The organism is Stenotrophomonas sp. GW821-FHT01H02A (assembly GCF_059422145.1).
The window spans coordinates 113627-170476 of the sequence record NZ_JBWKWI010000007.1; the positions used below are offsets into that span (position 1 = coordinate 113627).

52 protein-coding genes and 1 pseudogene (1 of these 53 running past the window's edge) are annotated in these 56850 nt (G+C 68.0%); 22 read left to right on the forward strand and 31 right to left on the reverse strand.

The features are described 5' to 3' along the window. The 5 genes from AC07WC_RS12265 to AC07WC_RS12285 all read right to left on the reverse strand — a co-directional run. A protein-coding gene (locus AC07WC_RS12265; RefSeq protein WP_495210244.1) for a SapC family protein crosses the window boundary here: on the reverse strand, positions 1-427 show its 5' portion. 341 nt of this gene lie to the left of the window's left edge; 427 of the gene's 768 nt are visible here — the first part of the coding sequence; its start codon is at positions 425-427; its stop codon lies off the left edge, out of view. Positions 428-551: 124 nt separating this feature from the next. Continuing rightward, a complete protein-coding gene (locus AC07WC_RS12270; RefSeq protein ID WP_495210245.1) occupies positions 552-1397 on the reverse strand; it encodes a hypothetical protein in 846 nt (281 codons plus the stop codon). Beyond that, entirely contained in the window at positions 1394-2179 is a 786-nt protein-coding gene (locus tag AC07WC_RS12275) for a CDP-diacylglycerol diphosphatase (protein ID WP_495210359.1), read from the reverse strand. The genes AC07WC_RS12270 and AC07WC_RS12275 overlap by 4 nt, the downstream gene beginning before the upstream one ends. 89 nt (positions 2180-2268) lie before the next feature. Then, positions 2269-2898 carry a decarboxylase gene (locus tag AC07WC_RS12280; RefSeq protein WP_088433356.1) on the reverse strand — a complete coding sequence of 210 codons (630 nt, stop codon included), beginning with the start codon at positions 2896-2898 and terminating at the stop codon, positions 2269-2271. A 100-nt stretch (positions 2899-2998) separates the two neighbouring features. Continuing rightward, complete coding sequence (locus AC07WC_RS12285; RefSeq protein ID WP_088433357.1) at positions 2999-3493, reverse strand: DUF1543 domain-containing protein; 495 nt, start codon at positions 3491-3493, stop codon at positions 2999-3001. A 138-nt stretch (positions 3494-3631) separates the two neighbouring features. Between AC07WC_RS12285 and AC07WC_RS12290 the strand changes: the two genes are divergently transcribed. Beyond that, a complete protein-coding gene (locus AC07WC_RS12290; protein ID WP_088433358.1) occupies positions 3632-3937 on the forward strand; it encodes a hypothetical protein in 306 nt (101 codons plus the stop codon). A gap of 33 nt (positions 3938-3970) precedes the next feature. Here AC07WC_RS12290 and dld read toward each other — a convergent pair whose 3' ends face one another. The 7 genes from dld to AC07WC_RS12325 all read right to left on the reverse strand — a co-directional run bounded on the left by dld (position 3971) and on the right by AC07WC_RS12325 (position 11276). Beyond that, entirely contained in the window at positions 3971-5692 is a 1722-nt protein-coding gene (gene dld, locus AC07WC_RS12295; protein ID WP_495210246.1) for a D-lactate dehydrogenase, read from the reverse strand. After that, on the reverse strand, positions 5689-6849 hold the full coding sequence (lldD, locus tag AC07WC_RS12300) for an FMN-dependent L-lactate dehydrogenase LldD (RefSeq protein ID WP_495210247.1): 1161 nt from the start codon (positions 6847-6849) through the stop codon (positions 5689-5691). The genes dld and lldD overlap by 4 nt, the downstream gene beginning before the upstream one ends. A 3-nt stretch (positions 6850-6852) precedes the next feature. Further along, a complete protein-coding gene (gene lldR, locus AC07WC_RS12305) occupies positions 6853-7617 on the reverse strand; it encodes a transcriptional regulator LldR (protein WP_495210360.1) in 765 nt (254 codons plus the stop codon). Between the two features lie 67 nt (positions 7618-7684). Next, on the reverse strand, positions 7685-9343 hold the full coding sequence (gene lldP / locus AC07WC_RS12310) for an L-lactate permease (protein WP_495210248.1): 1659 nt from the start codon (positions 9341-9343) through the stop codon (positions 7685-7687). Positions 9344-9528: 185 nt separating this feature from the next. Then, entirely contained in the window at positions 9529-9963 is a 435-nt protein-coding gene (locus AC07WC_RS12315) for a VOC family protein (RefSeq protein ID WP_088433362.1), read from the reverse strand. Beyond that, positions 9960-10418 carry an MgtC/SapB family protein gene (locus AC07WC_RS12320; RefSeq protein ID WP_495210249.1) on the reverse strand — a complete coding sequence of 153 codons (459 nt, stop codon included), beginning with the start codon at positions 10416-10418 and terminating at the stop codon, positions 9960-9962. The genes AC07WC_RS12315 and AC07WC_RS12320 overlap by 4 nt, the downstream gene beginning before the upstream one ends. Positions 10419-10517: 99 nt before the next feature. Continuing rightward, entirely contained in the window at positions 10518-11276 is a 759-nt protein-coding gene (locus tag AC07WC_RS12325) for an SDR family NAD(P)-dependent oxidoreductase (protein WP_495210250.1), read from the reverse strand. A 203-nt stretch (positions 11277-11479) separates the two neighbouring features. On the opposite strand from AC07WC_RS12325, the gene AC07WC_RS12330 reads away from it, so the two are divergent. Beyond that, positions 11480-12574 (forward strand): alkene reductase, encoded by a 1095-nt coding sequence (locus AC07WC_RS12330; protein ID WP_495210251.1) that lies wholly within the window; start codon positions 11480-11482, stop codon positions 12572-12574. Positions 12575-12675: 101 nt separating this feature from the next. Here the strand turns inward: AC07WC_RS12330 and AC07WC_RS12335 are convergent, their stop codons facing one another. The 3 genes from AC07WC_RS12335 to AC07WC_RS12345 all read right to left on the reverse strand — a co-directional run bounded on the left by AC07WC_RS12335 (position 12676) and on the right by AC07WC_RS12345 (position 16418). Further along, a complete protein-coding gene (locus AC07WC_RS12335; RefSeq protein ID WP_495210252.1) occupies positions 12676-14571 on the reverse strand; it encodes a CocE/NonD family hydrolase in 1896 nt (631 codons plus the stop codon). Between the two features lie 99 nt (positions 14572-14670). Then, positions 14671-15066: a hypothetical protein gene (locus AC07WC_RS12340; RefSeq protein WP_495210253.1), complete on the reverse strand. Its 396-nt coding sequence runs from the start codon at positions 15064-15066 to the stop codon at positions 14671-14673. Continuing rightward, entirely contained in the window at positions 15063-16418 is a 1356-nt protein-coding gene (locus AC07WC_RS12345; protein ID WP_495210254.1) for an MFS transporter, read from the reverse strand. Before AC07WC_RS12345 ends, AC07WC_RS12340 begins: the two co-directional genes overlap by 4 nt. Before the next feature lie 106 nt (positions 16419-16524). Here AC07WC_RS12345 and AC07WC_RS12350 point away from each other — a divergent pair, with 106 nt between their 5' ends. Next, on the forward strand, positions 16525-17421 hold the full coding sequence (locus tag AC07WC_RS12350) for a LysR family transcriptional regulator (protein ID WP_495210255.1): 897 nt from the start codon (positions 16525-16527) through the stop codon (positions 17419-17421). Positions 17422-17459: 38 nt separating this feature from the next. Here AC07WC_RS12350 and AC07WC_RS12355 read toward each other — a convergent pair whose 3' ends face one another. Continuing rightward, a complete protein-coding gene (locus AC07WC_RS12355; protein WP_495210256.1) occupies positions 17460-20279 on the reverse strand; it encodes a beta-glucosidase in 2820 nt (939 codons plus the stop codon). Positions 20280-20546: 267 nt separating this feature from the next. Then, complete coding sequence (locus AC07WC_RS12360; protein WP_495210257.1) at positions 20547-20990, reverse strand: winged helix-turn-helix transcriptional regulator; 444 nt, start codon at positions 20988-20990, stop codon at positions 20547-20549. A 75-nt stretch (positions 20991-21065) separates the two neighbouring features. Between AC07WC_RS12360 and AC07WC_RS12365 the strand changes: the two genes are divergently transcribed. The 6 genes from AC07WC_RS12365 to AC07WC_RS12390 all read left to right on the forward strand — a co-directional run bounded on the left by AC07WC_RS12365 (position 21066) and on the right by AC07WC_RS12390 (position 28751). Then, positions 21066-22307 carry an MFS transporter gene (locus AC07WC_RS12365; protein ID WP_495210258.1) on the forward strand — a complete coding sequence of 414 codons (1242 nt, stop codon included), beginning with the start codon at positions 21066-21068 and terminating at the stop codon, positions 22305-22307. 27 nt (positions 22308-22334) lie between these two features. Further along, complete coding sequence (locus AC07WC_RS12370) at positions 22335-22769, forward strand: VOC family protein (RefSeq protein ID WP_495210259.1); 435 nt, start codon at positions 22335-22337, stop codon at positions 22767-22769. A 224-nt stretch (positions 22770-22993) separates the two neighbouring features. Then, the gene (gene imuA, locus AC07WC_RS12375) at positions 22994-23611 is read left to right on the forward strand and encodes a translesion DNA synthesis-associated protein ImuA (RefSeq protein WP_495210260.1); all 618 of its coding nucleotides are present in this window, start codon (positions 22994-22996) and stop codon (positions 23609-23611) included. A 9-nt stretch (positions 23612-23620) separates the two neighbouring features. Next, the gene (locus AC07WC_RS12380) at positions 23621-25036 is read left to right on the forward strand and encodes a Y-family DNA polymerase (protein ID WP_495210261.1); all 1416 of its coding nucleotides are present in this window, start codon (positions 23621-23623) and stop codon (positions 25034-25036) included. Beyond that, positions 25033-28134, forward strand: a complete 3102-nt coding sequence (locus tag AC07WC_RS12385; RefSeq protein ID WP_495210262.1) for an error-prone DNA polymerase — start codon at positions 25033-25035, stop codon at positions 28132-28134. Before AC07WC_RS12380 ends, AC07WC_RS12385 begins: the two co-directional genes overlap by 4 nt. Positions 28135-28244: 110 nt before the next feature. Continuing rightward, positions 28245-28751 (forward strand): hypothetical protein, encoded by a 507-nt coding sequence (locus AC07WC_RS12390; RefSeq protein ID WP_495210263.1) that lies wholly within the window; start codon positions 28245-28247, stop codon positions 28749-28751. A 2-nt stretch (positions 28752-28753) separates the two neighbouring features. Here AC07WC_RS12390 and ptsJ read toward each other — a convergent pair whose 3' ends face one another. Continuing rightward, positions 28754-30046 carry a MocR-like B6 salvage transcription factor PtsJ gene (gene ptsJ, locus AC07WC_RS12395; protein ID WP_495210264.1) on the reverse strand — a complete coding sequence of 431 codons (1293 nt, stop codon included), beginning with the start codon at positions 30044-30046 and terminating at the stop codon, positions 28754-28756. A gap of 88 nt (positions 30047-30134) precedes the next feature. On the opposite strand from ptsJ, the gene AC07WC_RS12400 reads away from it, so the two are divergent. Next, positions 30135-30917: a YggS family pyridoxal phosphate-dependent enzyme gene (locus tag AC07WC_RS12400; RefSeq protein WP_495210265.1), complete on the forward strand. Its 783-nt coding sequence runs from the start codon at positions 30135-30137 to the stop codon at positions 30915-30917. A 13-nt stretch (positions 30918-30930) separates the two neighbouring features. After that, complete coding sequence (locus AC07WC_RS12405; RefSeq protein WP_495210266.1) at positions 30931-31167, forward strand: hypothetical protein; 237 nt, start codon at positions 30931-30933, stop codon at positions 31165-31167. A gap of 16 nt (positions 31168-31183) precedes the next feature. On the opposite strand, the pseudogene AC07WC_RS12410 reads toward AC07WC_RS12405, so the two are convergent. Continuing rightward, positions 31184-32095 (reverse strand): annotated as a pseudogene (locus tag AC07WC_RS12410) (LysR substrate-binding domain-containing protein). Positions 32096-32193: 98 nt separating this feature from the next. Between AC07WC_RS12410 and AC07WC_RS12415 the strand changes: the two are divergent. Together AC07WC_RS12415 and AC07WC_RS12420 are read left to right on the forward strand one after the other, a co-directional pair. Then, positions 32194-32403, forward strand: a complete 210-nt coding sequence (locus tag AC07WC_RS12415) for a hypothetical protein (protein ID WP_495210267.1) — start codon at positions 32194-32196, stop codon at positions 32401-32403. Positions 32404-32551: 148 nt separating this feature from the next. Next, complete coding sequence (locus AC07WC_RS12420; protein WP_495210268.1) at positions 32552-36469, forward strand: autotransporter domain-containing protein; 3918 nt, start codon at positions 32552-32554, stop codon at positions 36467-36469. A gap of 315 nt (positions 36470-36784) precedes the next feature. On the opposite strand, the gene AC07WC_RS12425 is transcribed toward AC07WC_RS12420, so the two are convergent. Beyond that, on the reverse strand, positions 36785-37687 hold the full coding sequence (locus AC07WC_RS12425; protein WP_495210269.1) for an AraC family transcriptional regulator: 903 nt from the start codon (positions 37685-37687) through the stop codon (positions 36785-36787). 159 nt (positions 37688-37846) lie between these two features. On the opposite strand from AC07WC_RS12425, the gene AC07WC_RS12430 reads away from it, so the two are divergent. Together AC07WC_RS12430 and AC07WC_RS12435 are read left to right on the forward strand one after the other, a co-directional pair. Continuing rightward, a complete protein-coding gene (locus tag AC07WC_RS12430; RefSeq protein WP_495210270.1) occupies positions 37847-38917 on the forward strand; it encodes an aldo/keto reductase in 1071 nt (356 codons plus the stop codon). 31 nt (positions 38918-38948) lie between these two features. Beyond that, the gene (locus AC07WC_RS12435; RefSeq protein ID WP_495210271.1) at positions 38949-39446 is read left to right on the forward strand and encodes a nuclear transport factor 2 family protein; all 498 of its coding nucleotides are present in this window, start codon (positions 38949-38951) and stop codon (positions 39444-39446) included. Positions 39447-39504: 58 nt separating this feature from the next. Here AC07WC_RS12435 and acuI read toward each other — a convergent pair whose 3' ends face one another. After that, positions 39505-40491 (reverse strand): acrylyl-CoA reductase (NADPH), encoded by a 987-nt coding sequence (gene acuI, locus AC07WC_RS12440; protein WP_495210272.1) that lies wholly within the window; start codon positions 40489-40491, stop codon positions 39505-39507. Positions 40492-40577: 86 nt separating this feature from the next. Further along, on the reverse strand, positions 40578-41294 hold the full coding sequence (locus tag AC07WC_RS12445; protein ID WP_495210273.1) for a TetR/AcrR family transcriptional regulator: 717 nt from the start codon (positions 41292-41294) through the stop codon (positions 40578-40580). A 55-nt stretch (positions 41295-41349) separates the two neighbouring features. Here AC07WC_RS12445 and AC07WC_RS12450 point away from each other — a divergent pair, with 55 nt between their 5' ends. Together AC07WC_RS12450 and AC07WC_RS12455 are read left to right on the forward strand one after the other, a co-directional pair. Then, positions 41350-43632, forward strand: coding sequence for a TonB-dependent receptor (locus AC07WC_RS12450; RefSeq protein ID WP_495210274.1), 2283 nt, complete (start codon positions 41350-41352; stop codon positions 43630-43632). A 17-nt stretch (positions 43633-43649) separates the two neighbouring features. Next, the gene (locus AC07WC_RS12455; protein WP_495210275.1) at positions 43650-44564 is read left to right on the forward strand and encodes a tyrosine-protein phosphatase; all 915 of its coding nucleotides are present in this window, start codon (positions 43650-43652) and stop codon (positions 44562-44564) included. 68 nt (positions 44565-44632) lie between these two features. Here the strand turns inward: AC07WC_RS12455 and AC07WC_RS12460 are convergent, their stop codons facing one another. Further along, positions 44633-45448 carry a S1 family peptidase gene (locus AC07WC_RS12460; RefSeq protein WP_495210276.1) on the reverse strand — a complete coding sequence of 272 codons (816 nt, stop codon included), beginning with the start codon at positions 45446-45448 and terminating at the stop codon, positions 44633-44635. Positions 45449-45519: 71 nt separating this feature from the next. Beyond that, positions 45520-46005: a MarR family winged helix-turn-helix transcriptional regulator gene (locus tag AC07WC_RS12465; RefSeq protein WP_495210277.1), complete on the reverse strand. Its 486-nt coding sequence runs from the start codon at positions 46003-46005 to the stop codon at positions 45520-45522. Positions 46006-46053: 48 nt separating this feature from the next. Between AC07WC_RS12465 and AC07WC_RS12470 the strand changes: the two genes are divergently transcribed. Next, positions 46054-47538 carry an FAD-dependent oxidoreductase gene (locus tag AC07WC_RS12470; protein WP_495210278.1) on the forward strand — a complete coding sequence of 495 codons (1485 nt, stop codon included), beginning with the start codon at positions 46054-46056 and terminating at the stop codon, positions 47536-47538. A 13-nt stretch (positions 47539-47551) separates the two neighbouring features. On the opposite strand, the gene AC07WC_RS12475 is transcribed toward AC07WC_RS12470, so the two are convergent. From AC07WC_RS12475 to AC07WC_RS12500, 6 genes are all read right to left on the reverse strand, one after another. Then, positions 47552-48205, reverse strand: a complete 654-nt coding sequence (locus AC07WC_RS12475) for a hypothetical protein (protein ID WP_495210279.1) — start codon at positions 48203-48205, stop codon at positions 47552-47554. Between the two features lie 182 nt (positions 48206-48387). After that, positions 48388-48657 carry a hypothetical protein gene (locus AC07WC_RS12480; RefSeq protein ID WP_495210280.1) on the reverse strand — a complete coding sequence of 90 codons (270 nt, stop codon included), beginning with the start codon at positions 48655-48657 and terminating at the stop codon, positions 48388-48390. Positions 48658-48925: 268 nt separating this feature from the next. Then, a complete protein-coding gene (locus AC07WC_RS12485) occupies positions 48926-50344 on the reverse strand; it encodes an efflux transporter outer membrane subunit (protein WP_495210281.1) in 1419 nt (472 codons plus the stop codon). Continuing rightward, positions 50341-51225, reverse strand: coding sequence for an HlyD family secretion protein (locus AC07WC_RS12490; RefSeq protein WP_495210282.1), 885 nt, complete (start codon positions 51223-51225; stop codon positions 50341-50343). Before AC07WC_RS12490 ends, AC07WC_RS12485 begins: the two co-directional genes overlap by 4 nt. A 1-nt stretch (position 51226) precedes the next feature. After that, positions 51227-51436, reverse strand: a complete 210-nt coding sequence (locus tag AC07WC_RS12495; RefSeq protein ID WP_495210283.1) for a DUF1656 domain-containing protein — start codon at positions 51434-51436, stop codon at positions 51227-51229. A 4-nt stretch (positions 51437-51440) separates the two neighbouring features. Beyond that, the gene (locus tag AC07WC_RS12500; protein ID WP_495210284.1) at positions 51441-53456 is read right to left on the reverse strand and encodes an FUSC family protein; all 2016 of its coding nucleotides are present in this window, start codon (positions 53454-53456) and stop codon (positions 51441-51443) included. A 77-nt stretch (positions 53457-53533) separates the two neighbouring features. Here AC07WC_RS12500 and AC07WC_RS12505 point away from each other — a divergent pair, with 77 nt between their 5' ends. Beyond that, the gene (locus AC07WC_RS12505) at positions 53534-54361 is read left to right on the forward strand and encodes an AraC family transcriptional regulator (RefSeq protein ID WP_495210361.1); all 828 of its coding nucleotides are present in this window, start codon (positions 53534-53536) and stop codon (positions 54359-54361) included. 29 nt (positions 54362-54390) lie between these two features. Here the strand turns inward: AC07WC_RS12505 and AC07WC_RS12510 are convergent, their stop codons facing one another. Next, positions 54391-54768 carry a glycine zipper 2TM domain-containing protein gene (locus AC07WC_RS12510; RefSeq protein WP_495210285.1) on the reverse strand — a complete coding sequence of 126 codons (378 nt, stop codon included), beginning with the start codon at positions 54766-54768 and terminating at the stop codon, positions 54391-54393. Positions 54769-54994: 226 nt separating this feature from the next. Between AC07WC_RS12510 and AC07WC_RS12515 the strand changes: the two genes are divergently transcribed. The 3 genes from AC07WC_RS12515 to AC07WC_RS12525 are packed head-to-tail and all read left to right on the forward strand — an operon-like array spanning position 54995 to position 56715. Beyond that, positions 54995-55372 carry an H-NS family nucleoid-associated regulatory protein gene (locus AC07WC_RS12515; RefSeq protein WP_046272557.1) on the forward strand — a complete coding sequence of 126 codons (378 nt, stop codon included), beginning with the start codon at positions 54995-54997 and terminating at the stop codon, positions 55370-55372. A gap of 10 nt (positions 55373-55382) precedes the next feature. Further along, positions 55383-55739, forward strand: coding sequence for a bleomycin resistance protein (locus AC07WC_RS12520; protein ID WP_088433407.1), 357 nt, complete (start codon positions 55383-55385; stop codon positions 55737-55739). Between the two features lie 46 nt (positions 55740-55785). Continuing rightward, the gene (locus AC07WC_RS12525) at positions 55786-56715 is read left to right on the forward strand and encodes a hypothetical protein (protein WP_495210286.1); all 930 of its coding nucleotides are present in this window, start codon (positions 55786-55788) and stop codon (positions 56713-56715) included. Positions 56716-56850: the final 135 nt, after the last annotated feature.

The following is a 56850-nucleotide window of genomic DNA, read 5'->3' on the forward strand; positions in this document are numbered from 1 at the left end:
GCGGCACGCCGTCCTCGCTCTGGCCCTGGTTGACCTGCCTGGCGGCCGAGTCCAGCGCGAGCACGTACTCGTCCTGCTCACCGGCCTGCATGAACACGAACGGGTAGCGGCGCACGTACGCCGGCACGTAGCTCTGTTCGTCCCACACCCCATCGGCAACGAACAGGTTGCGCTGGGCCAGGCCGACGGCGACCAGCGGCATCGCGTCCTGCCCGGTGAAAATGATCGGGTAGTGCTGGGCCAGCGAGCCGAACTCGCCGATCACGGCGGGGATCGCGTTGGTATCCGCAGCGAAATGCGCGGTGTCGGGCACCAGGCGCCAGGCGGCGTGCAGATCCGAGCGCAGCGGCACGGGCGCTTGGTAGAACAGCGGACCGGTGGCCTGGGACGGCGCAGCGGCGGGCGGAGTCGTGGTTTCAGCAGTCATGGATTAAGTCGGATACGACGCGCCAGTCATCCCGGGCGCGAAAGCGGGAACCGCATGGAACAGCCACTATAGCGTGTGACGTCCAGGGTGTTTGTTGCAATCGCCGGTTGGATTCCCGCGCCGATTACAGTTCGGTGAATTCGCTGCAGTCCGGCAATGGCTGATCGGCAAAGTAGGCGCCGTCCCGGAAGCGGTAGACACGCTGGTACGTGCAGGCCGGATCCGACACGGTGCGCAGGTCCGACTGTTTCACCCGGCCATGCGCGAGCGAGTCCTGGTTGCGCGAGGCAAACGATGGAAACCGGCTGGCATGGGTCTGGTAGCGCAGCACCGGCATGCCCTCGCCCATCGGATCCAGGGTGAGCGCTGCATCGAACCCGTAGTCGTCGTGGCAGGCCCCGGCACGCAGATCCATGTCGCGTTCGCTGAAGCAGGCGCGGATGCTGGCGTGCCCCTGCACCGGGAGCCGCAGCACCTCACCGGTACCGGCGCTGACGGCGTCCGCCCCCGGCATCACCCGCGCCACCACCCGCTCGGTCACGCTGGCGCCGCCACCGGAGTATGCCGTGCGGGCCTGGACATCCAGACCGATCAGCACGCCGCCCCCTGCGGCCGGCCCCAGTTCGATCAGGGCCGGCCAGGGCAGCAGGCCGCCATCGGCGTTGCCGATGTCCAGCACGAGCTGGTGGCGTGAGATGTCCCTGCCCGCGCTGCGCTCACGCAGGATCAGCACCGCCCGGTCCTCGTCGTCACCCGCCTGCGCACGCACGCACCAGTGCTGGTCCGCGCTGCAGTACCAGCGCGGGTCGAACGTCTGCTCACCGGCTGCCTCGCCGTCCCCTGCGGGCGCCGCGGAGAGGGCGATCAACCGATTGCCGGACACATCCTGCCAGCCTGCGCCCGGGTCATCCGCCGCCCAGCACAGCGCAGGCAGCGCGATCAGTACGGCCCAGCCGCGGGCACGCCTCACAGCACGCCGTCCAGCGGGCCGGCCGCACCGGTCAGCACGGCGCAGGCATGATCCTGCAGCTCCTCACCGCTGGCTTTGTTGCCCGCCGCCAGGTCCAAGCGGGTGGCCAGCAACACGAAACCGGGCGCGCCAGAGGGGTCTGTCTGCCCGGCCACCACCAGCGACCAGTTGCCGAGATCGGCCGGATCGGCCAGATGGGCGGCCAGCAGACGCACCGGGTTCGCGGTGAGCTCGGCACCCGGCAACTGGCGGGCGAGATAGGCATGCCCCCGCAGCGGCTCCGGCAGCGGCTGCCAGTTGGCACCGATGACCGGCTGCATCCGACGCAGCTGGGCCAGGACATCCGCGCGCAGGCAATCCACGTGGATGTGCAACTGGTGCTGGGAACGTCCATGCGGCGAGTTCAGTGCCAGACTGGCCACGTCGCGCGGCAGGGCACGGCCGAGCGCCTGCTCGGTGTGGCTGCGGGCAGCCCAGGCCGCGGCGAAGTAGTTCGGTGCACCGGCGCGCAGCAATGCGGGGCTTTCAATCCCCGAGACCCGGTCCAGCGGCAACACCAGGAACTGGTAGTGCCCGTACGAATCCTTGAGCAGGACATCGCGTCGCTGCGCCGCGGCGGATACCGCCAGGCAGCTGCCGCGGGGGGCGGCAGCGTCGGCGCAGTCGCGCTGGATGATGCCCCACAGGGCGTCTGGATTGGCAGGCGGTTTGGCCGGCGGCCGGGCCGGCGTGGCGCAGGCGGCCAACAGCAGCAGCGCACAGGACAGGGAGAATCGGGCGATCACGGACAGGCTCGGACAAGGATGCGGGCCCAGCAGGCACGGCCGGTGGGGGGGCGCGATTGTACCGTGCCGGTTCTGTCGCTTCCGTGTCAGTAGGTGCTGTAGGGCACCTCGACCACCACCGGCGCGGCCGGTGCCGGCGGCTGCAGGGTGTAACGGTCCAGTGCGCCGTTGTCATCGGCGAAACGCTGCGACTGCACCTGCAGACGGTAGGTCGTGGTGCCGTACTTGATGCTGCTGCCACCCGCATCCAGCGCTGCACCGGCCGGCAGCAGCAGGCCGCCGAGGTCGCTGTAGCCGCCCCCTTCCTGCGAGAAGACGTGGTCGACCAGGTCGCCCTCGCGCTTCATCGCAAACACGTGCGGGTCGCCGTGGCGGCGGTTGTAATCTTCGTTGCCGAGCAGATCGGCGATCCAGACCCCCGGCAGCCGGTAGCTGGTTTCCAGCGCGATCGCATCGAGGCGGTCACTGTCCACCACCAGGCAGCACACCGCCTGCTTGTTCTCGCGGTCCAGGATCGCGAAGCGCTCGCCCTTGGCCACCTCGCGCGGCAGGATCGCAAACGGCTGGTTCCTCAGGACCGGCTCGGCGCCACTGGCCGAATGCAGGTTGCGCCAGCCACCGAACACCGGCGCATCCGGCTCGGCCGCCGCCGCGTTGCCCGCCATCGTCATTCCCAGTGTCACGATCAATGCGGCCGTGATCTTCCTGCTGTGCATGCGTTACTTCCGTTGGTTGACCTGTCGCGGCGACAGCGCCGGACCTCACAAGACCGCGACACTATGCGCCAGGGGCAGGGCCGCGGGCAATCGGCGCCGCTCAGCCGATCACGATGTAGTCACTGACCAGGGTGATCCCGCGGTGCTCACCGCGCTCAAGCTGCACGTGGCGTCCACCGACCTGGTCGATGGCGATGCAGTCATCCACCTCCAGCAGGGCATCGGTATGCGGCTTGAACCAGCTGGCATCACGCAGGGCCTTGGCCTTGCGCTTGGCGGCGTCGGCATCGGTGGCGACCAGCAGTTGATAGTCATGCGCCTCGCCCAGCGCGCCGGCGGCATACCCGCCGAGATTGAGAAAATAGAGCCGCGGCGCCCCCTCTGCCGGGGCGACCTCGCCGAAGCGCACCTGGTACTCCTCCACCCCATCCACGGCGAGCCAGCCATCTACATGCAGCCCTTTACGCTCACCGAACCAGTCCTGGCGCAGCTGCGGGTAGGCCTCTTCGATGGCATCGACGTTGGCGAAGGCCACATCATGGACCTCGATCCGGGCGCGGGCATGGCGCCCGCCCAGCATGAACACGTGCAGCACCTGCGACTCCCGGCCTGGCCGATCTGAGAGTGCGTCAGTGTAGCGCTGGCACTGCGTCGAACGGTCGCGGCGTGCTCACTACGCGCCGATGCACACCGCGGTGGTATGGTCGGCGCCTGACCCCGCAGGAGCGACCCGATGGCATCCCTTTTCCGTTATTCCCTCGCCGCAATCACACTGGTCGGCACCCTCTCGCTGGCAGCCTGTGTCAGCACGCCGGGGCCGGAGATCAACGGGCCGGGCCTGTGCAAGGCCGACGCCCTGGGCTGGGCCATCGGCCAGCCGGCCGACGAAACCAACATGCGCAAGTTGCTGCTGCAGAGCGGCGCCGGCCTGATCAACCCGATCGGCCCGGCCACGATCACCACCCGGGACCTGCGCCAGGATCGCCTGCGCGTGTTCATCGACAAGGACAACGTGATCACCGCCGTTCGCTGCGAGTGATTCCCCGCCGGCACCGCCACCCATGCGGTGGGGCTACCCGGGGTGGGTGCAGTCGCAGCTGCCCCATCCGCGCGTCTTCGCGGTCTGGCCGATGCCCGGGTTGAACGTATTGCTGGGATCGAGCTGCTGGTAGAACGCCGCCAACGGCGGCTTGGCCGGGTACAGATGGCCCACGTTGTGCTCGGCCGGATACTCCGCACCGCGCGCGTCCAGCAACGCCCACATCGCGTGCTCGATGGCCAGCGGATCCTCGCCCTTGCGCACGATGTAGTCCTGATGGAACACGTGACACAGGAAGTGCCCGTAGTACAACTTTCCGGCCAAGCGTGCGTCGAGTTCCGCCGGCAGGTGTTCCACCCACGCGCGGTCATCGCGCCGTAGTGCCACGTCCAGGGCCACGATGTCCTCGACCTCGCGCCGGTGCACCTCGCGATACCGCACGGCCGCGCCCGCCACCGCAAAGCGATGCAGGAATGCCTTGCGTCCCTCCTCGGCCGTGCACTGGAAGAAGTCGCCCTCGCCGTCGGCGAAATGAGTGCGCAGGAAGGTCTCGGTTGCCGCGACATCCACCGCCGATACCTTGAGCAGCAGGTGGTGCTCGTAACGGTCACGGAACTGGCCCATGCGCGTCGGCAGGTGACCCGGCAGACAGCGCATCACTGCCTGGATCGCCCGGTCGGTGACACCGCGCAGGCCGAGGCTTTCGAACCAGCCATCGACGCGGCTCTTCAGCGCGAATGCCGCCGGCACCCGGGCCGTGCCGAAGCGGTCGATCAGCAGGAAAGTGTCCTTGCCGTAACGTTCGCCGATGTCATACGCCTCCCGGTGCAGGTACTCGCCGGAGATCGGCAGGCGCTCGAACGCGGTCAGCAGATGGCGGCGGATCGCGGTCAGATCCTCCATCGCGTTGCTGCCGATGTAGAACACCTCACCCGGCTCGCGCGCGAAGGTGTCCAGCCGCACCGCGAACACCGCGAGCTTGCCGGCCGAGCCGGAGGCTTCGTAGTGGCGCGAGGGATCGGCGTTGTAGCGGGCCGGGGTGTCCGCATCGACCTCGCGCACCTGCTCGGCATAGCGCGGATCGGAGCCGGCGCGGTTGTTGTCGTTGTCGACGTCGGTGAGCGCGTACTCACCCCGCTGCAGCCGCTCCAGGATCTGTTCGGGGGTGTCGCCCAGCGCGATGCCGAGATGATTGACCAGCTGCAGCTGCCCGTCGGCATCGACCTGGGCGAACAGCGCCATCTCGGTATAGGCCGGTCCGCGGCGGACCAGCGAGCCGCCGGAGTTGTTGCAGACGCCGCCCAGCACCGAGGCGCCGATGCACGACGAGCCGATCACCGAGTGCGGTTCGCGGTCCAGCGGGGCCAGCACCTTCTCCAGTCGATCCAGCGTGGCGCCCGGCAGGCAGACCACCTGGCGCCCCGCGTTGATCAGTTGCACGCCGGTCAGGCGCAGCGTGTTGAGGATCACCACCGGGCGGTCATAGTCGGCACCATCGGGCGTGGAGCCGCCGGTGAGGCCGGTGTTGGCGGCCTGCATGATCACGATGGCGTTGGCCGCCACGATGGCCTGCAGGGCGCGCCACTGTTCGAGCAGCGTGCCTGGGCGGACCACCGCCAGCACCGGCCCGTCGCCGAAGCGGTAGCCCTTGCGGAAGCGCCGGGTCGGTTTATCGCCGCACAGCACGTGCGCATCGCCGACGATCGCGCGCAGCTGCGTCAGCAGCGAAGCGCTGTTCGCACCCGCGCCGGTCACGGGGCGACCGCGAAGCGACGGGTGGCGTCCACCAGCGAATCGCGGCTGATGTCGGCGATGGTCTTCGCGCCGGTGAGCGTCATCGCCACGCGCATTTCCTTCGCCATCAGGTCCAGCAGATTGGCCACGCCGGCCTCGCCCTGCGCGGCGAGCGCATAGACGAAGGCGCGGCCGAGCAGCACGCTGTCCGCGCCAAGGGCGACCATGCGGACCACGTCCAGGCCGTTGCGGATGCCCGAGTCGGCCAGGATCTTCAGTTCACCCTTCACCGCATCGGCGATCGCCGGCAACGCCCGCGCGGTGGACAGCACGCCGTCCAGCTGCCGCCCGCCATGGTTGGAGACCACGATGCCGTCGGCCCCGAAGCGCACGGCGTCGCGCGCATCGTCCGGATCGAGGATGCCCTTGATCACCATCGGGCCGTCCCAGAACTCGCGGATCCACTCCAGGTCTTTCCAGGAAATGGACGGATCGAAGTTGTTGCCCAGCCAGCCGATATAGTCGGCCAGGCCGGTCGGACTGCCTCGGTAGGTGGAGATGTTGCCCAGATCGTGCGGCCGGCCGAACAGGCCCACGTCCCACGCCCAGCGTGGATGCGTCACCGCCTGCAGCATGCGCCGGGCCGGGGCGTTCGGGCCGCTCATGCCCGAGTGCGCATCGCGATAGCGCGCGCCCGGCGTGGGCATGTCCACGGTGAACACCAGGGTGGTCACGCCGGCCGCCTTGGCACGTTCCAGCGCATTGCGCATGAAACCGCGGTCCTTGAGCACATACAGCTGGAACCACATCGGCCGATCGATGGCCGGGGCCACCTCCTCGATCGGGCAGACCGACACGGTGGACAGCGTGAACGGAATGCCGCGACTGGCCGCCGCCCGTGCCGCCTGCACTTCACCGCGGCGCGCATACATGCCGGTCAGCCCGACCGGTGCCAGCGCCACCGGCATCGCCAGGCGCTCACCGAACAGCTCCGTTTCCAGGCTCAGATCGGACATGTTGCGCAGGATGCGCTGGCGCAGCGCGATCTCCGACAGGTCCGCGACGTTTCGCTTCAGGGTGTGCTCGGCATACGCGCCGCCATCGATGTAGTGGAACAGGAACGGCGGCAGGCGGCGTTGTGCCGCTGCGCGGTAATCGGTGGAGGCGGAAATGATCATGGGTCAACCGTGGGAAGAAGGAAGCCGCGACGCACGTGCGCGCCGGGCTTCGTTGTCGTCGAGCGTGCGCAGGGAGGTGTGCACGAATTCCAGGTGCGCGTGCGCGGCGGCACGCGCGCGTTCGGGGTCGCCGGAGAGCACGCCATCCATCATCTCGCGGTGCTGGACGGACAGCGGCTCGAAGGTGCGGGCGGAGGTATAGAGCTTTTCGCGGCTCTGCGAGATGTTGGTCTGCAGCAGCTCGAACAGGCCGCGCATGACCTGCAGCAGCACCAGGTTGTGCGAGGCCTCGGCGATGGCCAGGTGGAAGGCGGCATCGGCCTGCGCTTCGCCGGCCGGATCGTCCTTGCCATGCGCGGCCATCATGGTGTCGAAGGCCTGGCGGATCTTCGCGCGGTCTTCGTCGGTGGCGCGCAGCGCCGCATGCCAGGCGGTCGCCCCTTCCAGCGCGTGGCGGATCTCCAGCACGTCGAAGCGATACTCCGGGTCGCCCTGGAACAGCGGCAGGTACGGCATCAACGGCTCATCGATGGTCTGCCGGGCCCGGGCCGCCGGCCCGCTCACGTAGGTGCCGCCGCCGACGCGCGCGCTCAGCAGGCCCTGGCTGGCCAGCTGCGCGATCGCTTCGCGCAGCGCCGTGCGCGAGACCCCCAGCTGCACCGCCAGCGGTCGCTCGGCCGGCAGGCGGTCGCCCGGCTGCAGGCGCTGCTCACGGATCAGGCCACGCAACTGCGCGGCCACCTTGTCGGACAGGCGTTCGTTCTTCATGCCGCCATTGTCGCCCGCGTGGCGGGCGATGGGGTCGATGCCGGTGGCAGGACTGCCGCGCATGGGCTCAGGGAATCATCCAGGTCAGCCAGTAGGCCTGCACCGTGGTGATGATGCCGACCATCACGGTGAAGATCAGACTGTGCTTGACCGTGAAGCGGAACAGGTCCGATTCCTTGCCGGCCAGGCCGACCGCCGCGCAGGCGATGGCGATCGACTGCGGCGAGATCATCTTGCCGGTCACCCCGCCGGTGGTATTGGCCGCGACCAGCAGCACCTCGGACACGCCGATCTGCTGTGCCGTGGTCGCCTGCAGCGCCGAGAACAGCGCGTTGGACGAAGTGTCCGAACCGGTCAGGAACACGCCCAGCCAGCCCAGGAACGGCGAGAAGAAGGTGAAGGCCTTGCCGGTATGCGCCAGGGCCAGCGCCAGCGTGGCCGACAACCCCGAATAATTGGCGATGAAGGCAAACGCCAGCACCATGCCGATGGAGTAGATCGGCACTTTCAGCTCGTTGGCGGTTTCGCCGAAGGTGCGCAGCGCCGCGGCCGGGCGCATCTTCAGCAGCACGATCGCGATCACCGCGCCCAGCATGATCGCCGTGCCGGTGGCCGACACCGCATCGAACTTGTAGACCGCCTCGTACCCGGTCGGGACCGGCACGATCGGCGGCATCTTCTGCACCAGCTGATCCAGCGACGGCACCGGAATCTTCAGCACCCAATGCTCCAGCGCGCCGCCGGCGGCGAACAGCGCCTTGAACGGCGGGATGCTCCAGATCGTAACCATCGCGGTCAGGATCAGGAACGGCGACCACGCCTTGACGATCTGGCCGGTGGAATAGCGCGGGGCCTCCAGTGCCTGGGCGGCGGCTTCAGCGCTGGTCTCGGTATCGAAGCGGAAGATCCGCACCGGCTTCCACCTGCGCAGGAACAGGGTCAGGCACACCAGCGAGGCCAGCGAGGCGGTGATGTCCGGCAGCTCCGGGCCGATGAAGTTGGAGGTCAGGTACTGCGCGATCGCGAACGAACCGCCGGCCACCAGCACCGCCGGCCAGGTCTCCTTGACCCCGCGCCAGCCATCCATGATCGCCATGATCCAGAACAGCACGATGAGGGTCAGGAACGGCAGCTGGCGCCCGGCCATCTGCCCGATCTCAAACGCATCCAGCCCGGTCACCTGCCCGGCCACGATGATCGGAATGCCCATCGCGCCGAACGCCACCGGCGCGGTGTTGACGATCAGGCACAGGCCGGCCGCATACAGCGGCTTGAATCCCAGCCCGACCAGCAGCGCGGCGGTGATCGCCACCGGCGCGCCGAAGCCGGCCGCCCCTTCCAGGAACGCTCCGAACGCAAAGCCGACCATCAGCATTTGCAGACGCTGGTCTTCGGTGACCGACAGGATCGAGGCGCGGATGATGTCGAACTGCCCGGTCTTGACCGAGACCTTGTACAGGAACACCGCGCCCAGGATGATCCAGGCGATGGGCCACAAGCCGTAGACGAAGCCATAGCCGGCCGCGGCGAATGCCTGCGACAGCGGCATCCGGTAGAACAACAGGGCCACCGCCAACGCGATCGCCACGGTGATCGTGCCGGCCAGCCAGCCCTTCATGCGCAGTACGGCCAACGCGACGAAGAAGAAGGCGATCGGCAGCAGCGCGATCAGGCTGGACAGCCAGAGGTTGCCAGCGGGGTCATACAGTTGTTGCCAGGCCTGCATCGGCGGATCTCATCAAGACGGACAGGGGGCCGCGCGGACAGCACCGCGCGAGCCGAGAACGCTCAACCGGCATTATTGGTATTACCAATAATAGAAGGACCGGTTGAAACTGCCCGCATTGAAACGCCAAACGCAAGGCGAGCCTATTAGACCATAGGTCTAGGCTCGTTTATTGGTACTACCACTTAGCAACCGCAGTCACTGGAGCGGCCTTTGAGTTCCACCGAGTTGCCGTCCGGATCGCGCAGGCGCAGCGACAGACCGTCGCCCTCCGCGCCGTAATTGCGTTCGGCCGGCCCACTGAGCTCCACCTGGCAGCCCTGCAGATGCGCGCGCACCTGCTCGGCATCGAACGGCTCCACGCGCAGGCAGACATGCTCGACATTGCGCCCTTCCCGCCCGGGCGCCGCGCCGCCTTTGATTCCCAAAGGGCCGTCCACGCTGATCAGGTCGATCAGCGACTCACCGGCATGCAGATGCACCATGCCCAGCGAAGGCCGCTCGCGGGCGACCGTGCAGCCCAGGACATCACAGTAGAAGCGCACGGCGCGCGGCAGATCCTGCACGCGCAGGACCACATGGTCGATGCGCTGGATCTCGAAGGGACGTTCGCTGCTCATGACGGCTCCAGTTTCTTGGCGATACGGCTGAACACCACCAGCACGACCAGGCACAGCACACTCACGCCGACGGCGATCACGTACTCGCCGATGCCGACCGCGATACCAATCGCCGCCGCCATGATCAGCGAGCTGGCGGTGGTCAAGCCGCTGACCTGGTCATCGCGCGACCCCCGCAGGATCGTGCCGGCGGCGACGAAGCCGACACAGGCCACCACCGCTTCGATCAGACGCACCGGATCGACCTGCAGCAGGTCGCGGTAGCGTTCTTCCTGGAAGTGTTCGGCGATGCTGTCACCGAGGCCGACGATCAGTGCGGCTGCACCGGCGATCAGCATATGCGTGCGCAACCCGGCCGCGTGCTTGCCCATCTCGCGTTCGATGCCGAGTGTGGCGCCCAGCAGCATGGCCACGGCAATCCGCAGCAGGATCGATAGATCTTGTTCCAGTCCCATCTGCATCTCTCATCCGGTCATGCATGGAGCGTCGCAGAGAGGGGCGTCTGAGGACCGTGAAACCAGCGGCAGGCCCGGGTGAGCCTGCCGCCGCGGGGCTTATTGGGCCAGATAACCGCCATCGATGGCGTAGTACGTCCCGGTCGCAAAGCCGGCGTCCGCGCTGGCCAGCCAAGCCACCAGCGCGGCGACCTCCACCGGCTTGCCCAGGCGGCCGAGTGCATGCTTGCTCTCCAGCGCCTGCTTCACTTTCGGATCCATCTTGTCCAGCAACGGCGTGGCGATGAAGCCCGGGCCGACCGCGTTGATACGGATCTTGTCCGCCGCGTGCTCCCACGCCGCGGTCTGGGTCAGGCCGACCACGCCATGCTTGGCCGCGACATAGGCGGCCGAGTTGTTGAAACCCACCTGGCCCAGGATGGAGGCCATGTTGATGATGCTGCCGCCCTTGCCCGCGCTGCGCATCGCCTGGATCTGCGCCCGCTGGCACAGGAACACGCTGTTGAGATTGACGTCGATGACATTTTTCCAGCCCTCCACGGGATAATCGCCGCTCGCTGCCGACGGCCCGCCGATGCCGGCATTGTTCACCGCGATGTCCAGCCCACCGAGTTCCTGCACGGTCTGCTTCACCGCCGCGTCCACCGCCTGCTCGTCGGTGACGTTCAAGGCGATGCCGATCGCCTTCACCCCCTTTTTCCGCAGCGTTTCGGCGGTTTTCTCGACGGCATCCGCCTTGAGATCCCACACCGCCACCGCCGCGCCGGAATCGGCCAGCAGTTCGGCCACGGCCAGGCCGATGCCGGAGACGCCGCCGGTGACGATGGCGACCTTTCCCTTGAGCTGATAATCAATCATCGCGTTGTTCCTCGGGTTGGAATAAGGCTGCGGGCTGTGCCTGCCCATGCCTCGACCATACGCCGCGAAAACGTTACAGAACGTGCACAGCGGGCTCCGCAACAATCCTTCCCATCGCTGCAACGCACCCGGCCCTATGCTCGGGGTCGTACGTCCACATTCCTTTCCACCGCCGATGGCGGTCGCCCTCCCAAGGTAAGCCCATGACAGACTCCACTGACGGCCAGTTGTTCTCCCCCACCCGTCTGGGTGCCATCGACGTCGCCAACCGCGTCGCGATGGCGCCGCTGACGCGCAACCGCGCGATCCACGACCGCATCCCCAATCCGCTTGCGATCCAGTATTACGAGCAGCGCGCCAGCGCCGGCCTGATCATCGCCGAGGCCACCCAGATCAGTCCGTTGGGCCAGGGCTATCTGGACACCCCCGGCATCTACAGCCAGGACCAGATCGACGCCTGGAAGAAGGTCACCGATGCAGTGCATGCGCGCGGCGGCAAGATCGTGCTGCAGCTGTGGCATGTCGGCCGCATCTCGCATACCAGCCTGCTGCCCGAGGGCGAGGTGCCAGTCGCGCCGAGCGCACTGCGTGCCAACGCCAAGACGTTCACCGCCAAGGGCTTTGAGGATGTCTCCGAGCCGCGCGCCCTGCGCCTGGACGAGATTCCCGGCCTGATCCAGGACTATCGCCAGGCGGCGCGCAATGCGATCACCGCCGGCTTCGACGGTGTGGAGGTGCACGCCGCCAACGGTTACCTGATCGACCAGTTCCTGCGCGATGGCAGCAACCAGCGCACCGACGAGTACGGTAGCAGCATCGAAAACCGCACCCGCCTGCTCGATGAAGTGGTCAGCGCGATCGTCTCGGAAATCGGTGCCGAGCGCACCGGCGTGCGTCTCTCGCCGGTGACCCCGGCCAACGACGCGGAAGATTCCAACCCGCAGCCGTTGTTCGAACGTGCCGTCGAACGTCTGGATGCGATCGGCCCGCTCGCCTTCATCCACGTGATCGAAGGTGCAACCGGCGGCCCGCGCGACAACATCGCCTTCGACTACGCCGCGCTGCGCGCCAAGTTCAAGGGCGCGTGGATCGCCAACAACGGCTACGACCAGGCGCGCGCGGAAGCGGCGGTGGCCTCGGGCTATGCCGACATGATCGCCTTCGGCCGCCCCTTCATCGCCAACCCGGATCTGGTCGAACGCTTCCGTCTGGGCGTGGCTCTGTCCGAGCTGGACAAGGACACGCTGTACGGCGGTGGCGCGCACGGCTACACCGACTACCCGACCATCGACGGTTGAGTGTTGATCCTGGTTGGCCGGATGCACTGTCCGGCCAACCAGGGCAAGAATGACCTGCACCCTGGAGGTGCCGGCCAACGGCCGGCACTACCGTCCAGCGGTCAATACACCGGCAACGAAATGAAACTTGCCTGCTGCGGCGCGTGCCAGATCTGCTGCGTCGCCTTCTGGTAGTCGCCCGGCTTGGCCAGGTAGATGTTCGGCACGAACGTCTGCGGATTGCGGTCGTACAGCGGGAACAAGCTGGACTGCACCTGCACCATGACCCGGTGGCCCGGCTGGAACACATGGTTCGCCGTCGGCAGGCCGAATGTGTACGCCAGCACCTGGTTGCTCGCGATTGCCTTCGGAGCGCTGAAGCTCTCGCGGTAGCGGCCACGGAAGATCGCCATCGAGACCGACAGCTCATAGCCGCCCATCTCCGGCGTCGACGGGGTCTGGTCCGGATACACATCGATCAGCTTCACCACCCAGTCGCTGTCGCTGCCGCTCGTCGCCGCCTGCAGGTTGACCTGCGGTGCACCGCCGATCCGCAACGGTTCGGTCAACGGTTCGCTGACGAAGGTCAGCACATCCGGGCGACCATCCACGAAGCGCTGGTCCTTGACCAGCCAGCTGGTCCACATATCGCGGTCAGCGAACCGCACCGGACGCGGTACGAACGGCACCGGCTTGGCCGGATCGGATACATACGCCTCGAACGTCGCCTCCCCCGCCTGCGGTGCGTCGAAGGACAGCTTGCCGCCCGCGCGCAGGTACAGCGGCTTGGACTGCGCCGCGCTGCGCGGCCACTGCTGCAGCTTGTCCCAGTGGTTTTCGCCGGTGTTGTAGATCAACACCGGCGGTGTCTGCGCCTTGGGCGCCCCATCGACCAGGTACTGATCGAAGAACGGTTTGAGCACATCGCGACGGAACTGCAGCGCGGTGTCGCCGTCGAACTTGAGCGCCCCAAGATTGCTGCCGTCATAGTTGACCTGGCTGTGACGCCACGGCCCCATCACCAGATAGTTCAGTGTGTTGCTGGTGTCACGCGGCTCCATCGCCGCATAGCTGTGCACCGCGCCCCACATGTCTTCCTGGTCCCACAGGCCCTGCAGCCACATCGTGGGGACCTTCAGCTCGGTCCTGGCCATGCGCGCGTCCAGCGCCTGTTCCTGCCAGAACGCGTCGTAGCTGGGGTGTTCGATCAGCTTGTGCCACCACGGCAACTGGTCCAGCCCGTTGGCCTTGGCGTAGTCGCCGGCCGAGCCGGCGCGCAGGAACGTCGTGTAATCGTCATAGCCCACGCTGGGAATCGCCGGTCCCTTGCCGCGCTTGGCCAACTGCCCGGTGAAGTAGCCGAAATTGACCTGCCGGAACGCGCCATAGTTGAGCCAGTCATCGCCCATCCAGCCATCGATCATCGGGCTCTGCGGCGCGGCCACCTTCAACGCCGGATGCGGGTTGGTCAGCGCCATCACCACGGTGAAGCCCTCGTAGGACGAGCCCAGCATACCGACCTTGCCGTTGCTTTCAGGCACGTGCTTGACCAGCCAGTCGATGGTGTCCCAGGCATCGGTGGCATGGTCGACCTTGGTGTTGTTGAGCGGCCCACGCAACGGCCGCGTCATCACGTAATCGCCCTCGGAGCCGTACTTGCCGCGGATGTCCTGGAACACGCGGATATAGCCGCCGTCGACGAACACTTCATCGCCCTGCGGCAGGATGTCGCGCATGTTCGGCGAATCGATGCGCTTGGCACGGTTGGCCGCATCGTAGGGTGTGCGGGTCAACAGGATCGGCGCGTTTTTCGCGCCCTTGGGCACCACGATCACCGTGTAGAGCTTCGTGCCGTCGCGCATCGGCACCATCACCACGCGCTTGTCGTAGTTGTCCTGTGCCGTGGGCGTCACGAACCCCTTGGCCGGAATGTCCGGCGTCATCGGCGAGGTCTGCGCCGACACACTGGCGGCAACCATCAGACTCAACAACGCAACTGGCAATACACGCACACGCATGGGCTCTCTCCCGGCAGTGATGGCAACTTCCGCAGCCTAGCGCTGCCCGGCCCGCGCCGGTAGATGCCGAACGGCCCGGCGCACGTTCATTGCCCGCATTCAGCTGCCAACCACCGTTTCGTGCAAAGCCTGCCAACGCAGCTCGCCATCGGCGTCGGTGACCAGAATGGCCAGGGCCTCGCGTCGATTGGCTGTTTCCTGTGCGTCGATCTGGTCTTCCCGATAGCGCACCGCGCAGGCGCACGTTCCCAGCGGCAGGTACGTCATCGCGTCGATGGTGATGCGCAATCCCGGCCGGCTGCCATGCGCGGCGACGAAGAAGGCAGCCAGCGCGGGCCTGTCCAGGCGGACGCCACGGATGCCGACCATGCTGAAGTCCGCGCTGAAGCGCGCCAGCAGCGTATCGAGTGCCGCCACCGGCGAGCGGCCGGTGAGCCAGTCTTCGATCAGCACATGCAGGGCGTGGATCTCGTTGAAGGCAAGCGTGTCATTCATGGGGAGGTTCTCAAGGAAAGTGAGGACGCCGGCAGGCGCCACAAGGGAAGGAGCGGCAGCAGGCTCATGCCCGCCGCCAGCATCAGGGTGAGGGCGAAGGCGTGTTCGGGCGTCACCGAGGACAACGCCGCCAACACACAGGCCAGCACGGCGGCCGCCAGGCAGAAACTGAGTTGGCGGTTGAGGTTCCACAGCGCGCTGCCCGGCAGCAGCTCGGCATCGGCCAGCGCCTGGAAGGCGAGCGTCTGGGCGCTGCTGCTGCACAGGCTGCCGCCCAGGCCCATCAGTGCGAAGGCCAGCGCGGGCAGCCACGGCTGACTGCCCTGTATGCCGATCAGCAGCGCGATGCCGACCGCCTGGCATCCCATGCCGGCACTCAGCAGGGGGCGCGCACCGATGCGCGGCAGCCAGTGCCGCGTGGTCGCGATCGCACCGGCCGAGGTGATCGCCCACGGCAGCATGAAGCCGCCGATCGCCGCTGCGCCGTAGCCCTGCCGATGCAGCAGCAGCGTGGCCACCAGCTGGGTGCCGATGAAGGTCCCGGGTACCAGCAGATAGACCAGCATCGCCAGCCGCAGCGATCCATGCCGCAGCAGCGACCACTGCAGGACTGGCTGTTCGGTACGGCGCGCACTGCGCGCATACAGCGCCAGCACCAGCGCGGCGACCACCAACAGACCCGCGCCCAACATCCGCTGCCCCGCCTCTGCGATCAGGCTCAGCGCCACCAGCAGCACGCTCAGGCCCACGGAGCCCAGCAGCAGACCACGCCGGTCCAGCGCCGGCACCGCCAGCGGCGCACCCGGACGCACCCATGCGGCCGCCAGCGCCAAGGCCAGCACCGCCAGCGGCACGCTGACCAGCAGCACGCCACGCCACGAGCCCCATTCCACCAGCAGGCCGCCCAGCGTCGGCGACAGCGCCGGCACCAGCAGCGCCACCGCCATGATGCGTGCGGTCAGGCGCGCGCGGTCGGCCGGTGGGCATTCGCGGTAGGCCATCGCCTGCCCGACCGGAATCAGCAGGCCGCCCCCCAGCCCCTGCAGCAGGCGCCAGCCGATCAGCCACTCGATGCTGGGCGCGGTGCCGGCCAGCACCGCGCCCAGGGTGAACAGCGCCAGTGACAGGCACAGCACCCGGCGCTCGCCGAGGCGCGCGGCCAGCCAGCTGCCCAATGGAATGACCAGGGTCAGGCCCAGCATGTAGGCATTGCCGATCCACCCCAGCTGCGGCACGGAGGCCTGCAGGTCCGCAGCGATGGCCGGATAGGCCACGGTGCCGATGAACATGTTCACCAGGTCCAGCGAGAATCCCAGCAGGTACAGCGTTTCCACCCTGGCCCGGTATGTCATGGCGCGCTCCGATTGCGAGGCGGCAGCATGCGCGTTGCGGGCGGCTGGATATACGGGCAAGCGGATGCAAGACTGTCAAACCATTTTTGACAGTCAGCGTGCCGCCATGGTCAGCCTGGATCGCTTCGAGACCTTCAAGACGATTGTCGATGCCGGCAGCCTGACCGCTGCCGCACAGCGCCTGGGCCAGAGCCGCGCGGTGGTGAGCTTCAACCTCAAGCGGCTGGAACAGGAACTCGGTGTGACCCTGCTGGTGCGCAATACCCGCAGCCTGGCATTGACCGAAGCCGGCGAGCGTTTCTACCAGCACTGCACGGCGCTGCTGGCCACCGCCGAGCTCGCCATTGAGGAAGCACGCAGCGAACAGCTGCAGCTGCGCGGCACGCTGCGCCTGACCACCACACCGGAATATGCGATCGCCCGGGTCGTGCCGGTGCTGGAGTCGTTCCGTGCCCTGCACCCCGAGCTGCGCCTGCATCTTTCGACCACCCCGGCACCGGCGGACCTGATTCCCGAGCGGTTCGATCTGGCGATCCGCCTGGGCCGCCTGCAGGACTCGCAATTGCGCGCGACGTTGCTGGACGAACACGCGCTGTGCGCGGTCGCCGCGCCGTCACTGTTGGCCACTCTGCCTGATGATGCCGCACGCGATGATCCGGACTGGGTCCGCACGCTGCCACGCCTGGGCTATCCGCGCCTGGCGGATCTTCCACTGGTGGCGCCCGATGGCAGCGACCAGCTGTTTGCCTGCAACCCCGCCCATGCGGTGGTCACGGTCGATAACGCCTCCACCCTGCGTGCTTTCGCGCTGGCCGGGGCCGGCGCGACCGTCTTGCCGCACTGGTTGATCGATGACGATCTGGCGCAGGGCCGGCTGCTGCCGATCCTGCGCCGTCATCGCTTCCCGCGCCAGGGCGTGTATGCGGTGTTTCCCAACACCGCCCAGCCCTCGCGCCGGGTCCGGCTGCTGCTGGCGCATCTGCGCGAGCACCTGCCGGGGTGAGCGGAGGCACGACCCACGGTCGTGCCCTGCCCGTCAGCTCAGCGGACCACCTGCTCGGCCAGCTCCAGCGGCACGCGCTGCACCGGTGCATTGGCCGCGCGCGACAGCTGCACTTCGTACTGCCCACCGGCGATCTTCCACTGCTTGGCGGCGGTATCGAAGCTGGCCAGCGTCTTCGGCTCGGCTTCGATGCGGATCCGGCGGCGCTCGCCCGGCTGCAGCGACACCTTCTGGAAGCCGATCAGGCGGATCGGGGTGGTGCTGCCCTGCGGCAGCTGCAGGTACAGCTGCGGCACATCCGCACCGGCGACCTTGCCGGTGTTGCGCACGTCCACGCTGGCGACCACACGCTGGCCTTCCACCACCACCTGCAGGTTGTCGTAGCCGAAGCTGGTGTAGGACAGGCCATGGCCGAACGCGTACTGCGGGGTCAGGCCCTTGGCCGCAAACCACTTGTAACCGACGTTGGCGCCTTCGATGTCATAGTCGATGGTGTCATCCGGCTTGTGCTTCGGGTTGAAGCCCAGGCCGTTGACGTGCGGGCGCGGCAACTGGCTGACGTCCACCGGCCAGGTCACCGGCAGGCGGCCGGACGGATTGACCTTGCCGGTCAGCAGCGCGGCGATGCCTTCGCCGCCACGGATGCCCGGGTACCAGGCCTGCAGGATGGCCGGTACCTGCTGCAGCCACGGCAGCTCGACCGGACCATTGGTTTCCAGCACCACCACTGTCTTCGGGTTGGCCTTGGCCACGCCGGCGATCAGCGCGTCCTGGTTGTCCGGCAGCTGCATGTGCGGCAGATCGACCGATTCGGCCGACCACTGGGTGGCGAACACGATGGCGACATCGGCCGCAGCGGCGGCGCGCGCGGCGGCAGCGACATCGCGGCCATCCACGTAATCGATGCGGGCATCCGGACGCTCGGCGCGCAGCGCTTCCAGCGGCGAGGACGGATGGAAGATCACCGGGCCCGGCCAGGTGGTCGGCATCACGCCCGGCACCGCGTTGGTACCGCGCGCGGTCCAGCCGACCATCGAGGAACCACCGCCGCCGATCACGCCCTTGTCGGCATGCCCACCGATGATGACGATGCGCTGCACGTCCTTGCCCAGCGGCAACAGGTCATCGGCATTGCGCAGCAGCACGCTGCCTTCCTCGACGGTACGCTGCGCGGCCAGGAAGCCGGCCTCGTCGTCGATAGGCTCGTGCACCGGCGGCAGGTCGAAGTTGCCGTGCGCGAACATCGTGCGCAGGATGCGGCCGACCATGTCGTCCAGGCGCGCCTGCGGCACCACGCCACCGGCCACGGCCAGGCGCAGCGGTTCATCGAAGTAGACCGCCTTGTCGAACACTTCACCGGCCGACTGCTGATCCAGGCCGGCCAGCGCCGCCTTGGAGCCGCTGTGCACGCCGCCCCAATCGGACATCACGAAACCGGGGAACTTCCACTCCTGCTTGAGCACCTCGTTCATGAGGTAATCGTGCTCGCAGCCGTAGGTGCCGTTGATGCGGTTGTACGAGCACATCGCCGAGCCCGGCTTGCCGATGTCGATGGCGATCTCGAAGGCCAGCAGATCCGACTCGCGCATCGCCTGCTCGCCGATCTCGGCGCTGTGGAAGTTGCGCGAGGTCTCCATGTCGTTCAGCGCGAAGTGCTTCATGGTGGAGATGACATGCTGGCTCTGCACACCGCGGATCGATTCACCCACCAGCACGCCGGCCAGCAGGGGATCTTCACCGGCATATTCGAAGTTGCGGCCGTTCCGCGGATCGCGCTGCAGGTTGACGCTGCCGGCCAGCAGGATGTTGAAGCGCTGCTGCCAGGCTTCGCGCCCCATGGTGGCGCCACCGGCGAAGGCGATCTCCGGGTTCCAGCTCGATGCGGTGGACGGACCGGACGGCAGCGCGGTGGCGTGGTCGCCCTTGCGCAGGCCACCGGGATTGGTGACGCCGAGGCCGGCATCGGCCGACTGCTGCGCCGGGATGCCCAGGCGCGGTACGCCCGGCACGAAACCGGCCGAACCGACCGCGCCTTCCGGCAGTGGACCGCCATCCTTGCCCAGCCCGAAGTAGCTGTGCAGCATCTGGAACTTCTCGTCCACGGTCATCTGTGCGACCAGGGCCTTGGCGCGGGCATCGGCGTTCAGGCCGGTGTCCATCCACGGCGTATCGCCACCGACCGGCGCGGCATAGCCGAGCGTCAGCAGCGTGGCCGCGGTGGCGCCCTTCCTGCCGTCGTGGGTACGCAGCTTGATGGCGGCCGAGGTGGCCGACTGGAAACCATCGCTGAAGTAGCTCTCGTTGGCTTCCAGTGCAACGCGCGACGGATCGAACCCGGCGGTGGTGGCCGCATCGGCGCTGACCGCGCCCAGCAGCACGGCCGGTGCCCCCAGCCGCGAGCGGTTGACCAGCGGCGGCAGCGCGGCGGCAGCGGCGGCGCTGGTGTACAGCGCGACCACGTGGCGGCCATCGTTGAGGCGCAGGTAATTCAGGGACGGCTGTTCGGTGCCCGACTCGGCCTCGATCGGCAGGCGGGTCAGCACGACGCTGCCGGTCTGCTGCGCGGCGGCCGGATCGGCGGTCACGAAACGATAGTGGTAGCCCAGCGCATCGGCCAGACCCTGCAGCGGATCCACGCGGTCGGCGCGGCGTTCCACATTGCGCACGGTCACGGCATCGACCTGCAGTTGCTCCAGCTGCGCGGCGACCACGGCGGCGTCCAGGTCACCCGGGGTCTGTTCCAGGGTCAGCACGGTGAACGCATCGGGGGTGGCCGCCGGGGCAGCGGCCCAGGCGGACGCACTCAGCGAGAGCGCGATGGCGGCCGTCAGGGCCAGGGGCTTTGAAATCGTTTTCATGAGCGGACGAAACACCTTTGCTTGCGCAATAAATCCAGGGAGTCTTGCCGCAGAAGGGTGCAGCGCCATGTCGGCGGGAACCACGCGCAGGTGCGCGGAACCGTTTACAACGCAAGGCGATGACGGCTACGTCCAGGCCCCTCCGCCCGTCGTGACAGCCGCACCACCCGGGAGTCCGTTACCGGCGCTCCACCCGGGAAGAGTGGGCGAGCCTGTTCATCCCTGTCAACAGCGTGTTCACATTTGAGACGCTGCGGGAGGCCGGATTCAGGGGGAAACCGGCTTGATGACCCGGGTGTCGGCTGCGGCCACCACCTGTCCGTGCTGGTCGCGCGGCTGCAGCGGTGCCAAGGGCAATCCGTCGCTATCGGCCTGAAGCACCGAGCGCGCTTCGCCCGGCGCGAACAGGAAGGCTTCGCCCCATTGGCGCAGTGCCACCACCAGCGGGAACAGCGCACGGCCGCGTTCGGTGAGCACGTACTCCTGGTAGCTGCGCCCTTCACCCAACGGCTGCTGCGCCAGCACGTCCGCCTCCAGCAAGGCCTGCAGGCGCTGGCTGAGCATGCTGCGCGACATCCCGAGGCTGCGCTGGAAATCGCTGAAGCGGCGCACCCCGTCGAAGGCCTCGCGCACGATCAGCAGCGACCAGCGGTCGCCGACCAGGTCCAGCGCGCGCCCTACCGGGCAGGTGGTCGTCGGATCGGTTGCCATGCGAAGTCTCCGTTTGAGGTTTCATTTTAGAACCACATGCCGCAGAATCAACTGGTTCTATTTTGAGACTGAATTATGGCGATCACCACGCCCAACTCCCCCACCTCCGGCCGCCGCCTCCCCGCCTCCCTGCTGATGCTGTTCGCCGGTGCCGCCGGCCTGAGCGTGGCCAATGTCTATTACGCCCAGCCGCTGCTGGATGCTCTGGCCGCCGATCTGCAGATCAGTACCGGCCGCATCGGGTCGGTGATCGCCGCCACCCAGCTCGGTTCGGTCGCCGCGCTGCTGTGGGTGGTGCCGCTGGGTGACCGCATGGACCGCCGGCGCCTGATGGCGATCCAGACCGGCAGCCTGGTGCTGGCGCTGCTCGCGGTCGCCATGGCCACGCAGGCCTGGGGCCTGCTGCTGGGAATGCTGGCGGTGGGCCTGCTCGGCACCGCGATGACCCAGGGGCTGGTCGCCTATGCCGCCGCTGCGGCGGGCGAGCACGAGCGCGGCCGCGTGGTCGGCGCCGCACAGGCAGGCGTGGTGGTCGGGTTGTTGCTGGCACGGGTGGTGGCCGGCGCGGTGGCCGACCTGGGCGGCTGGCGCGCGGTGTACCTGCTCTCTGCGGCGCTGATGGTCGTGACCGGCAGCCTGCTGTGGGCGCGCCTGCCGCGGCTGCCGGTGACAACCGCACCCGACGCGCGCACCGGCTTGATCGCGCTGCTGCGGCAACAGCCGGTACTGCGCCAGCGCGGCGTGCTGGGCCTGCTGCTGTTTACCGTGTTCGGCCTGTTCTGGAGCAGCATGAGCCTGCCCTTGGGCGCGCCGCCTTATGCGCTCACGCATACCGCCATCGGCGCCTTCGCACTGGTCGGCCTGCTCGGTGCATTGGCGGCGGCCCGCAGCGGGCACTGGAGTGACCGGGGCCACGCCGGGCGGGTCACCAGGGGCGCCCTGTGGTTGATGCTGCTGAGCTGGGCGCCGATCGCCGCGATGTCCCATCACCTGGGCTGGCTGGTACTCGGCGTGCTGCTGCTCGATCTGGCGGTACAGGCGCTGCACGTGACCAACCAGAGCCGGATCCTGGCCGCGGCACCGCACGCGCAGGCGCAGGTGATCGCCACCTACATGCTGTTCTACGCGGCCGGTAGTGGGCTGGGGGCGCTGGCCGGCAGCGCACTGTATGCCGCGTTCGGCTGGCCCGGGGTGTGCATGGCCGGCGCTGCTGTCTCGCTGCTCGCACTGCTGGCGTGGTGGGCGATGCCGGGTTATCACCCCATCACCGGTGGTCATGAGCCCTGCCCGGTTCCCCGGCGGATCGCGGATCGATAATGGCCGCTCACGTCCCGGAGCGAACGCATGCCCCCACACCGCCACTTCGATCAGCTCTGGCGTGACCGCAACGACACCTCCCGGCAACGCAGCCCCCGGGTGCTGATCCGGGTCTTCGTCGGCCCGGGTGAACTGGAGGCGCGGGTGGCCTTCTATGAGCAGCTCCAGGGCGTGGTCGCCGATGCCGGCTTTCCATTTCCCGACGCCGGCCTGCGCCTGGCGATGGTCGGGGCATTCCTGCTGATCGAAGGCGCGCCGGACAAGCTGGCCCCGTTCACCTCGACCACCGGCACGCTGCTGGTCGATGACGTGCAGCCGTATTACGACCGGCTGGTGGCGGCCGGCGCGCGGATCATCTTCCCGCTGCAGGTCGTTCCCACCGGGGCCGCCTTCAATGCCGTGCATCCGGACGGCACCGTGGTCGAATACGTGCACCATCGGCCCGATCCGCAGGGGCGCTGAGTCCCCGCCCCCCGCGTAGATCCACGCCCTGCGTGGATGTTCTCCTGAAGCATTCAGCACCCTCAACCGGGTCGGAATCCGGCCGTCGAATTCGTTAGCATTTTTACTAATTGCGGGTAGGATTGTCGGTCTCAGCCTTTGACACGCCTGCTGCCGATACTCGCCGCCATGCCCTTGTTTTCCGCCCGTTTCCGCCTGCTCCAGCCCTGCCGGGAGGCCCGTTGATGGGTGCCGTGCTGGCCCTGGACCGGCTGCTGGAAACCCGCCGGGTCTGGCGCGGGCAGCCGCGTGCGGCCCTCCCCGAGGCAGCGCCCCACCCGACCGGCCACCCGGCACTGGATGCCCGCCTGCCCGGTGGTGGCTGGCCGCCCTCGGCGCTGTCGGAGGTGCTGCTGGCCTCGCCCGGGGTCGGCGAGCTGGCGCTGGTCTGGCCGACCTTGGCGCGGCTGAGCCAGCAACAGCAGACCGTGGTGCTGATCGCGCCGCCGCATCTGCCGCATGCCCCGGCCTGGGCCCGCGCCGGGCTGGCACTGAGCCAGGTGCAGGTGGTCCAGGCCAGCCCGCGCGATGCGTTGTGGGCCGCCGAACAATGCCTGCGCTCGGCGGCCTGCGCGGCGGTGTTGTGCTGGCCGCAGCAGGCCGATGACCGCGCCCTGCGGCGGCTGCAGGTGGCGGCCGAAACCGGCCAGTGCCTGGGTTTTTCCTTCCGCGATGCCCGGCATGCGCGCAACCCCTCCCCGGCCGCGCTGCGCCTGCAGCTCGACGATGGCCAGGTGCGGGTGCTCAAGTGCCGTGGCGGGCTGGCACCGGCGCAGCCGCTGCCGCTGGCCGTGGCCCATTGAGCCGCCGCCGTGGACTGGGCCTGCCTGTTGCTGCCGCACCTGGCGCTGGATGCCGCCCTGCGCCAGCAACCGGATCCGGACGCGCCGCTGGTGCTGCTCACCGGCCCGGCGCAGCGGCGCGTGCTGCACGCGGTGAGTCCCGCGGCCCGGCAGCTCGGGCTGCGCCGCGGCATGCTGCTTTCGGCCGCGCAGGTGCTGACCCGCGACCTGCTCACCGTGGAGTACGACCCACGCGCCGAGCAGGCCACCCGCCAGCTGCTGGCCAGCTGGCTGTATGGCATCAGCTCACAGGTCAGCCTGGATTTCCCGCATGCGATGGCGCTGGAGATCCGGGCCAGCCGTGCGCTGTTCGGTGATTGGCCGGAGGTCGAGCAGCGGCTCAGCCGTGGCCTGACCGAGCTGGGCTTCCGGCATCGGCTGGTGGCCGCACCGAATCCGCACGCTGCCAGCGTGCTGGCCCGCGTGCATGGGCCGCTCGGCGTGGATGCAGGCCAGCTGGACGCGGCCCTGGCCCAGGTACCGATCGAACGCAGCGGGTTGCCGGCCGAGGCGGTCACGGTGCTGGCACGCTCGGGCCTGCGTACGTTGGGCGCCGCGTTCGGCCTGCCGCGCGAGAGCCTGGCCCGGCGCTTCCCGCCGCAGGTATTGGCGCACCTGGATGCGCTGCGCGGGATCAGCACACCGCCGCTGCGCTATTTCCAGCCACCGGACCGCTTCGATGCGCGCATCGAATTCGAGTACGAGGTCGAGTCCACCCAGGCGATGCTGTTTCCGCTGCGGCGCCTGACCGCCGATCTGGCCGCGTTCCTGTGCTCGCGCGATGGCGGCGTGCTGCAGTTCGATCTGTGGTTCGAACACGAACACCATCCCGACACGCGGCTTTCGATCGGCCTGCTGGCCCCCGAGCGCGAGCCGGCGATGCTGTTCGAGCTGGCCCGCAACCGCGTCGATCATCTGCAGTTGCCCGCCTGCAGCCGTGGCCTGCGCCTGCAGGCCGAGCAGCTGCCACCGTTCGTCCCGGCCGCCCGCGATCTGTTCGACCCCCGCCCGCAGCAGGCGATGCCGTGGGAGCAGTTGCGCGAGCGCCTGCGTGCCCGGCTCGGCGATGATGCCGTGCAGGGCTTGGGGCTGCGCGCCGACCATCGGCCCGAACGCGCCACCGGCGATGCCAAGGGCGCACCCAAGGCGCCGCCCCCGGTGCTGCCGATGCGCCCGGGCTGGTTGCTGGCCCAGCCGCAGACGCTGCAGGACCCGCACCTGCGCATCCTGTCCGGGCCGGAGCGGATCGAATCGGGGTGGTGGGATGCCGGCGACATCCGCCGCGACTATTACGTAGTCGAAACCACGCAGGGCCAGCGCGGCTGGGCGTATACCGCCGCCGATGCACGCAGCGGGCCGTTCATGCTGCACGGCTGGTTCGCATGAGCACGCCGGTGCCCGAGTACGCCGAGCTGCATTGTCTGTCGGCCTTCAGTTTCCAGCGCGGTGCGTCCATCGCCGAAGAGTTGTTCGCGCGCGCCAAGGGCCAGGGTTACCGCGCGCTGGCGATCACCGATGAGTGTTCGCTGGCGGGCATCGTGCGTGCCTGGCAGGCGGCGCAGAAGCACGCGCTGCCCCTGATCACCGGTGCCGAGTTCCAGCTGGAGGACGGCCCCAGGCTGGTGCTGCTGTGCACCGACCAGGGCAGCTACGCCGCGCTGTGCCAACTGATCACCACCTGCCGCCGGCGCGCCCCCAAGGGCGAGTACCGCTGCCTGCGCAGCGACATCGCGCAGCTGCACGCCGGCCTGCTGTGCCTGTGGCCGGCGTCCACCCCGGGGATCGAGGAGGCGCAGTGGCTGCAGGCCTGCTTCCCGCAGCGGCTGTGGCTGGCGGTTGAACTGCACCGCGAGGCCGACGATCGCGCGCGCCTGCAGCGCCTGCGTCGTTTCGGCCGCGACCAGGGCATTCCACTGGTGGCCTGCGGCGATGTGCACATGCATGTGCGCCGCCGCCGCGCGCTGCAGGACACCCTCACCGCGATCCGCCACCACTGCACGCTCGGCGAAGCCGGCTGGCGTTTGTTTCCCAACGGCGAACGCCACCTGCGTACCCGCCAGGCCCTGGCCACGCTGTACCCGCCCGAGCTGCTGGCCGAGACGCTGCGCATCGCCGAGCGCTGCCACTTCGATCTCAAGCAACTGCAGTACACCTACCCGCGCGAACTGGTGCCGGCCGGCCACGATCCGGCCAGCTGGCTGCGGGTGCTGGTGGAGGAAGGCATGAAATGGCGCTGGGAAGATGGCGCCACGGCCAAGCAGCGCCACCAGATCGAACACGAGCTGGCCCTGATCCACACCAAGCAGTACGAGTCCTACTTCCTGACCGTGCACGACATCGTGCGCTTCGCGCGCAGCCAGAAGATCCTCTGCCAGGGCCGCGGCTCGGCCGCCAATTCCTCGGTCTGCTACGTCCTGGGCGTGACGGAGATCGACCCCAGCGAGATGGAACTACTGTTCGAGCGCTTCATCTCCGCCGAGCGCGACGAGCCGCCGGACATCGACATCGACTTCGAACACGAGCGCCGCGAGGAAGTGCTGCAGTACGTGTTCAACCGCTATGGTCGCGAACGCGCTGCATTGACCGCGGTGGCGATCAGCTACCGTGGCCGCAGTGCGGTGCGCGATGTGGCGCGGGTGCTGGGCCTGCCGCCGGACCAGGTCAACGAGCTGGCCGCCTGCCTGGACCGCTGGAGCAGCCACGAGCCGCTGCCCGAGGCATTGCGCGAGCGCGGCTTCGATCCGGAGACGCCGCTGATGCGGCGCGTGGTCGCCCTGACCGCCGAACTGGTCGATTTCCCGCGCCACCTGTCCCAGCACCCGGGCGGTTTCGTGATCTCCGAACATCCGCTGTCCACGATGGTGCCGGTGGAGAACGCGGCCATGGCCGAGCGCACCGTGATCCAGTGGGACAAGGACGATCTGGACGCCACCGGTCTGATGAAGGTCGACTGCCTGGCGCTGGGCATGCTCACCGCGGTGCGCAAATGCCTGGCGATGCTGGAAGCGCATGGCGGACCGCCAATGACCATGGCGAAGATTCCGCCGAAGGATGGCCCGACCTACGACATGATCTGCCGCGCCGACACCCTGGGCGTGTTCCAGATCGAGTCGCGCGCGCAGATGGCGATGCTGCCGCGCATGCAACCGCGCTGTTTCTACGACCTGGTGATCGAAGTGGCGATCGTGCGCCCCGGCCCGATCCACGGCGACATGGTCCACCCGTATCTGAATCGACGGAAGAAGCTCAAGGAAGAAGGCATCGAAGAGATCGACTACCCGCCCGAACTGGAGAAGGTATTCAAGCGCACGCTCGGCGTGCCACTGTTCCAGGAACAGGTGATGCAGCTGGCGGTCGCCGCCGCCGGCTTCAGCCCCGGCCAGGCCGATGCGCTGCGCCGCTCGATGGCCGCGTGGAAGCGCCACGGTGGACTGGAGCCGCACCGCGACAGACTGCTCACCGGCATGGTCGCCAATGGCCACAGTCGCGAGTATGGCGAGCGCCTGTTCGAGCAGATCAAGGGATTCGGCAGTTATGGTTTCCCGGAAAGTCATGCGGCCAGCTTCGCGCTGATCACCTATGTCAGCTGCTGGCTCAAGTGCCACCATCCCGCCGCGTTTGCCGCCAGCCTGATCAACAGCCAGCCACTGGGCTTCTATACCCCGGACCAGATCCTGCAGGACGCGCGCCGCCATGGCGTGCCGGTGCTGCCGGTGGACGTGCGCTACAGCGGGTGGGACTGCACCCTGGTGCCGCCTGCCTCGCCGGCGCGACCGTTCGGCATCCGCCTGGGGCTGCGTCTGGTCGATGGCTTCAACAAAGACGTCGCCACCGGATTGGTGCAGGCACGCGCCCGCGCGCCCTTCGAAAGTGTCGCCGACCTGAGCCAGCGCGCCCGGCTGGACCGCCGCCATCAAGGCCTGCTTGCCGATGCGGGTGCGTTGAAGGGCTTGAGCGGCCATCGCCATCGCGCGCGCTGGGAAGTGTCGGGCGTGGAGAAGCCGCTGCCGCTGTTCGAGACCGCCCGTGCCACCGCCGAAACCGCCGTGCCACTGCCGCTGCCCAGCGCCTTCGAGGACATGCAGGCTGACTACAACAGTACCGGCACCACGCTGGGCCGGCACATGGTCTCGTTCATCCGCAGCCAACTGCGCCAACGCTGCTGCCACCGCTCCGATGAACTGGCCGCGCTGCCACACGGGCGCAGCGTGCGCTTTGCCGGGCTGGTGCGCATGCGCCAGCGCCCGCAGACCGCCAGCGGCGTTACCTTCCTTACCCTGGAAGACGAATGCGGCATGGTCAACGCGGTGGTCTGGCGCAAGATCGCCGACCGCCAGCACCGCGTGCTGGTCGAAGCCCAGCTGATGCAGATCGACGGCCGCCTGGAGCGCGTGGACGGCGTGCAGCACCTGATCGTCCGCCAGATGCACAACATCGACACGCTGATCGATGGCGTCCGCACCCACAGCCGCGATTTCCGTTGAACCATCCCGTGACCGGCTTCACGGTCTGGATGTAATTCCAGAGTTTTCCGACTGGTGTTGTGAACGACCTATCCGGTATGGTCGCAACCTTCCAAGGATCCGGAGAACCTATGTCGCGCGCATTGACGCTTACCACGCTGGTCGTCGCCAGCCTCGCCCTGGCCGTCTCCGGCTGGACCGCGCTGCGGCTGCACCAGAGCCAGTCCGATGAGCGCGTCATCACCGCGCGCGGTCTGGTGATCCGCGATGCCACCGGCCAGGCGCGGCTGATCCTGGGCGCGCCGGTCCCGGATCCATTGACCAAGGGCGTCACCCAGGGGCCACGCGCCTCACCGCTGTCCGGCCTGATCCTGCTGGGCGCCGACGGGTCCGAGCGTGGCGGCTACGGCACCGCCGATGTCGGTGACGAGGCCATCCTTACCCTGGACGATGCCACCGGCACCACCGAAGTGTTCAAGGTCACCGCCAACCCGGACCGCGGCGCGACCCTGGTGGTCAAGCACCAGAACAGCACCGGCGCGATGTTGACGTCGTGGCAGGGCAAGCCGGAACTGATCTTCCTCAATGACGACGAACAGTCGCACTACGTCAACCCCAACTCCGCCGCCGCGCCCTGAGCTCACGCGCCCAGCGCGTCGCGCAGATCCTGCGCGAAGCGCCTTGCATCCGCGGCGGTCAGCGTCGCGGTGGTGATCCGCAGCCCGTGCACCGGCGTGTGGACCGAGAACACCTCGCCGCCGCGCACCTGCCAGCCGCGCTGGGCCAAGGCCATCACCAGCGGCTGGCTGTCGCCCGCCAGCGGCAGCCACAGATTCAGCCCGTCCATCTCCGCACTCACCGCGATGCCTTCGCGCTGCAGCGCCTGCCGCAGCCGTTCCCGGCGCGCCACGTAATCGTCCCCGGCCCGCTGCATCCGTGCTGCCACTCGCGCAGAGCCGAGCGCTGCAGCGGCCGCGTCCTGCAGCAGATGGCTGACCCAACCGGTGCCCGGCGCCATCCGCAGGCGCAGCCGTGCTGCGGTTTCGGTGTCGCAGCCGATCAATGCCAGCCGCAGGTCCGGCCCCAATGACTTGGACAGCGACCGCAGCAAGGCCCAGCGCCGGGTCGTCGGCGGAATCACCGCGTGATACGGCTGCCGGGACAACCATGCGAAATGGTCATCGACCAGCACCAGCACCTGCGGATACCGCTCCAGCACCTGGCGCAGCGCACGCGCGCGGCGCCGGCTGAGGCTGGCACCGGTCGGGTTGTGCGCGCGCGGGGTCAGCAACACCGCCCGCGCGCCGGCGGCCAGCGCCTGCTCCAGCGCCTCGACCTGCATGCCTTCCTCATCGATCGCTACCGCCAGTGCGCCGTAGCCGGCCGCGCGCATCGTATTGAGGCTGCCGAGGAAGCACGGGTTCTCCACCGCCACCGGATCGCCGGCCAGCAACCAGCAGGCCAGCACCCGCTCGATCGCATCGACCGCACCGTGCGCCAGTTCCAGTGCAAACCCGGCCGGGCAATCACCCGCCAGCTGCCGATGCGCGAGCGTGGCCAGCACCGGGTCGATGGTCGGTGCGCCATACAGCCGGGGCGGCCGTGCCGGCAGCAGCGCGCGCAGGTCCGGCAGGCAGCGCGGGTCGGGATTGCCACTGGCCAGATCCTGCAGCGCCGAACCCGGCTGCGTGCCTTCCTGTGCACCCGGCCTCGGCCGTGCACTGACCACGGTGCCGCGCCGTCCCTGGGTCCGGGCCAGACCGGCCGCATCCAATCGCTTGTACGCGGACGCGACCGTGTTGCGGTTGATCCCCAGCGCGAGCGCCAGATCGCGAACCGGGGGCAGCAGCTGCCCGGGCACCAGCGCGCCACTGAGGATCTGCTGGCGGATGCTCTCGAACACCGCGCTGGCGGTCTGGCCAGTGATTTTCATTTTGTCCTATGCCAATATGTCCGTCGTCACGGGACAGTGTTGCACGTGCGCTGCCGCCTTGCAGCCGTCCCCGCCTCCGGAGCCTGCCATGCCCATCGCTGCCCCCACCTGGCCCCAGGCCACCACTGTCGACGAGATCCGCCACAACCTGTCCGTGGTCCGCGAGCGCATCGCCCGCGCCTGCGCGCTGGCCGGTCGCGACCCGGGCAGCGTGCGCCTGCTGCCGGTCAGCAAGACCGTCGATGAAGCCCGCCTGCGCCTGGCCTGGGACGCCGGCTGCCACGAGCTGGGCGAGAACAAAGTGCAGGAAGCCCAGCGCAAAGCCGCGGCCATGGCCGACCTGCCCGGCCTGCGCTGGTCGGTGATCGGCCACCTGCAGACCAACAAGGCACGCGACGTGGCGCGCTTCGCCAGTGAGTTCCAGGCGCTGGACAGCCTGCGTGTGGCACAGGCACTGGATCAGCGGCTGGAACTGGAGCAGCGCACGCTGGACGTGTTCGTGCAGGTCAACACCTCCGGCGAGGACAGCAAGTACGGCCTGGACCCGATCGAGGTCGCCGACTTCGTGCAACAGCTCCCGGCTTTCTCCAACCTGCGCGTGCGCGGGTTGATGACGCTGGCGGTGTTCTCGTCGGATCCGGAACAGGTACGCCCGTGTTTCGTGCGCCTGCGCGAGCTGCGCGAACGGCTGCGCCCCACCCTGCCGCCGGGCATCCGCCTGGAAGAACTCTCGATGGGCATGTCGGGCGACGTCGAGATCGCCATCGAAGAAGGCGCCACCGTGGTACGTGTCGGCCAGGCCATCTTCGGCGCGCGCTCGACGCCGGACAGCGTCTATTGGCCACCCCGGGCAGCACAGGACACGCCGTGAGGCCAGCCCGCGCATGAGCAGCTATCGCCTGATCATCCATTGCCATGACCAACGCTGGGGCCAGTTCGACAGCGACGGGCCGCAGGCCCGTGAGCACCTCATTGCGCTGGCCGCGCGGCTGCCGGCGGCAGACGGGTTCCGCCTGCAGTGGCAACAGGCGGTCGCGGAACAACGGCTGCTGCACAGTGGGCCGGACGGACTGAAGGTGCTCGGCAGCGAGCCGGTGTATCGGGACATGCCCGCACCGTGAACGACCCCGACCGGGCTTACCCCACCGCCGGTGAGCCCGCGGCACGCATGTGCAGCGCATGCTCGGCGGCTTCGGCGTGCAACCAGTCGCGGAACGCCAGGAAGCCCTGATGTGTCGCCGAGCGGGGTGGATACACCAGCCAGTGCGACCAGCGCGTCTTCAACCGGTGCGGTGACAGCGCGATCAACTGGCCGGAGTCCAGCAACAGGCGCGCGCGGATCACCCGCCCCAGTGCCACTCCGATGCCGTCCAGCGCTGCGCGATGGTGCGCTTCGGAATCGTTGAGCATCGCCACATAGCGCGTTGGCGGCGTGTCACCCATCAGCGCGAACCACCGGTCCCATTCGCCATCCGGGTCGCCGAGCAGCGGCCATTGCGATATGGGCAGGGCATCCACGCCGCCCATCCGCTCTACCAGTGCAGGGCTGGCCATCGGCACCAGCCACTCGTCGAACATCGGCTCGGCGGTCAACCCGGGCCACTGTCCCGCCCCCACCCGCAATGCCGCATCGACCTACAACTGTCGGGCGAAATCAGTGAGGCGCTCCGTGGACTCCAGGTTGATCTCGATCTGCGGGTGGGCAGCAACGAACCCGCCCAACCGCGGCACCAGCCAGTTGGACGCCATGGACGGCACCGCACTCACCGTCAGGACGCGGTCGTGGCGCGCCGCGAACGGGTGGAAGGCCTGCCCGATGGCATCCAGATGCGGCGCCACCTGATCCAGCAGCCGCTGCCCTTCAGGCGTGACCCGCACACCGCGCGGCTGGCGCGCCAGCAAAGGGTAGCCCAGACGCTCCTCCAACTGGCGCATCTGGTGGCTGAGCGCGCTGACCGTGAGGTTGACCGATTCGGCCGCGCGGGTCAGGTTCCCCAGCCGTGCCGCCATGACGAAGTTCTGCAGCGCCTGCAGCGGTGGTCGGGACATTGGACTTGATCTCAGCTCAAGGATGGCTTGCAGGAATATCGCTTTTTGCGCCTGCATCCTGGACGTATCGTCAACTCCATTCAAGTGGAGATACGCTCATGAACCTGTTTGGCGGACTGCTTTTCCTGCAGGGGCACATCACCAATGTGGCGCTGGCCCGGCAGCTGGCGGGCATGGATGCCGGGGAGGCCGACGCGGACGATGGCGACCAGCTGGCCACGATGCCTGCGTCGGCTGACAGCGCAGCGGCGGGCGGTTCGGCGACGGGGTGCGATGGCCGCCTAAAGAGTTGCCGCGCCCTGCCGTAAACACGGACTGGATTTCCCTCGCACATGATCTGGCGGCGCCCCACCTCGCCGCCAGGTTGCCCGTGCCTGCAGGGGATGCCTCTCTCCAGCACGGCGGTGCGGCGGCCTGGCCCCGCAGACGTCAGCCATCCAACAGGAAGGGTAGTTGATGCAGTTCAAAGCACCACGCAGTCTCCGGCATTCCCTGGCGCTGGCCGCCCTGCTCGCCAGCCAGCTCGGCTTCGGCACGACGACCGCACTGGCGGCGTCCGCAGCCTGCACCACGATCAATCAGATCGGGACCACCAGCAGCTACACCAATCGATGGCCGGCGACTGCGTTCGCCCCGGGCGAAAAGGTGACCGTCACATCGTCCGACAATGGCAGCCAGAACAACGGCGTGGACATCACCCGGTCCGACCTGGCCATGCTCAGTCGCTACGACTTCACCAACTACTGGCGCCACGAATCCTATCGAAGCCCCGCAGCGCTGGTCAGCAAAACCACGGACGACGGCTTCGTCGAGACGTACGGCCTCTATGTGATGGTCAAGGCCAGCACGGCGCTTGCACCGGTCACCCTCAGTTGCACCCCCGCCGTGGTCGCGCCGACCATTACGCTTTCGCCCACGACGATCCGCGATGGCGCCTACAAGCTGGGCTACCACCAGACCCTGACCGCCTCGGGCGGCACCGCACCCTACCTCTGGTCCAACAGCGGCACGCTGCCCAACGGAGTGGACCTGGCTGCTTCGGGCGAGCTGTCCGGCACCCCGACCCAGACCGGGTCATTCGCGTTCACTGCAACCGCCACCGATGCCAACGGCGTCAGTGCGGCGGGCAACTACACGCTGGTCGTGAATGCCGTCATCCCGGCTGTACCGAGCAGCGTCCAGGCCACCGCCGGCAACGCACAGGCGGAGGTCAGCTTCACTCCCGGGGACAGCGGCGGTGCACCGGTCACCTATACCGTGACCTCCCTGCCGGGCGGCCTCACCGCGACGGGGACCGGTTCGCCGTTGACCGTCAGCGGGCTGACCAACGGCACCACCTACGCGTTTCTGGTGACGGCCAACAATGGGGTCGGCGCCGCAACGAGCGCGGCCAGCAACAGCGTCACACCGGCAACCGCCCAGGTGATCACCTTCAATCCCCCTGGCGCGCACAACTACGGGACCGCCCCCACGTTGACGGCGACCAGTTCCTCGGGCCTGCCGGTGTCGTTCGCCTCGGTCAGCGGCGCGGTGTGTTCGATCACGTCCGCCGGCACCCTCAGTTTCCACCAGGCCGGCACCTGTGCAATCCAGGCGAGCCAACCGGGCAATGCCGCCTACCTGCCCGCCGCCTCGATCCAGCAGTCGTTCACCGTCCGGCCCGTCGCACCGGATGCACCGCTGATCGGCACTGCCAGTGCCAGCAGTGGAGCGGCCTCGATCAGCTTCACCGCACCCGCCAACACCGGCGGCATCGCCCTCGGCAGCTACACCGTCACCGCCGCGCCGGGCGGACGCAGCGCAACCGGCGCCACCTCACCGATCAGCGTCACCGGACTGGACAAGGGCACCGCATATACGTTCACCGTGACCGCTACCCAGTCGGCCGGTACCAGTGCGCCGTCGGCCGCGTCCAACACCGTCACGCCGATCGGCGAGCAGACGATCACCTTCGGGCCGCCCGGCCACCGCGATTTCGGCACCACCTCGCCCCTGGTCGCGACCGCATCGTCCGGCCTGGCGGTAACACTCAGCTCCACCACGCCGCAGGTATGCACGGTGAGCGGCACGTCCCTGAGTGCGATCGCACCGGGCACCTGTTCGATCGTCGCCAGCCAGCCCGGCAACCCGGCCTTCAGCGCCGCCGTGCCGGTCACGCAGTCCTTCGCCATCGTGGTTCCTGGCGGTGCGGTGACGATCACGCCGCCCGTGCTGGAGCACGCAACGGCCGGCAGTCCGTACGTGGCGACACTCGGCGCCTCCGGTGGTGCGGCGCCCTACGTCTGGACGACCAGCGGCCTGCCGACCGGCCTGTCCCTGAGCCCGGCCGGGGTCATCAGCGGTACGGCCACCAGCGTCGGCAGTTTCGCGCTTGCCCTCGGCGTGCGCGACGCCGCCGGCCAGAGCGCCACCACGCACGCCACGCTGGTCGTCGGCGAGCCCGCACCGCAGGGCATCGCCGATACCGCCAGTACCGGCGCCAATGCCGCTGTTTCGATCGCCGTGACCGACAACGATATCGGCCCGATCAGCAGCATCGCGCTGGCCCAGGCCCCGGCGCACGGCAGCGCCGTGGTGTCCGGGCTGCGTGTGGTCTATACCCCTGCCACGGATTACTTCGGCCAGGACGGCCTGACTTACATCGCAACCGGTCCCGGCGGCAGCTCGCAGCCGACGGCCGTGAGCATCAGCATCCAGGCCGGTGCCGTGCCGGTGCCTGTCGCCGACACCCGCAGCGAAACCCTGCTGGCCGGTCGCCGCGTGCGCATCAATGCCGCCGAAGGTGCCGGCAATGGGCCGTTCACTGCGGTGACCATCGTGACGGCGCCGACCAGCGGGACGCTGGAGGTCAACGGTACCGACCTGGTCTACACCGCCGACCCGCAGGCCTCGGGCGAGGTGAGCTTCGTCTATACGATCAGCAATGCCTTCGGGCCGTCCGCGCCGGTCCGCGTCGCCCTGCAGGTCAACCCGACCCCGGTGGCCGTGGCCATCACGGAAACGACCGTGGCCGGCACCACCAGCACCGTCGATCTGACCGCCGCCGCTTCCGGTGGGCCGTTCACTGCGGCCACGGTCGTGTCGGTACGGCCGGCGTCCGCAGGCACCGCCGCGATCACCCGCGCGGCGAGCGGCTACCTGCTGGTCTTCGTGGCCGCCGAGCAGTACGCCGGTACCGCGCAGGTGGATTACACCCTGGCCAATGCCTACACCACCTCGCCGGCCAGTACGGTCAGCTTCGTCGTGCAGGGCCGAACCGACCCGTCGAAGGACGCCGAGGTCATCGGACTGCTGAGCGCGCAGGCCGATGCCACCCGGCGCATGGCCAGCGGCCAGATCAGCAATGTCCAACGGCGCCTGGAACAGTTGCGCAGCGGCCAGCCGAGTGCCGGCTTCACCAACGGCATCCGTTTGAGTGCCGCCCACGCGTCCCGCCCCGCCGATGCGATGGGCGACGATGCGCTGCGTGCTGCAGACGCAGCCCTGCCCGACGCGGCAGCGATGCCGGCGGCGGCACCGGACGCCGGGCCGTCCAGCAGCACCGCGATCTGGACCGGCGGCGCGATCAACCTCGGCAAGGCCGGCACCGGCCACGGCGACACCAGCACCGACTTCACCACCTCCGGCCTGAGCATCGGTGCCGACACGTGGGTGGCCGACGGTGTGGTCATCGGCACCGGTGCGGGCTATGGCCACGATGCGACCGACGTCGGCAACGCCGGCAGCCGCAGCAAGGTAGACAGCTACAGTGCTGCCGTCTATGCCAGCTATCAGCCGACCGATGCCCTGTTTGCCGACCTGTGGCTGGGCTACCAGTGGCTGTCGCTGGAGACGATCCGCCATGTCACCGGTACCGACCGACGCGTTTCCGGCAGCCGCGAGGGTACGCAGTGGTTCGGTGCCCTTTCGGTGGGCTATCAGTTGCGCAGCGATGCGCTGCAGCTGACGCCCTATGGCCGCATCGAATGGGCCCGCGCCGGTCTGGACGATTACACCGAACAGGGCGATGCGATCCACGCGCTGTCCTACCAGCGCCAGAGCGTGGCCAGCAGTACGGCCAGCGCCGGCCTGCTCACCCAGTTCACCGTCAAGCGCGGTTACGGCGTGTGGACCCCGCTGCTGCGCGCCGAGTATGGCCGCGATCTGGAAGGAGCAAGCGAGGCCTTCATGCTCTACGCCGACCTGGCCAACGGGACGACCTACCGGGCCACGTTGCAGCAGCGCGCCCGCCATCATGCCCTGCTCGGCGGCGGTCTGAACCTGCAGACCCTGGCCGGCTGGAGGCTGAGCGCCGAGTACCAACTGCAACTGGATTCGGACACCCGCGACAACCAGACCCTGCGGTTCGGCCTGGAGAAGAGCTTCGATCCTTGATCGCGGAGGGTCCGTGCAGGGCAACCGGCCCTGCACGGACCCAACGTCGCCCGGGTTCGTCCAGACGCGCGCCCATTGCACGCCAATGCACCGGCCGCCACCGGATGTGCCATGCTCGCCCCGTTGCAACCCACCTGGAGAGCGTCACCATGGCCAAAGGCCTGAACCAACAGAAAGAGCAGAAGAAGAAGCCTGCCAAGACCGCCAAGGAAAAAAAGGCGGAAAAGAACGAAAAGAAGACCACCCGCGGTTTCGCGCCGGTCTGACCGTCGGGCTACCCGCTGATGGCGCGGGCATCATGGGAGTGCGGCCACACTACGGTGTCCCGCAGCTCCTCCCTTCCGCCAACCGCAGCCGCTGGGCATCGGTCGCCGGGGGCAAGCCGAACAGCCGTGCGTAGTCCCGGCTGAACTGCGAAGGGCTTTCATAGCCCACGTGGAATCCGGCATCGGCCGCATCCAGGCCATCACTGACCATCAGACGCCGCGCCTCCTGCATCCGCAGCTGCGTCCTGAAATCCAGCGGGCTCATCGCCGTGACCGCCTTGAAGTGCGCATGCAAGCTGGACCGGCTCATGCCGGCAATGCCGGCGATCTCATCGATCCGGCAGGCGCTCCGGAAATGCGCCCGGATCCAGAGGATCGCACGGGCAATCTGTCCGTGTCGGCTGTCATTGCGGGTCATCGCCTGCAGTGCGCCGCCATCGGGACCGCTCAGCAGCCGGTAGAGGATCTCGCGCAATGCGAGTGGGCCCAGCGCACCGGCGTCGTCCGGTGAATCCAGCAGGGAGACCAGGCGCGTGGTGGCATCCAACAGCCCGGGCGTCATCGCGTTGAGCGACAGCCCGGCGGCAGCACGGTGCTCTGCGGCGGGCCTCGGGTACTGCAGCGCGAGCTCGCCGAGCACCGTGGCGTCCAGATCGATCTGGAGGCTCAGGTAGGGTTGCGCTGCAGTGGCCTCGATCACCGATCCCATCACCGGCAGCCCCACCGACGCCAGCAGATAGCAGGTGGGATCGTAGTAATAGACGCTCGTGCCGAGCATGGCGCGCTTGCGCCCCTGGGCCACGAAGCAGACGGTCGGCTCGTAGATCACGGACATCGGCAGCGTGGGCGTGCTGCATCGGATCAGCTTCACCCCCGGCAGCCCACATGCGAAGGTGCCGTCGCCTGGTGCATGCCGGGCGATGGCATCACGGAACAGGTGCAACGAGGGCATGCCATGATCTCCTGGGTCGCGCACGGACGGTGCCTCATCATCCGTCGCGCTCGGACGATCGTGTAAGCATCGCGGAGGACGCTGCTACCGGCTGCAGCCGCCGCGGCCGAACACTGGGGACTCCGCAGGCAACGCCTGTCCACCCCGGAGAACGACCGCATGACCTCGCCCACCCCGCTTGATCACTATCGCCTGCTTGGCCGGTCCGGCCTCCGCGTTTCACCCCTGTCGCTGGGCACGATGACCTTCGGCGCCGACTGGGGCTGGGGCGCGGACGACGCCGAAGCCCGGCGCATCTTCGATGCGTATGTCGACCGCGGCGGCAATTTCATCGATACCTCGGTCAACTACACCAATGGCGCCGCGGAGCGCATCCTCGGCCGCTTCGCCAAGGCGCAGCGCGACCGCCTGGTGCTGGCCACCAAGTTCACGATGGCGCGCGATCCCACCAACATCAATTCCGGCGGCAACCACCGCTACAACCTGGTGCGCTCGGTCGAAGCCAGCCTGCGCCAGCTCGATACCGACCGCATCGACCTGCTGTATGTGCACGCATGGGACTTCACTACCCGTCCGGACGAAGTGATGCGTGGGCTGGATGATCTCGTCCGCGCAGGCAAGGTGCAGTACCTGGGCATCTGCAACACGCCGGCCTGGCGCGTCGCCGAACTGCAGACCCTGGCCGACCTGCGCAGCTGGTCGCCGTTGATCGCACTGCAGATCGAGTACAGCCTGGTCGAGCGCACCGTGGAGCACGAACTGCTGCCGATGGCCCAGGCCATGGGCCTGGGCGTGCTGCCCTGGTCGCCGCTCGGCGGCGGCATCCTGACCGGCAAGTACACCCGCGCCGATCTCTCCGACGAAAATGATGCCGACGTGGCCAGCAGTCGCAAAGGCGTGATCGCCTCGATCGGCCATCTCAACGAACGCTCGCTGGCGATCGCCGCAGTGGTCGGAGACGTGGCCGAGGAGCTGGGCGTGACGCGCTCGCAGGTCGCCATCGCCTGGACGCTGGCCAATCCGGCCGTGGTCTCACCGATCATCGGTGCCCGCACCGTCGCGCAGGCCGAAGACAACCTCGGCGCGCTGGAGATCGTCCTCAGCGACACCCATCTGGGCCGGCTGGATGAGGCCAGCGCACCGGTACCGATCTTCCCTGCGCGCTTCATCCAGCGGCCGATGGCGCAGCAGCTGATCTTCGGCACCGCCACGCTCGATGGGCGGAGGTGAGCCGATGAGCCTTCTTTCTCTACGCTGGGTGTTGTCCCTCGCCATCGGTGCGGTATCGATCGTCCCTGCGCCGGACGGTCGCAGCGCTGCGGCCGCCGAGACCACGGTGCAATCCACTGCGCACAACAAACAGGTGGTTACCGATGCGTTCAATCGCTGGGCGGCCGGCGGCTCGGATTTCTTCAACGACGTGCTCGCGCCCGAGGTCGTATGGACGATCGCCGGCTCCAGCCCCACCGCAGGCACCTACCGCGGACGCGAAGCGTTCCTCGCCCGCGCCGTCCGTCCCTTCGCCGGACGCCTGCAGACGCCGGTGCGGCCATCCGCCACCCAGATCTGGGCGGACGGCGAGCATGTGATCATCCACTGGAGCGGCGACGCGGTGGCCCGGGACGGCAAGCCGTATCACAACGACTACGTCTGGATCTTCCGCATGCACGATGACAAAGCAGTGGAGGTGCATGCCTTCCTCGACCTGGTGCCTTACGAGGATGTGCTCCGCCGGATCCCCGGCAAGGCGGCGCCATGATCCCTCCACGCCTGTCCCGGCACGTCGATCACCCGCGCTGGCACCCGGTACTCATGCGTCAGGCATTGACGTCGACCACCGTGCGGCCCTGCACCCGCCCCTGCAGCACCCGGCCGGCCAGCGCCGGCACCTCGGCCAGGCCGATCATCTGCGTGGTGCGGGCCAGCTTGCCCAGATCCAGATCGGCAGCCAGCCGCGTCCAGGCCTGCTCGCGCGCGGCATATGGTGCGTTGACCGAATCGATGCCGGCCAGGGTCACGTTGCGCAGGATGAAGGGCAGGACGGAGCCGGGCAGATCCGCGCCCTGGGCCAACCCGAACGCGGCCACCACCCCGCGATAGCGGGTCTGCGCCAGCACGTTGGCCAGCGTATGGCTGCCTACCGCGTCGATCGCACCCGCCCAGCGTTCCTTGGCGATCGGCGCACCGGGCTCGGAGAGGGTGGCGCGGTCAAGGATCTCGGCGGCACCCAGTTCCTTGAGGTAGGCCGACTCCTCCAGCCGGCCCGTCGACGCGACCACCCGGTAGCCGAGCGTGGACAGCAGCGCGATCGCGATGGAGCCGGCACCGCCATTGGCACCGGTCACCAGGATGTCCCCCTGGTCCGGGGATACACCGCCATGTTCCAGCGCCAGCACCGACAGCATCGCGGTGTAGCCGGCGGTACCAATCGCCATCGCGTCGCGGCTGGAGAAGGCGTCGGGGATCTTCACCAGCCACTCGCCCGGCACGCGCGCCTTCTGCGCATAGCCGCCATGGTGGGTCTGGCTCAAGCCCCAGCCATTGACCAGGACCCGGTCGCCCGGCGCAAAGCCCGGGTGGGTGGAGGTTTCAACCACACCGGCCAGATCGATGCCGGGGATCAGCGGAAAGGTGCGGATCACCGGCGAACGACCACTCAGCGCGAGGGCGTCCTTGTAATTCACCGTGGAATATTCGACCGCGACGGTGACGTCGCCGGGCATCAGGTCCTGCTCGGTCAGCGGGACGACAGCGGCCGTGATGGCATCGCCGGTCTTGGTCGCAAGGAGGGCGTTGAAGGACATGGAATCTCCGGTTGCTGTGCATGAGGGACAGTGCAGACCTGACCAGTGTGCGCACCTGGCCGTACCGTCGCGTTAAACGGCTGCGCTCACTCCCCCAGTACGGTCGCGATCGACACCGCCAGCAGCGCCCGCACCGTATCGGCGTCCAGGTCCGGATCACGCACTGCGCGCATCGCCAGCCCCTCCACCAACAGGCGCATCAACAATGTGCGTCGCTCCACGTCAGCGTCCGCCGGCGTGCGCCCACGCCCGATGTCATGTTGACGCAGCCAGCCGGCGATCGCCGCGCTGGTCTGCCGGTCGTGCCGTCTCAACACCTCGGCCACGACCGGGTCGCGGTGCGCTTCTGCGGTGATCTCCGCATAGAGCGCAACGTTGGCGATGGCATTGCCACGGGTTTCCAGGGTCTCGCCGCGCGCCCACAACTGGTAGCAGCGCAACAGTCCTTCGACCAGATCGGCCGCCGGCGGCATGTGGCCGATGGCGTCCTGGTCGTGCGCAAGCTGCCGCTCGATCAGCGCCAGCACTAGGGCCCGCTTGTTGTCGAAATAGCGGTACATCAGCCCTTGGCTGATCTCCGCCTCCGCAGCAATGTCGCTGATCGAGCCGGCATGGAACCCGCGGGCGATGAAGCAACGCTGCGCGGCGTCCAGGATGCGCTGCCGCTGGGCCTCCGCGCGGGTCGCGGCGGGATCGTCGGAGAGAGGGCCGGAAGGGGGATTAAGCGTCATTGCTCGTCGTAGATGGCATCCAGTTGAGCCGTGATGGTACGTCAATCGGCCACTGAATGAACGGTCATTCATCTGTCATTTTGCGCGGACAGACTGCGCCGGCCCCCTCCTTTCGTGAACGACTCCGATGCGCCACGCCCAGCTGCACCGTCAACTGCTCGCCCTTGCCATCGCCACCACCCTGCCCGGTCTCGCCCACGCCACGGATGCGGACACCGCCGCGCCTGCCGAGAGCGCTGCCCGCGATGTGGTCGCCCTGGACCAGGTCGTCGTCACCGCCCAGAAGCGCGCGACCAACCTGCAGGACACCCCCATCTCGGTGTCCGTGGTCGATGCCGAAGCATTGAAGGACCGCAGCGCGATCTCGATCGGCAGCCTGTCGGACGGCTCGATTCCCTCGCTGCGGGTCACCCCGTTCGCCACCCGCAGCTCGGCGCTGAACATCGGCATCCGCGGCATCGGCGCCTCCGGCGACGCCAACCAGCCCGCGCGCGACGCCGGCGTCGGCGTATATGTCGATGGGGTGTTCATGGGGCGCGCGCAGGGCTTGGGCAGCATGCTGTACGACGTGGAGCGCATCGAAGTGTTGAAGGGCCCGCAGGGCACCCTGTTCGGCCGCAACACCGAAGGCGGCGCGATCAGCATCGTCACCAGGCAGCCCACCGGCGAGTTCGGCGGCAGCGTCAGTGCCGGCGTCTCCAACTACAGCGGCTACACCACCGGCCTGCATCTGGATCTGCCGAAGCTGGGCGATGTGAGCTTCAAGATCGATGCGGTGCAGGCCAAGCGTGGCGGCACCACCGACAACCCGATGCGCGGCGAACGCGACTTCAACAGTTACGACAAGCGCGGCGCCCGCTTCAGCGCCCTGTGGCAGCCCAGCGACGACTTCTCGGCGCTGTATGCCTTCGACCGTTCCTACGATGCCACCACGCCGTACCACACCCAGGTGCTGGTCCCGGGCCCATACCTCAGCCCGCTGCAGAAGGCCGGTGCCAGTACGGACCGGCGGGATTCCTCCATCCTCGGCGGCCCGCAGGAAGACAACATCGGGCGCACCAGCGGCCACCTGCTCAACCTCGGCTGGACCCTCAGCGAACACCTGGAACTGAAGTCGATCAGTTCCTACCGCGAGCTCACCCAGGGCCAGTTCGACATGGGCCTGGTCGATGCGATCTCCGCCTACGGTGGCCCGAATACGCCGTTCGGCCGCTACAGCCTGGCCCAGGTGTACCAGCATCAGTACAGCCAGGAATTCCAGCTGATCGGCACCACCTCGCAGGTGCAGTTCCTCGCCGGCGCCTTCTACTATCACGAAACCGCCGGCGACAACGCGCAGACCCCCAACATGCTGCTGTGGGGCCCGGGCGGCAACAGCTATACGCTCAACCCGGCGACCAACCCGTTGAACCTGGGCAACGTGCGCATCGACCGCGCCAGCAAGGCCTGGACGGACAGCCTGGGCATCTTCGGCCAGGCCACCTGGACACCGGCTTCGCTTGAGCGCCTGCACCTGACTGCCGGCGGCCGCTACACGCGCGATGACAAGAAGGGCAGCCTGTACATCGTCAACGGGGTGGCGACCGACCTTGCCTTCGACGATGCGTGGGGACGCTTCGACCCGATGGTGAACATCGCCTACGACGTGGGCGACAACGCGATGGTTTATGCCAAGTACAGCACCGGCTTCAAGGCCGGTGGCGCCAACTCGCGCTCCACCACGTATACCGCCTTCGCCCCGGAAGAAGTGACCGCGATCGAGCTCGGCTTCAAGTCGCAGTTCTGGGACAACCGCGCACGCCTGAACCTGGCCCTGTTCGATTCGAAGATCGAACACAAGCAGATGGATTTCTCGCTGCCGTTCGACCCCAACAGCGGCGAAACCCGCACCACCATGGTCACCACCAACGCATTGAGCAACGGGACCTCGCGCGGTGCGGAGCTCGAATTCAACGTGATGCCGGTGGACAACCTGACCGTGGGCCTGAACTACGCCTACACCCGCATCGATGCACAGAGCGCGGTCGATCCGTTCGGCGCCGGTGTCCAAGTCACGGTGCAGCCGCTGCTGGCGCCGAAGAACGCCGGCAGCGTGTCGCTGGATTACCTGGTGCCGTTCGCCAACTTCTCCGCGCTCAAGTTCCATCTGGATGGCAACTGGTCCGACGGTTACTACACCAGCGAGTACGACCAGATGCTCACCGACAGCTCCTTCATCGTGAACGCCCGCGTGGCCCTGGTCGACGTCCCCCTCAACAGCACCGGCTCGACCATGGCCGTCTCGCTGTGGGCGCGCAACCTGCTGGACGAAGAACACCTGTTCTACAAGCTCAACAACGCCTCACTTGGCCAGAGCGGCATCTTCAATGACCCGCGCACCTATGGCCTGGACGTCACCGTCAACTTCTGATCGCCCTGGAGATCCCGATGAACCTTCGACGCACCCACCTTGCCCTTGCCGTTGCCCTCAGCCTGCCGATGCTCACTGGCGCCGGCATCGCCCTTGCCCGCGCGCCCGTCGCCGACACCGCGGCCGCCGCGCCTGCGGCCGCGCGTACCACCAACGTGCAGCCGGTCGCCGCCGATGCACAACGCCTGATTCCGCTGCAGGGCGCATGGAACACGCGCACGTTTGCCGGCCTGCAGGGCAGCCACGGGCCGATCCCGGCCAGTGCGTTCGTGCGTACCTCGGACCTGGGCCGCCTGACCGCCGCCGACCGCGACGCACTGGCCGCCGCCGGCGTCACGCTGGATATCGACCTGCGCACCGCCGATGAGCAGGCGCAGTCGCCGGACCTGCTGGCCACCGATGCCCGCTTCGCGTATCAGCGCACCTCGCTGATGGGCACCGAGACGATGGATCTGCAGAAGATGATGACCACCTTCCCGGACTCGCTGGGCGCGGCCTACGTGCAGTGGCTGGATCACAGCCAGCCACAGTTCAAGCAGGTCTTCCAGCGCATCGCGGCAGAGCGCGACGGCACGGTGTTGTTCCACTGCACCGCAGGCAAGGACCGCACCGGCATCATCGCCGGGCTGCTGCTCGATCTGGCCGGCGTCCCGCGCGCGGACATCGTGCACAACTACGCGATCTCAGCCCATTACCTGGAAGGGCAGCCCAAGGACAGTGCGATGAACGCGCAGATCATGGAACTGATCAAGCAGAACCCCGAGATCGGCAGGAAGATGGCCGGCATGGCCGGCACCGCGCCGGAGAACATGGAGATGTTCCTGGCCGCCCTGCATCAGCAGTACGGTGGCGCGGAGGGTTATTTGAAGTCGATCGGCGTCAGTGAAGCGGAGATCGATCAGCTGAAGCTGCGGTTGGGTCAGGCGGGCTGATCCGACCACCGCCTCGCGTGCAGGCTGCGGACGCCCTGCACGCGAGGCGGTGCACTCGGGACATCCCTTTACCGCTGTTCCGCCATCACGCGTTGCATCCACTCCGCGTAATGACTCATCCGCACATTGCATGTCACCTGCCCATAGCGCCCGGGCCTGGCCGTCAGCACATTGCCCTGGACCACTTTCCACGCACCCTGCCCGGCCAGCAGCCATTGGCCATCGCGCTCGATGAGCACGGGGCCGCCGCTGTCACCATTGCCCAGCACGCCCTCGAGTGGCAGCGCTTCGGGGGGCTCGTCGAAAACATAGCAGAGCCAGCGGTCGTAGGCGCTGGTGATCCGGTTGAATGCACGGCGAAGTTCGGTGCGGTTGGGGCCACGGGGAGAGTGCCCGGTGGCGCCGGTACCCGTCGCGCCCTTGCCCAGGATCTTTGCGACCTGACCGGCCTCGTCGCTGCCGCTGTAAAGCACGACAGGCGCAACGTCGGTGACGGGCGCCTTCAACTTGATGAGGGCAACATCATCGCCCGAAGCCAGGAACACCACGATCAGCATCGCCTCGCCACTGGCCATGGCCTGGTCGATCAACGTCTGCGGCAGCGTGCGATAGCCGGGGTGGGTGACGACGCGCTCCACGTCCCGGGCACTTCCATTGATCACCACCTGCTTGAGGTCGGCATGCATCGGCAGCGTATGCGCGGCGGTCACCACCCACTGCGGTGCGATCAGCGCGCCGTGGCCTTCGCCGGGCATGTCCACGAGGGCGGGAAATTCGGTGGCGGGAACGCGATACTGCGCATCATCCACGTCGTGCCGGATGACGATGGCATGGGCGGTCGAGGACGCGGCCAGGAGCAGCGTGAGTAACAGGAATCCTTTCACGTGAGATGCCTTGGGGGTCTGACAACGGGCGCCAAGCCACCAGGGCCTGGCTGAAACAGTCGGCTGCGCGGCTACGGCTCCCGCTCGCGGGCTTCCAACGCGCTGGCGAACTTTGCCATCAACCGCACCAGCTCCGATACCTCCTGCGCGGGCCACGCGGCGAAGATCTCACGACCGATCCGCTCACGTGCTGCGTCGAGCCGATCCGTCATCTCCTTGCCCTTCGGCGCGATGGTCGCCTCCCGGATACGGCGGTCCTGGGGATTGCCACGGCGTGTGACCAGCTCCATAGCGGCCAGCTTGGCCACCTGCCGGCTGATGGTCGTGTAATCACGGCCCAGCCGGTCGGCCAGCTCGACCACCCCGATCGGCCCTACCCGTTCGATCACCACCAGCAGCCGGAACAGGGCCTGGTCCAGGGTCACGCCTGCTTCCCGGATCAGCCGCTCATCGTTGCGCGGTCGGTTCATCACGCTGACGAGGCTGACCATGGAGAGGTGCAGCGACTTCAATGCGGCAGCATTATGTGTATCTTGCACCTTATTTTTCACCGGCATAGCATCCCCTCCAAGTAAGTGCATATTACACACACCTGGAGCGGACTGATGGGCGACACCCTTGATGTAGTGATCTGTGGCGCCGGCGCCGCCGGACTGACCCTGGCCATCGAACTGGCCCGCCGGGGCGTCACCTTCCGGCTGATCGAGCAGCACGAGCAGCCCTTTCACGGGTCGCGTGGCAAGGGCATCCAGCCGCGCAGCCAGGAAATCTTCGAGGACATGGGCATCGTCGATCAGCTGTTCGCCGCCGGCGGCCTCTATCCAGTCTCGCGGTCGCACCAGGCCGATGGCACCTGCACGGACGCCGCGGTCATCGAGGCCGCCCCGGCAACACCGGCCGAACCCTATCGGCGGCCGCTGATGGTGCCGCAGTTCCTGACCGAGGCCGTGATGCGCGATCGCCTCGCCGAGCTGGGCCACCGGGTCGAGTTCGGACACAGGCTGATCGGCTTCGAACAGGACGCCAGCGGCGCAAGCGTCCGTCTTGCCACGCCAACGGGCGAGCAGACCATCCGCACGCGCTACCTGATCGGCGCGGACGGCGGCCGGAGTTTCGTACGTCAGGCACTGGATATCGGCTTCCCCGGCAAGACCCTGGGCGTGCGTGCAGTGGTGGCCGACATCGTGCTGCACGGGCTGCCACGCGATGCCTGGCACACCTTCAATGAAGACGACCCGGAGCAGCGGATCTCACTGTGCCCGCTGATGGGAACCGCGCTGTTCCAGCTGCAGGCCCCCGTGCCGCTCGAGGGCGACGTGGACCTTTCCGTCGACGGCCTGGCCGCCCTGGTGCGCGAGCGGACCGGTCGGCATGACCTCGCGGTTCTGGACGTCAGCTGGGCGTCGGTTTACCAGATGGGCGCGCGGCTCGCCGATCGCTATCGCAGCGGTCGCACGTTCCTCATCGGCGATGCCGCCCACACGCATCCGCCCACTGGCGGCCAGGGCCTGAACACCAGCGCCCAGGATGCCTACAACCTCGGATGGAAACTCGCGTCCGTGCTGCAGGGCGCGCCGGACCGTCTGCTCGACACCTACGAGCAGGAGCGCCGCCCGATCGCGGCCGCGATGCTAGGGCTTGCCACGACGCTGCTCGACCGCGCCCAACGGGGTGACAACCGGCGCGGGCGCAACGTACAACAGCTCGACCTCGCGTACCGCGACTCGGCGCTCACGCTGCCGGGCGGGGCGCGTCATGCACGCATTGCACCCGGGAGCCGCGCTCCCGACGCTGCGCTGCACGGCGCGGCTGGACAGCCGGTGCGTCTGTTCGAGGTGCTCCGAGGGACACACTGGACGCTGCTGGGGTACGCGGCAGATCGCGCAACGGCACCGTCGAGAAAGGGAATGCGCGTGCACGTCATCGGTCCGGCCGGGGATCTACGTGATCCGCAGGGGCACTTCGCCGACGCTTACGGAGTGGACGCCGGCACGTGGCTGCTGGTCCGACCGGATGGCTACGTTGCCGCGGTCGTCGATGCGCCACACATGGCAACGCTGGAGGCGCATCTCGAGCGCCATGCGCGGTGAAGCGGCACGCAGATCACTTGCCGGCGGGACCTGCGTGGACGCCCTCGTCACCCTGCGCCGCCGCGCGACTCTTCGCGAACGCCGGGAAGGTCTCCGCTATCGACGCCTTGTCCGGCAGGACGTAGAACACCCCGCCCTTCTCGAACGTGGTCTGGATCACCTGCTCGTAGAATCCTGGCGAGACATTGATGCAGCCATGGGTGACACGGTTGTCGTCAGGTGTGGGCGATGCAAGACGTTCAACGCGCCTTTCGGCCGGGACGCCCGTCGCGGTCGGGTGGATGGAGACGGCAGACTCGTAGTCCACCCACAGGACCCGCCCGGCGTCGATGGACGGGCCGAAACCGCCCACGAAGCGACCCGCAGGCGTCGTCCGATCGCGACCCGGGATCTCACGAAGCGCAAGGCCGGCAATGCCAGGGGCCGTATGGTCGCCGGTCGCCGAACCGAACAGGCCGGAGGCCGCGCCGCGAAGCCGGCCGTCGCCATCGAAGACCAGGACCTGCGCGGCCGCCTTGTCCATGATCGCGAACGGATAACCCTGGCTGTCCTTGGTGGCGACAATCCAGCCCGCGAGCTCGATCACGGTGTTGGACACTTCCTGGCCCTGGGGAAGTTCATCGACGGCGGCGGTCGGTGGTACGACTGCGTCATCGGCATGGGCCACGCCGACACTCGCGAATGCCAGCGCTACGGTCAGCGCTCCGCGAAGGGCCAGGACGGCAGGTGATGAATGCGTACGGATGGGACACTTCCTTGCAATGAAGATTGCACGATCAACGGAAACCAGTGGCCTGTACAGGCCACCGGCCCCGATTCAAACGTTCCGCACCAACGGTGCGGGAGCGATCAACCGCGCGGCTTGCGGCGGGGCGCCTGCTCCAGCTGCTGGACGCGACCTTCGATCTGATCCAGACGCTGATTGGCCTGTTGCGCGGACTGGTTGGCCGACTCGGCACTCTGGGCAGCGCCCTGCACCTTCACGTCGAGTTGGTCGAGGCGGGAGTTGATCGTTGCGAACTCGTCCTTATAGGTAGCGCAGGCGCTCAGGCCTACCGTCGCGATCAGCGCCACCGTCAGTGTCCGCGCCGTCGTCAGTTGCTGTTTTGTCAGGAACATTGCACTGCCTCCTTCGTATGGGGTGTTCGGACGATAGCGGCCTCATCGCCAGAGCCATGACCGGGGTTCAGTTGAAGCCGGAAGACGTAGAGGGAACGTGAAGAAACTGAATGCTTCCGATCCGGGTTGGCGGTTGCGCTGCAGGTGGATCGCAACGTATCCGCGCGCGCTCGACATCGTCGGCATGGACGTGCGCTCCTGCCTGATCCGATATGTCACTCACCCTGCTCTCCATCACATCCAATGCTGAAAGGGCGATCGCAACTCGCTAGCCGGACGATGACCAACCACCCCCCAACGCCAGGAAAAGATCCACCTGCCGGTCGATGACCTGCGCCTGCGAGGACGCCAGTGCGGACTCGGCATCTGCCAATGCCGCTTCGGCCGACAGCACATCGATGAAGCCCACCCTGCCGAACCGGTACAGTTGCCCGGCCTGTGCACTGGCAAGGGCCGCGTCGTCACGCGCCCGCGCCAGACTGGCCTGGCGATCGAGCGCCTGCGAATAGGTGGACAGCGCGGCGTCTGTCTGCCGCAGCGCCTGCACCACGGCACCATCGAAGGACGCCAACGCTGCTTCCGCACTGGCACTGGCCGCAGCGATCCGTGCCTTCACTGCCCGCCGGTTCGGCCAACGCCATGACAGCAGCGGCCCGACGCTGCTGCCGAAGCTCTCGCCGGAGAGCAGGTGCCGGGGCGCATTCGCGATGCCGGCCGTGGCGCCGAGGCTGACCTGCGGATACAGCTCGGCGGTCTGCACGCCGATGGTTGCCGTCGCTGCGGCCAGGCTGCGCTCTGCCGCACGGATGTCCGGACGTCGTTGGATCAGCTGCCACCCGCTGCCCACCGGGATGGGCCGATCCAGCCGCGGGGGGCGCGCGCAGGTGGCCACTTCCTGCGGGTAGTTGGCCGGCACCCGCCCCATCAATGCGCCCAGTTCGGCCACGGCACGCTGCCGGTCGGCGATCAACTGCGGAACGGCCGCCGCACTCCGGTTGACCGCGGCACGGGCCCGGGTCACGTCGAAGTCCGTGCCGCGCCCACCGGCGGCCAGCCGGCGGGTCGCCTCCAGCGTGTCACGCTGGGTCCCCAGCACGCGCTGCGTGGCCGCCAGCGTCTGATTGGCCGAGCAGGCGCCGACGTAGGCGCGGGTGACCGCTGCCGCGACCGTCACCCTTACGTGGTCACGGGCCGCTGCGATGGCCTCGGCATCAGCGCTGGCCGCTTCGATGCCGCGGCGGATGCCGCCGGCCAGATCCAAGGGATACGAAAGATTGATCCCGAGCGCATAGGCTTGCGGCAGCGAGGACGAGGGCAGCGTGTACCCGCCCACATGCGCGAGCTTGCCTGACGCGGCAGTGTCGGTGCGCACCATGCCTTGTGCCTGCTGTTCCTGCACCACTGCGGAGGCACGCCGGAGGTTGGCATCGGCCGCCCGCAGATCGGTGTTGGCCTGCAACGCTTCGGCAACATAGGCGTCCAGGTGCGGGTCCTGGTACAGCCGCCACCACTGGTCCGGCGGCTCGGCCTGGCTGTAGGCCGACTCGCCGCCTGCGACGAGCCGCCCCTGGGCATCGGGCGCGATCGCCATGGCAGTGGCCGGAACACGGTAGTCCGGACCGGACACGCAGCCGGACAACCACAGCATCGCGCTGATCGCACCGAGACGCGGAAGCTGCGCCCTCATTTGCAGCCCCCCCGCGCAGTCGGGGTGATGGTGACGCTGGCGGTCCTGCCGATGATCAGGCGGGTCTCGGGAGGAACGTCGTCGAGCCGGATGCGCACGGGGATGCGCTGTGCCAGCCGCACCCACGCATACGTCGGCGCCACCGCGGGCAGCAGGTTGTGCGTGTTCGATCGCTGGTCATCGGCGATGCCGGCGGCAATGCTCTCGACATGACCACGCACGTCGCGGGTATCGCCCATCAGGCGGGCCGTCGCGCGATCGCCTTCGGTGATGCAGGTGAGCTTGGTTTCCTCGAAGTAGCCCTCGATCCGCAGGCTGCGGGTATCGATCAGCGCCAGGGCCTGGGTACCCGGCGGCAGGAAGTCGCCCGGGTGCAGGTCCAGATTGGTCACGATGCCATCGGCGGTGGCGCGCACCTCGGTCCGCTGGACATTCAGCAGCGCTACCCGTCGCTCCGCCTGCGCTTCGGCCAGGCCCGCCACTTCGGTGTCGACCTTGGCGACGTTCTGCTCCCGTGTCTCGGAGGCGACCAGATTGCCCAGGGCGGTGTCCCGCGCGGATTCCCGGCGTGCCAGGGTAAGCGTGGCCTGTGCGCTGCGCACCCGTGCGTCGGCTGTTTCCAGCGCGGCGGCGAAGCGCGGCTGGTCCAGCACCAGCAGCAACTGCCCTGCCCTGACCCGCTGGTTGTCGCGCACCAGCACCTGGGTGACCAGCCCGCCCTGGTCGGACGCGACCCGGACCACATCGGCGCGGACGCGGCCATCGCGCGTCCAGGGATGTCGTTCGTACCGGTTCCACAGCGACAGCACCGCGATCACGGCGAGGGCAAGCAGGCAGAGCGTGGTGCTCCAACGGCCAAGGACGACAAGCATGTGCTTCATTTCATTTCTCAAGCAGGGGCACGAGCTGGATCAACCGCTCGGCCAGGATGACGAACAGGGACAGGCCGACGAGCGGGCGGTAGGCAAACACCCGGTACAGGCCCAGGCGCGCCAGCAGCCGCGACACCAGCAACGACAGCACCAGCGCAGCAACCGCTACGGCCATCAGGCCGGGAATGAAGACGCCATCAACGGCAAGGTCGGGCAACATCGCATCAGTCTCCGTGTGCGATCAGGGATGCCAGCAGGTCGCGGCGAAGGGCGGCGAGCAGCAACAGCAGGCGCCTGTGTTCGGGACCATCGCCGGCCAGCACCGTGGCGCGGGCGCGATCAAGGTGGTCCAGCAGGGGCCTCTGCGACGAAGGGCGGCTGAGCGAGTCGCGCTGAAGGTGATCGACCACCGCGTCGATCAGCTCCGCGAGACAGCGGCCGATGCCCGGCACACTCGATCGCGTACCGATCCCGCGCAGTTCGGCAACGACAGCGGCCGCTCGCAGGCCGGCGAAGCCCGCGCGCAGACGCTGGGCGGCGTCGGCCTGTCCGCGCAGGCGCGGGGCCAACAGACCCAGCCGGTCCAGCATGCGGCTCGTCCACCCGGCAATGTCACTGACGCGACCGCGCATGCGCCGCGCAACGTCGTGGCGGAGCGCCGCCTGCAGCCTGCCGCGGCCGTGATTGGCATCCAGGGTCTGGAACAGCAGCATGCTGCACAGCGCGGCGCCGACGCCGACGAGCAGCGCCACGCTGCTGTTGACGGCGCCCACGAAATCCCATGCGTTGGTAGCGCCCAGGCCTGCAACGAGCGGGAACGTGAGCACCACGCCCAATGCAGCCATGGTGAACGCTGGACGCGCCAGAACGGAGCCGCTGAGCAGCAGGGCCGGTGCCAGTGCGACGGCCAGCCCGACGAAGCCGGACATCCCCGGAAGAATCATCAGCCCGTAGCCAAGACCGACCACCACGCCGATGGCCGATCCGGCCAGATACCGCATCACATGACCCGCCGGCGCCTCGGTGGTGCCAAACAGCACGCAGGCGGTGCCGATGATGGAGACGGCCGTGGCGCCGTCCGACCAGGCCGTCGCGATCCACAGCCCGCAACTCAGCACGATGCCGATGAAGGCACCGACAGCGCTGCGCAGGGCCAGCCCACGGTCCCGGTGCAGGACATGTCCACGCGCCTGGCCCGCGAGACGGGCCGGCACGCGCCGGCGCCAGTCCGGATCGTCGTGACCCAGTTGCTGCTCCAGCAGGCGACAGTCGCGATGCGCGGCATCCAGTTCGGCAAGGTCCGCGGCGAGGTTGACCGACAGCAACGCCGGCCAGCGGTCATCGCCGACCTCGCCGACCACGTCCGCCGTGTCGAGTGCCGGGGCCGCACCTGCAGGACACCCGCCTGCTGGTGCACGCAGCGCGGCCATCGCGTCCTCCACGCCACTGGACAGCACCAGCACGTCGAGCATGCGGTCATGCAGTGCCCGCAGTATCTCTGCCTGTATGACGCCGTGGGCGCTGTCGAACGGGAGATGGACGGACAGGGTGTGCAGCTCAAGCAGGTCCATCGCTGCCTTGGCGCGGTCTTCGGCCAGCACGGCCTCGGCAGCGCCAGCGCGCATGTCGCCGGTCCAACGCTCGGCATCGGCCAGAATGCCGGCCACACGGGCCTGCACGCGGCGGGACACCGGCCGCGGCAGCACCAGCGCGTGCACCAGCGTGGCGGCAAGAATGCCGATGGAAATTTCCTGCACCCGCATGACGGCCACGCTGAAGACCGCATCGGGCTGCATCACACTGGGAAACCCGATCAGGCTGGTTGTATACCCTGCAAGCAGGAAGGCGTAGGCACGCGGTGTGCGGTCCAGCATGGCCAGATACAGGCACAGCCCCATCCAGGCAGCCAGCACGACGCTGAGCACCAAGGGTGCATTGGCGAACCGGGGGACCAGCAGCACCGTGGCCACCCCGCCGCCGATGGTCCCCAGCAACCGGAACAGGCCGCGGCTGAGCGTCGCGCCGGACATCGGTTGCGAGACGAGATAAACGGTCCCGATCACCCAGAACGGACGGGTCAAGCCGATCCACAAGGACACGTACAGCCCAAGGAGCGCGGCGACCAGGCATTTCAGCGAAAACAGTGCGGCTTCCTGGTCGACCCGGACGGCGGGCGATGCCAGCAGCGCGAGGGATCGCGCGACCACCGAGCGGCGAATGGGAGGGGGCGGCAGATGCATGGCGCACATCCTAGGCAGCGACCGCGGTGATCGAATATCGCTACAATGCCAATCATTCGCTAAATCCGGTCACGAGAATGTGTCCCGTTTCCATTGCCGGCTTCGACATCGACCCGGACGTGACGGATCGGCCTGCCGTCGCCAAGCGCCTGCAGGTGGCCGAGCACGCGGCGGAGATTCCGGTCCACGACCATCGCAAGGGCCAGCTGATCCTGGCGCTGCATGGGGCAGTCACCTGTGAGGTAGAGCACGCGCTGTGGATAGTCCCGCCTCAGTGCGGGGTATGGATTCCCGGTGGCATGCCGCACAGCAACCGTGCCACGGCGAACGCGCGGCTCTGTTATCTGTTCGTGGAGCCCGGCGACGTGGATCTGCCGCAGCATTGCGTCACGCTGACGATCTCACCGATGGTGCGCGAGATGATCCTGCACCTGGCCGACGCGCCGTTCGACTACCCGCACGATGGACCGACCGACCGCCTCGCGCGGGTGCTGCTGGAAGAGCTGGTGCAGATGCCGAGGGAACGGCTGTACCTGCCGGTGAGCCAGCATCCGAAAATCCGGGCTCTGGCCGCCGCGCTTTCGGCCCACCCCGAAGACCGCGGCACGATCACCGAATGGGCCAAGCGCCTTGCATTGGGCGAGCGCACGCTGACACGGCTCATCGCCAGCGAGACCGGCCTGTCGTTCGGCAGGTGGCGACAGCAGCTGCAGTTGTTGATCGCGGTCCGGGAACTCGCTGCAGGCGCCCCGGTCCAGCGGGTGTCCGAATGCCTGGGCTACGAGTCGGTCACGGCCTTCATCACCATGTTCAAGAAGGCCATGGGGCTTTCGCCCACCCGTTACTTCGCCGCACGCTCACGCAGCCACCCGCCGGGAAGCCAAGGCCCGGACACGCCGACCTAGCGCGCCGGGCACAGGCCACGCTGTCGGTATCAGCGCCAGCCGCGGTTATGGTTGCGGCGGTCCTGATTCCAGCGACGCTGGTCATGCCGGCGGTCGTAGCGGCTGCTCCGCTCGTAGCGGTGGCCATGGTCGTAGCGACGATCGCGATCGTAGCGATGGTTGCGGTTGTCACGACGGTCCTTGGTGGTCACGTTGCCGATCGCACCACCCGCCACGGCGCCACCGGCGGTCATCAGCGGGTCACCGTTGGACAATACGTGCCCGGCCACGCCGCCCACGACAGCACCGACCAGCGTGTTCTTGTCCTTGCGCGACATCGCATCGGCGTTGCCTGCGGCGGTCACGCCAGCGGTCAGCGCCAATGCCAGGGCCAGGCCACGGAAGCTGAAAACGGTCGAGGTGAGCATCGTTGGATCCTCCTGAGGAAACGGTGTTGAATCGAATCTGGTCGCCGAAGGTTGCCGGAACATTGCGTACCCACGGATGAACCAACCCCCTGTTCAGGTTTCGTGGGCAGGGCGTGTTACGCCATCGGCCGCTTCACGTACGCATTTGTTATGGTGCCCTCCGTCAGCCCCTCCTCCCTGGAATCCCATGCCCCGTACGCCTTCCACCGCCCCCTCCGCAGCAACGATGAATACCCGCCTGGCAGCGGCGGTCGCGCGGTCGGGACTGGACGAGCAGGCGCTGCTCAAGGCGGCGACCAAAGAGGCCTATGAGCGGGTGACTGTACTGCTGACCACCAGCTATGCCGATTTCAGCCCCGAGCAGCAGCGCCGGATCCGGGCGCTGCTGGACACCGCGCCTGCGGCCAGGCGCGAGAAGGCCCCCAAGGTCGCCAAGGCCCCGAAGGAAGATCTGCCGCCCCGTTTCTGGTTGCCGCACAGCGGCGCCACCTGGTCGGGCCGCGGGCGCGTGCCGAATGCTTTCCTGTCCTGGGAAGGCACGGTCGCGCATACCGAATGGAAGAAGACCCACCCCGATCAGCGCTTCCCGTCCTATCCAGGCTGAGGCCGCACGCATGCCCCAGACCGTCATTCCGCAACTGCGCATGACCGACGCCGCGATCAGCGTGCCGTTCTACCAGCGGCTCGGGTTCGCGATCGACTGGGAACATCGCTTCGCACCGGACATGCCGCTGTTCGTGCAGATCAGCCGTGAAGGCCAGCAGATGTTCCTCAGCGAACACACCGGCGACTGCGAGCCGGGAGGCGCCGTGTATTTTCATGTGCCTGACGTGGACGCATTGCATGCCGCGTTCGTTGCAGCCGGCGCGCCGGTCTTCCGACCGCCGGCAGATGTGCCATGGGGCGGGCGCGAAATGATGGTGATCGACCCGGACCACAACCGGCTGCGCTTCGCCACGCAGGGTGACTGATCGAAGCGACTATGATGGTCGCCATTGAACGAAGCAGTGGTTGCAGATGAGTCGCGGAATCAAGATGCGTAAGGCGGTGGGCACGCACGGCACCCTGCACCGGGTGGGCGACCTGCAGAAGCGTCATGACGCGCAACAGACCCTGCCGACGCTGCTGTGCGATGGGTGCAGCGTGCCGGTGAGATTCGTTCCCGAGCACAGCAGGCCCGGCGTGGATCGTGCCCCGCCCCTCCACCTCCCCGCCTACCTCGCCCTGACTAAAGGCACCGCGCATCTGCCCGGGTGTCGCTACAACGCGCCCTCCCATCTGCAGGCGCTGCTTGCCGCCGGAGCGGATCCCGAGTTCCTGCCGGCACTGGATGGTGGGAAGCACGAGCTTCGCCTGCTGATCCTCCAGCAGGCCCTGAAACGCGGCAGCGTGGGACCGACGCCGCTCCCGGCAGATGCAGCGCTCGACGGTTACCTGCGCACCCTCACCGACCTGCTTACGCTGCAGGCGATGTGCGAGGACGACACACTGCTGACCACGCAGCTGACCCTGCGCCTGGGCAAGAAGCGGGTGGATTGGACGAATTTCGTCTACCGGCAGGACCGCTACGACGAGGCATGGGAACGGCTTGGCTCCGCATCCAGCGAGCTGCCGATGGCGCTGCTCGGGGTCGTGCGGTCACATCGCACGCCGCAGCCCGGTGACCCCCATGGCGTCACCTTCCTCAACTGTGCCCCGAAGTATCAGCACACCGGGGTGACCGACCGCCGGGATTTCTACGAAGTCAGCGTCGGGCACGCCGATGCCGCATGGCTGAAGTCCTTCCCGGTGGGCGCGGAGATCGTCATGTTCGGACTGTGGCGCCAGGGCAGGAGCAGTACCGCCTCCCGGCCGCATCCGACCGATCCGCGCCGCACGATCACCAGCGTCACCCACAAGCTGGCATTACGGCCGGGCTTTATCCGGCAATTGACCGTGGTGGAGTGAGTCGCGCGGCTGGCATGGGGTTTCTCGTCATCGACCGCGCGCAACGATAACGACATCCTGCGTATGGAGATGTATCACTACATTTCAAATGCGAATGGTTCGTGATACTATTGTTAAGATTTCTTGAAACCCTAC

Coding starts and splice junctions, on each gene's coding strand:
- AC07WC_RS12280 (WP_088433356.1), bottom strand. CDS start 2,898: ATGCACAGCAGGAAGATCACGGCCGCATTGATCGTGACACTGGGAATG.
- AC07WC_RS12290 (WP_088433358.1), top strand. CDS start 3,632: ATGGCATCCCTTTTCCGTTATTCCCTCGCCGCAATCACACTGGTCGGC.
- lldD (WP_495210247.1), bottom strand. CDS start 6,849: ATGATCATTTCCGCCTCCACCGATTACCGCGCAGCGGCACAACGCCGC.
- lldR (WP_495210360.1), bottom strand. CDS start 7,617: ATGAAGAACGAACGCCTGTCCGACAAGGTGGCCGCGCAGTTGCGTGGC.
- lldP (WP_495210248.1), bottom strand. CDS start 9,343: ATGCAGGCCTGGCAACAACTGTATGACCCCGCTGGCAACCTCTGGCTG.
- AC07WC_RS12315 (WP_088433362.1), bottom strand. CDS start 9,963: ATGAGCAGCGAACGTCCCTTCGAGATCCAGCGCATCGACCATGTGGTC.
- AC07WC_RS12320 (WP_495210249.1), bottom strand. CDS start 10,418: ATGGGACTGGAACAAGATCTATCGATCCTGCTGCGGATTGCCGTGGCC.
- AC07WC_RS12325 (WP_495210250.1), bottom strand. CDS start 11,276: ATGATTGATTATCAGCTCAAGGGAAAGGTCGCCATCGTCACCGGCGGC.
- AC07WC_RS12330 (WP_495210251.1), top strand. CDS start 11,480: ATGACAGACTCCACTGACGGCCAGTTGTTCTCCCCCACCCGTCTGGGT.
- AC07WC_RS12335 (WP_495210252.1), bottom strand. CDS start 14,571: ATGCGTGTGCGTGTATTGCCAGTTGCGTTGTTGAGTCTGATGGTTGCC.
- AC07WC_RS12340 (WP_495210253.1), bottom strand. CDS start 15,066: ATGAATGACACGCTTGCCTTCAACGAGATCCACGCCCTGCATGTGCTG.
- AC07WC_RS12345 (WP_495210254.1), bottom strand. CDS start 16,418: ATGACATACCGGGCCAGGGTGGAAACGCTGTACCTGCTGGGATTCTCG.
- AC07WC_RS12350 (WP_495210255.1), top strand. CDS start 16,525: ATGGTCAGCCTGGATCGCTTCGAGACCTTCAAGACGATTGTCGATGCC.
- AC07WC_RS12355 (WP_495210256.1), bottom strand. CDS start 20,279: ATGAAAACGATTTCAAAGCCCCTGGCCCTGACGGCCGCCATCGCGCTC.
- AC07WC_RS12360 (WP_495210257.1), bottom strand. CDS start 20,990: ATGGCAACCGATCCGACGACCACCTGCCCGGTAGGGCGCGCGCTGGAC.
- AC07WC_RS12365 (WP_495210258.1), top strand. CDS start 21,066: ATGGCGATCACCACGCCCAACTCCCCCACCTCCGGCCGCCGCCTCCCC.
- AC07WC_RS12370 (WP_495210259.1), top strand. CDS start 22,335: ATGCCCCCACACCGCCACTTCGATCAGCTCTGGCGTGACCGCAACGAC.
- imuA (WP_495210260.1), top strand. CDS start 22,994: ATGGGTGCCGTGCTGGCCCTGGACCGGCTGCTGGAAACCCGCCGGGTC.
- AC07WC_RS12385 (WP_495210262.1), top strand. CDS start 25,033: ATGAGCACGCCGGTGCCCGAGTACGCCGAGCTGCATTGTCTGTCGGCC.
- AC07WC_RS12390 (WP_495210263.1), top strand. CDS start 28,245: ATGTCGCGCGCATTGACGCTTACCACGCTGGTCGTCGCCAGCCTCGCC.
- ptsJ (WP_495210264.1), bottom strand. CDS start 30,046: ATGAAAATCACTGGCCAGACCGCCAGCGCGGTGTTCGAGAGCATCCGC.
- AC07WC_RS12400 (WP_495210265.1), top strand. CDS start 30,135: ATGCCCATCGCTGCCCCCACCTGGCCCCAGGCCACCACTGTCGACGAG.
- AC07WC_RS12405 (WP_495210266.1), top strand. CDS start 30,931: ATGAGCAGCTATCGCCTGATCATCCATTGCCATGACCAACGCTGGGGC.
- AC07WC_RS12415 (WP_495210267.1), top strand. CDS start 32,194: ATGAACCTGTTTGGCGGACTGCTTTTCCTGCAGGGGCACATCACCAAT.
- AC07WC_RS12420 (WP_495210268.1), top strand. CDS start 32,552: ATGCAGTTCAAAGCACCACGCAGTCTCCGGCATTCCCTGGCGCTGGCC.
- AC07WC_RS12425 (WP_495210269.1), bottom strand. CDS start 37,687: ATGCCCTCGTTGCACCTGTTCCGTGATGCCATCGCCCGGCATGCACCA.
- AC07WC_RS12430 (WP_495210270.1), top strand. CDS start 37,847: ATGACCTCGCCCACCCCGCTTGATCACTATCGCCTGCTTGGCCGGTCC.
- acuI (WP_495210272.1), bottom strand. CDS start 40,491: ATGTCCTTCAACGCCCTCCTTGCGACCAAGACCGGCGATGCCATCACG.
- AC07WC_RS12445 (WP_495210273.1), bottom strand. CDS start 41,294: ATGAATGACCGTTCATTCAGTGGCCGATTGACGTACCATCACGGCTCA.
- AC07WC_RS12450 (WP_495210274.1), top strand. CDS start 41,350: ATGCGCCACGCCCAGCTGCACCGTCAACTGCTCGCCCTTGCCATCGCC.
- AC07WC_RS12455 (WP_495210275.1), top strand. CDS start 43,650: ATGAACCTTCGACGCACCCACCTTGCCCTTGCCGTTGCCCTCAGCCTG.
- AC07WC_RS12465 (WP_495210277.1), bottom strand. CDS start 46,005: ATGCCGGTGAAAAATAAGGTGCAAGATACACATAATGCTGCCGCATTG.
- AC07WC_RS12470 (WP_495210278.1), top strand. CDS start 46,054: ATGGGCGACACCCTTGATGTAGTGATCTGTGGCGCCGGCGCCGCCGGA.
- AC07WC_RS12480 (WP_495210280.1), bottom strand. CDS start 48,657: ATGTTCCTGACAAAACAGCAACTGACGACGGCGCGGACACTGACGGTG.
- AC07WC_RS12485 (WP_495210281.1), bottom strand. CDS start 50,344: ATGAGGGCGCAGCTTCCGCGTCTCGGTGCGATCAGCGCGATGCTGTGG.
- AC07WC_RS12490 (WP_495210282.1), bottom strand. CDS start 51,225: ATGAAGCACATGCTTGTCGTCCTTGGCCGTTGGAGCACCACGCTCTGC.
- AC07WC_RS12495 (WP_495210283.1), bottom strand. CDS start 51,436: ATGTTGCCCGACCTTGCCGTTGATGGCGTCTTCATTCCCGGCCTGATG.
- AC07WC_RS12500 (WP_495210284.1), bottom strand. CDS start 53,456: ATGCATCTGCCGCCCCCTCCCATTCGCCGCTCGGTGGTCGCGCGATCC.
- AC07WC_RS12505 (WP_495210361.1), top strand. CDS start 53,534: ATGTGTCCCGTTTCCATTGCCGGCTTCGACATCGACCCGGACGTGACG.
- AC07WC_RS12510 (WP_495210285.1), bottom strand. CDS start 54,768: ATGCTCACCTCGACCGTTTTCAGCTTCCGTGGCCTGGCCCTGGCATTG.
- AC07WC_RS12515 (WP_046272557.1), top strand. CDS start 54,995: ATGAATACCCGCCTGGCAGCGGCGGTCGCGCGGTCGGGACTGGACGAG.
- AC07WC_RS12520 (WP_088433407.1), top strand. CDS start 55,383: ATGCCCCAGACCGTCATTCCGCAACTGCGCATGACCGACGCCGCGATC.
- AC07WC_RS12525 (WP_495210286.1), top strand. CDS start 55,786: ATGAGTCGCGGAATCAAGATGCGTAAGGCGGTGGGCACGCACGGCACC.